We start from the raw sequence: 57671 nt of genomic DNA on the forward strand, positions 1-57671 counted from the left end.
CCGACATCCGGGCCGGAGCAGGGTTGATCATCGCCGGACTCTGCGCGGAGGGGGTCACCGAGGTCTCCCACGTGCACCACGTCGACCGGGGCTACCCGGACTTCGTGGCCGACCTGCGGGCACTCGGGGTGACGGTCGAGCGGGGCACCACGCCGGAGGAGCCGGAACTGGAGATCTGACCCCGACCGCCACTTAGCCATCGTTCAGTCTCGCCGACTAGGGTGCAGGCAGGCACTCAATCGCAGCGAGGGAGAAACAGATGGCGGGTCGACTCGCGGTCGTCGGGGCCGGGTTGATGGGTTCCGGCATCGCCCAGGTGGCGGCGCAGGCGGGCTGGCAGGTGACGCTGCGCGACCTGGACGAGGCGGCCACCACCCGGGGTCTGGGCGGCATCCGGAAGTCACTGGAGAAGTTCGCCGAGAAGGGCAAGATCGAGGCGTCCGAGGTCGAGGCGACCCTCGCGCGGATCACGCCGACCACCGATCTGGAGGCGGCGGCGGACGCGGACATCGTGGTCGAGGCGGTCTTCGAGCGGTTGGAGATCAAGCACGAGGTGTTTCGCGCTCTGGACAAGATCTGCAAGTCGGACGCGGTGCTCGCCACCAACACCTCGGCGATCCCGGTCACCCAGATCGCCGCGGTGACCGAGCGCCCCGAGGCGGTGGTCGGCACCCACTTCTTCTCCCCGGTGCCGATGATGCAGCTCTGCGAGCTGGTACGCGGCTACAAGACCAGCGACGCCGCGCTCGACACCGCGCGGGCCTTCGCCGAGGAGATCGGCAAGACGGTCGTCGTGGTCAACCGGGACATCGCCGGCTTCGTCACCACCCGGCTGATCTCCGCCCTGGTGATGGAGGCGGTCAAGCTGGTCGAGTCCGGCGTGGTGTCCGCGGAGGACCTGGACACCGCCTGCCGGCTGGGCTTCGGGCACGCGATGGGTCCGCTGGCCACCACCGACCTGACCGGCGTGGACGTGCTCCTGCACGCCTCGAAGAACATCTACACCGACACCGCCGACGAGAAGTTCTTCCCGCCGGAGCTGCTCCAGCGGATGGTCACCGCCGGCGACCTGGGCCGCAAGACCGGCAAGGGCTTCTACACCTACTGAGTTTGTGGCGACCGGGGCGGGCGCCCGCCCCGGTCGGCCGGTCAGCCGTCGCGCTTGGTGGTCCAGCGGAAGGTGGTCAGGCAGAGCACCACACCGATCACGCACCACAGAACCAGCACCACGGCCACCCGGCCCAGCTCGAACGAGCCGCCCGGTTCCTGCGCGCCGAAGCTCTCCGGCAGGAACACCGACCGCAGCCCCTGGCATATCCACTTGAGCGGGAACACCGCCGCCACCTGCTGCATCCAGGTGGGCAGGTCGGTGAAGACGAAGAACACCCCGGAGATGAACTGGAGCACCAGGGCCACCGGGGTGACCACCGCCGAGCCGCTGCGGGCGGTGCGGGCCAGTGACGAGATGGCGATGCCGCACAGGGTGCAGGCGGTCACCCCGAGCACGGAGACCCAGCCGAAGGTGAGCCACTTCGCGGCGGTACCCGGCAGGTCGAGGTCGAACAGCGCCACCGCGAACGCCAGCAGCAGCGCCGTCTCGGCGATGCCGATCACTACCACCATGATCACCTTGCCGGCGAACCAGACCCACTTCGGCATCGGCGTGCCCCGGTAGCGCTTGAGCACGCCCCGGTCCCGCTCGACCGGGATCCAGATGCCCAGGTTCTGGAAGCTCACCGTCATCAGGCCGGTCGCGATCATGCCGGTGATGAAGTACTGGGTGAACTTGACCCCGCCGCCGATCGTCCCGTCGAAGATCGACGCGAAGATCAGGATCATGATGATGGGGAAGCCCATCGTGAAGACCACCGACTCCCGGCTGCGCAGGAACTGGGTGATCTCCAGTCGGCCCTGGCGCAGGGCGAGCGCGCCGGCACCCGGCCGCTGGCCCCGAGGCGTGGCGACCGCGGAGGCCGGGTTTGTCGTGGTCGTCATCGCGTGTGTCCGATCATCTTCAGGTAGACGTCCTCCAGGCTCGGCCGGGTCACCGTGAGGCCGGGGACCTCGCCGCCGTGGCGCGCGGCGAGGTCGGCCACGAGGGCCGTCGGCGTCGCGGTTTGCGCACGTTCCAGCGTCCCGTCCGGGGTACGCCAGGAGACCGTGGCGAGGGCCTCCTGCCGATTGCCCAGCCGGTTGGGTGCGGCGACCTCGACAAGTCGGCCACCGGCGATCACGCCGACCCGGTGGGCGAGGGCCTCGGCCTCGTCCAGGTAGTGGGTGGTGAGAACGATCGTGGTGCCGGCCGCGGCGAGATCGCGGATCAGCTCCCAGAACTCACGACGGGCTTCCGGGTCGAAACCGGTGGTCGGCTCGTCGAGGAAGAGCAGCTCGGGGCGACCGATGATGCCCAGGGCCACGTCCAGGCGGCGCTTCTGCCCGCCGGAGAGGGTGTGCGTGCGGGCTTTCGCCTTGTCGGCCAGCCCGACCCGCTCGATCACCTTTGCCGGGTCGTCGGCGTCGGGGTAGAAGCCGGAGAAGTGCCGGACCACCTCGGCCACGGTCAGCTCGTCGAACTCGCCGGTGCCCTGGAGCACGATGCCGACCCGGGAACGCCAGTCCGCGTCGGGGTTGGCCGGGTCCGCGCCGAGCACGCGGACCTCGCCGGCATCCCGGTGCCGGTAACCCTCCAGGATCTCCACCGTCGTGGTCTTGCCGGCGCCGTTCGGGCCGAGCAATGCGAACACCTCGCCACGGTGGACGTCGAGATCCACGCTCGCCACGGCGACGTTGTCGCCGTACGCCTTGCGCAGCCCTCGGACGGAGATGGCCAGCTCGTCATCCATGTCGTCAAGTGTGCGTCCTGGCGGCAACCGGCGGGTGTCCGGGGTGTGGCGGTCCGCGCCACAGCGGGGGCTTGACGCCCTGACGTCCCCGACATGGACCTGTGTGGTTTTCCACAGCTCCTTTTACTGAACGGTAACTTAGACTCCGGCCATGGATGAGACGCCATTCCCGGGGCGGCTGCCCGAGCGGGACCGCCCGTGGGTGATGCGCACCTACGCCGGCCACTCGTCGGCCGCGGCGACGAACGCGCTCTTCCGCCGCAACCTGGCGAAGGGGCAGACCGGCCTCTCGGTCGCCTTCGACCTGCCCACCCAGACCGGGTACGACCCGGACCACGAACTCGCCGCCGGTGAGGTCGGACGGGTCGGCGTGCCGGTGGCTCACCTGGGCGACATGCGGGCGCTCTTCGACGGTCTTCCGCTCGCCGGGACGAACACCTCGATGACCATCAACGCCCCGGCGATGTGGCTGCTCGCCCTGTACGGCACCGTCGGGCTGGAGCAGGGCGCCGACCTGGCCCGCTGCGCCGGCACCACCCAGAACGACATCATCAAGGAGTACCTGTCCCGGGGCACCTACATCTTCCCGCCGGCGGCGTCGCTGCGGCTCACCGCCGACGTGGTGGCGTACACGCTGCGCGAGATGCCCCGGTGGAACCCGGTGAACATCTGCTCGTACCACCTCCAGGAGGCCGGTGCCACGCCCGTGCAGGAGGTCGGCTTCGCGCTGGCCACCGCCGTCGCCGTGCTCGACGCGGTACGGGACTCCGGTCAGGTGCCGGCCGAGCGGATGGGTGACGTCGTCCAGCGGATCTCGTTCTTCGTCAACGCCGGGGTGCGCTTCGTCGAGGAGATCGCCAAGATGCGCGCCTTCGGCGTGCTCTGGGACGAGATCACCCGGGACCGGTACGGGGTCACCGACGCCAGACACCGGCGGTTCCGCTACGGCGTGCAGGTCAACTCGCTCGGCCTGACCGAGGCGCAGCCGGAGAACAACATCCAGCGCATCGTGCTGGAGATGCTCGGCGTGACGATGTCCCGCGACGCCCGGGCCCGCGCGGTTCAACTGCCCGCCTGGAACGAGGCGCTCGGCCTGCCCCGACCGTGGGACCAGCAGTGGTCGCTGCGGATGCAGCAGGTCCTGGCGTACGAGTCGGACCTGCTCGAATATCCCGACCTCTTCGCCGGTTCGCACGTGATGACCGCGCTCGTCGACGAGATCGTCACCGGGGCGCGGGTCGAGCTGGGCGCGGTGCTCGAGCTGGGCGGCGTCGTCGCCGCGGTGGAGACCGGCTACCTCAAGAGCGCGCTGGTCGCGTCGCTCGCCGAGCGGCGTCGACGGATGGAGTCCGGTGCCGACGTGGTGGTCGGGGTCAACCGGTACACCGAGACCGAACCGTCCCCGCTGACCGCTGCCGGCGCGGGCGCCGTCGAGCAGGTCGACCCCGCGGTCGAGGCGGCCGCCGTGGACGGCGTACGCCGGTGGCGGGCCGACCGGGACGCGGCCGTCGTCGACGCGGCGCTGGCCCGGCTGCGCGCGGACGCCGCGACCACCACCAACCTGATGCCGGCCACCCTGGAGTGCGTGCGGGCCGGGGTGACCACCGGCGAGTGGGCCGGCGCGCTGCGCCAGGTCTTCGGCGAGTACCGGGCGCCGACCGGGCTGGCCGGCGCCACCGGCGGCGGCGGGGAGCCGGGCCTCGCGGCGGTCCGCGAGCGGGTCGCCGCGACGGCGCTGGAGCTGGGCAGTGGCCGGCTGCGGCTGCTGGTCGGCAAACCCGGCCTGGACGGGCACTCCAACGGCGCGGAGCAGATCGCGGTACGCGCCCGTGACGCCGGTTTCGAGGTCGTCTACCAGGGCATCCGGTTGACCGCGGGGCAGATCGTCGCCGCGGCTGTCGAGGAGGACGTCGACCTGGTCGGGCTCTCCGTGCTCTCCGGGTCGCACCTGGCCGCCGTGCCGGCGGTGCTCGACGGGCTGCGCGCCGCCGGCCGGGCCGACCTGCCGGTGGTGGTGGGCGGCATCATCCCGGCCGGTGACGCGGACACCCTCCGCGCGGCCGGGGTCGCCCGGGTCTTCACGCCGAAGGACTTCGCCCTCACCGGCATCATCGACGACCTGGTGACCGTCATCCGTCGCGCCAACGACCTGCCCTGACCGCAGGGCCGTCTCGGGCAGGTCGTCGGCCCGGCGTGGGTCAGCGGCCGGTGTAGGTCATGCAGTCGGCCATGTCGTTGTCCGGGCCGACCCTGATCGACGCCGCGTGGCACTCCAACTGCTCGTTGTGCCGGCAGTCGGCGCGCTGGCACGCCCCCACCTGCGCGATCAGGCTCTCCACGCCACCCCGGACGGGCGACTCGACGAAGGTGTGGCAGTGGGCGTGATCCATGCTGCCGATGGTGATCGCGAAGGCGTGGCAGTCACCCGACTGGTTGTACGCGCACGCGGCGACCACACATTCCTGGACTCGGGGCATCTCCAACGCTGCGGTCATGCCGACCTCCTCTAGGCTCTTGCCCCGATCCTAGGCTTTTGTCGCCCCGCGCAGCTCCGGTATTGCGAGTCGCCGATCACGCGTCAGACGCGGAAGCCGGCGGCGCGGGCGGCCTCCCGTTCGCGACGTCGATCGGATCGACGGCGGAGGAACCAGAAGGCGAAGAACGCCAGGCCGACCAGGGCGACGAGCACCAGCACCGGCAGGACGATCGCGACCAGGGAGACCACCACGCTGGTGGCGTCCTCGGCGGTGCTGGCGACCGGGGCGCCGATTCCGGCGGTGGTCGCGTTGATCACCGGGCGGGCCGCGGACTTGAGCAGATGCACGCCCAACGCCAGCAGTACGCCGGTGACGACCGGCACCCACTGGTGCGACGAGAAGAAGCTCCCCGGGTCGCTGACCGTCACCGTCTCCGACGAGGAGCCGGCACCGAAGGCCAGGCCACCGGCGGTGGGTCGGACCACGGTCTGGACCACGTCGTTGATGTGGTCGACCACCGGCACCTTGTCCGCCACCATCTCCACGGCCAGCAGCACGGCCATGATGGCGATGACCCAACCGTTGCCGAGCCAGGTCCAGCCGCTGGGCAGGTCGATCAAATCGGTGTAACGGCCGAGCAGGCCGAGGATGAGCAGGGGTATGTAGGCGTTCAGCCCCGCCGAGGCGGCGAGACCGGTACCGGTGAGGACTTCGAACACGGTCTCAGCATCGCATCGACGCGCCAGTGCCGCTCGCTGGCGACCGGCGGGTGCTCGGCTACCCTCGTCGGGTGCGGTTGGTCATTGCGAAGTGCTCGGTGGATTACGTCGGACGGCTCTCGGCTCACCTGCCGCTGGCCACCCGTTTGCTGATGGTGAAGGCGGACGGGTCGGTGTCCATTCACGCCGACGACCGGGCGTACAAGCCGTTGAACTGGATGAGCCCGCCGTGTCGGTTGGAGGAGGCCCCCGGTGTGTGGCGGGTCGTCAACAAGGCCGGCGAGGAGCTGCGGATCACCCTGGAGGAGGTCTTCCAGGACACCTCGTACGAGTTGGGTGTGGATCCGGGCCTGCGCAAGGACGGGGTGGAGGCGCACCTGCAGGAGTTGCTGGCCGCCAACCCGGGCGTCCTGGGTGAGGGGTTCACGCTGGTCCGCCGCGAGTACATGACGGCCATCGGCCCGGTCGACCTGCTGTGCCGGGACGCCAACTCGGGCTCGGTAGCCGTGGAGGTCAAGCGGCGCGGCGACATCGACGGCGTGGAGCAGCTGACCCGCTATCTCGAGCTGATGAACCGTGACCCGCTGCTCAGCCCGGTCGTCGGGGTTTTCGCCGCCCAGGAGATCAAGCCGCAGGCCCGGGTGCTCGCCACCGACCGGGGCATCAGGTGTGTGGTCGTGGACTACGACAAGTTGCGCGGCATCGTGAAGGACGAGCTGACCCTCTTCTGACCGGCGTACTACCCGGTGCGCACCGCGATCAACGACTTCGGCAGACCGAACACCCGCTCCACCAGCATTGTCGAGTCGGGGAAGTAGTGACGCATCTGCGAGCGGTCCAACAGCTCGGTCCAGAGCACCTGGTGGATGGCCGCGTCGTGGCTGCGGGTCGGCTTGTGCCCCAGCGGCCAGCGGCGGGCGAACGCGGTGCGCAGTCGTACCGGCAGGAACTGCATTCCGGGCGCGATCCAGTGTGGCTCGATGGGGAAGTAGCGGTAGGGCGTCTGCACCCAGTGCCGGTCGGCCAGTGAGCGGGCGGCGGCGGCGAAGCGGATCCGGCGTTCGTGCCCGCCCACATGCTCCAGCACCGAGTTCGAGAAGACCAGGTCGTAGCCGCCCTTGGTGAGGTGCGGGGGCAGGTCGCAGGCATCGGCCTGCTCGACGTGGGCCCAATCCGGGACGACGGCGGGCGGCTGCTCCAGGTTGACGACTGTCACCCGGGCCGGTCGGACGGTGGCGCGGTGCCAGGTGCCGAGCCGACCACCGAGGTCGACCACGTGCATGTCGCCGATCTCGGGAAAGGTGCGCGCCAGCCAGTCCGAGCGGTGCCGACGCCGTCGGGCGCTCCACGACTGCTCACTGTCGACAAGGCGGTAGCGCAATCGATTGGGGCCCATTTAACGCAATGTACCGCCGTGGCCACAGCGACCAAACATGTGGATGCGCCGATCCTTGTTGATGATCGGTTATCCGACACTCACCTGCCGTACATGACCTTGATGGCCTTGACGAGTCGGGCCACGTCGGCCGGGGTGCGCTCGAAGGTCATCGACGGCAGCAGCGACCGGGCCCGACGCCGGGTGATCGCCTTGGCCCGACCGAACTCACGCAGGCCGTCCTCGCCGTGGATGCGCCCGAAGCCGGAGTCGCCGACACCGCCGAACGGCAGGGTGGACATGCCGGCGAAGGTCAGCGTGGAGTTGATCGACGCCATCCCGGAGCGCAGTCGGCGGGCGATGGCCACCGCGCGCCGCCGGCCGAAGACCGAACCCCCGAGGCCGTACGACAGGGCGTTGGCGCGGGTGAGGGCCTCGTCGGCGTCGCGGACCCGGCTGATGGTCAGCGTGGGACCGAAGGTCTCCTCGCGCACGGCGGCCGACTCCTCCGGTACGTCCACCAGCACGGTGGGGTGGACGTACGGCGGCTGGACGGCGCTCGGGCCGCCGAGCACGGCGCGCCCGCCGGACGTGATCGCGGCGTCGATGTGCCGACGGATCACGTCGATCTGCTTGGGCATGGTCATCGGGCCGATGTCGGTGCCCTCCGGCCCGACGGTCAGCCGACCGGCGCGGCTCACCACCTTGTCGACGAAGGCGTCGAAGACGGCGTCGACCGCGTACACCCGCTCGATGCCGATGCAGGTCTGACCGGCGTTGGTCATGGCGCCCCAGACGCACGCCTCGGCGGCCGCGTCCAGGTCGGCGTCGCTGTCCACGATCATGGCGTCCTTGCCGCCGCCCTCGATGAGCACCGGGGTCAGCGTCTCGGCGCAGGCGGCCATCACCTTGCGGGCGGTGGCGGTGGAGCCGGTGAAGGCCAACTTGTTGACGCCGGAGCGGCACAACGCGGCACCCACGTCGCCCAGCCCGTGCACGGCGGTGAAGACCGGCTGCTCGGGCACCACCTCGGCGAAGCTGTCCACCAGCCACTGGCCGACGGCGGGCGTGTACTCGCTCGGCTTGAGCACCACGGCGTTGCCGGCGGCGAGGGCGTACGCGGCGGAGCCGATCGGCGTGAAGACCGGATAGTTCCACGGCCCGATCACGCCGACCACACCGTAGGGCTGATATTCGAGGTGCCCGGAGAACTCGGCCAGGATGAGTCGGGACCGCACCCGACGTGGACCGAGCACGCTGCCGGCGTTGCGGGCGGCCCAGTCGATGTGCTCGATCGCGGTGACGATCTCGACGATGGCGTCGGCGATCGGCTTTCCGCCCTCAAGGTGCACCAACTCGGCCAGCTGCTCGATGCGCTTGGCCAGCAGGGCACGCCAGCGCAGCATCCGCTGGCGGCGGCCGGTGAAGCCGAGACCCGCCCACCATTCGCCGGCGGTGCGGGCCCGGTCGACGGCCTGCCGCACGTCGGTGTCGGTGGCGACCGGGAGGCGACCGGCCTCAGCGCCGGTCGCCGGGCTGGTGGAGACCAGCTGGCCCGCATCGATGACCGGAACGCCCGGGATATGCACTGCCGTCATGACGGAAGTCTAGACCCGAGGATTACTCACCGGTAGGGTCCTCGATTCGGGGCCGGGGGAGCGGCGTCGCACCGACCCGACCGATCGTTGATCAGTGCAGGTCAGGGCGTTGGTATCGGAAATGGCCCGCCCGAATCGTCGAACGGCAGGTGGCCGGGAGGTGACGAGAGGCTGACCGGCCGGTCGGTATTGACGACTACCGTCTGATGGCAAGCTGACGCGCGGAGTGACGGTGTGGGGTGGAGGGCTGACTGTCCATGGAGGAACATCCGGAACTGATGCCGCTGTTGACGGTCGCGGGTGGACCGATGCGCGGCGCGAGCTTTCGCATGCGAGCCGAGGTACAGGTGATCGGCCGAGCGCCGACCGGTCAGGTGGTCATCAACGACCCACACCTGTCCCGTCGCCACGCCGAGGTGTGGCTGGCACCGGAGGGCCCGTCCCTGCGGGACCTGGGCTCCACCAACGGCACCTGGCTCAACGACCGGCGGATCACCGAGGTGGAACGACTCTCCGACGGTGACGTGATCCGGCTGGGCCGTACCGAACTGCGCCTGTTCGACCCCGGGGTGGCGCTCACCGACCCGGTGGGCCTCAGCTTCGGCCCGTCCCGGCGCGACGTCCGACCGACGCTGCCGCTGCCGCTGGCCGCGCCACCGGGCTCGCGGCGCTGATCGCCTGGCGGCCCGCCACACCGGGTCGCCCCGTCGGATGGCGGTTCGACACCTGGACCGGCGCGGGGACCCGTGGCACCATGCCGCGGATGGAGACCGAGCAGCGGACCGTGACGGCGAACGGCATCACTCAGGCGGTACGGGTGGCCGGCCCGCCGGACGGCACACCGGTCCTGCTGATCCACGGCAACTGCTCGTCCGCGCTGTTCTGGGAGCCGCTGGTCCGCCGTCTGCCGCCGACGCTGCGGGTGGTCGCCCCCGACCTGCGGGGGTACGGCGACTCCGCCACCGCGCCGGTGGACGCCACCCGGGGCCTGCGGGACTTCTCCGACGACGTGGCCGCACTGCTGGACGACCCGACGCTCTTCGACGCCGACGCGCGACCGGTGGTGGTCGGGCACCCCCTCGGCGGCGGGGTGGCGATGCGCCTGCTGGTCGACCATCCGCACCGGGTGGGGGCGTTGCTGCTGGCCGCACCGGTCTCTCCGTACGGCTTCGGCGGCACCCGCGACCTGACCGGCACACCGACCACCCCCGACTTCGCCGGCACCGGCGCCGGCACGGCGAACCCGGACTTCGTCGCCCGCCTCGCGGCCGGTGACCGGAGCGCGGACGCGCCGGCCAGCCCGCGCGCCGTGCTGCGAGCCACCTATGTGGCCGATCCCGCCTCGCTGGGCGCCGACGAGGAACTGCTGCTGGACACCGTGCTCTCCACCGCCACCGGCGACGACAACTACCCGGGCACGGCGGTGCCGTCGGAGAACTGGCCGGGCACCGCGCCGGGGGAGCGCGGGGTGCTCAACGCGCTCGCGCCGACCTGGTTCCGGCTCGCCGACGAGCTGGTGGCCGTCGCCGAGAAACCCCCGGTCACCTGGGTACGCGGAGACGTCGACGTCATCGTCTCGGACACCTCGCTGTTCGACCTGGCGTACCTGGGTTCGCTGGATCTCGTGCCCGGCTGGCCCGGCGCGGACGCCTGCCCGCCGCAGCCGATGGTCGGCCAGACCCGGGCGGTGCTCGACCGCTACGCGGCGGCCGGCGGCGCGTACCACGAGGTGGTGCTGCCCGGCTGCGGGCACAGCCCGCACCTGGAGCGCCCTTCGGAGTTCGTCGCGGAACTGTTGGCCCTGAGCAGCGTGGCGGCCGGATAGCGGCACCGCGGGGTCGCGGGTGACATAGGCCACGGCGTCTCGACAACTCACCGTCACGTGGCAGACTCGCGCGCATAACCTTAGCGGCCGTTCAGTGGCCGTGCGGAGTCCCGGGGAGGCCGGTCGTGGCGCGCGAGTTCAGCACCGTTGGCGTGGTGGGGCTGGGCACCATGGGTGCCGGCATCGTCGAGGTCTTCGCCCGCAACGGCATCGACGTGGTGGCGGTGGAAATCTCGGCACCCGCGCTGGAGCGCGGCCGGGCCACCCTGAAGGGCTCCACCGACCGGGCGGTCGCCAAGGGCAAGCTCGCCGAAGCGGACCGCGACGCCCTGCACGAGCGGGTGCACTTCGCTGTCGGGCTGGACGCGCTGCACTCCGTGGACCTGGTCATCGAGGCGGTGCCCGAGCACCTCGACCTCAAGCAGCGGATCTTCGCGGAGCTGGACCGGGTCTGCCGACCGGAGACGATCCTCGCCACCAACACCTCGTCGTTGAGCGTCACCGAGATCTCGGTCGCCACCAGCCGACCCAACCAGGTGATCGGCATCCACTTCTTCAACCCGGCCCCGGTGATGAAGCTGGTCGAGGTGGTCCGCACCGTCGTCACCGCACCCGAGGTGGTCGCCGACGTCGAGGCGCTCTGCGCCCGGCTCGGCAAGGTCGACGTCACCATCAACGACCGGGCCGGCTTCATCGCCAACGCGCTGCTCTTCGGCTACCTCAACCACGCGGTCGGCATGTTCGAGTCGCACTACGCGACCCGGGAGGACATCGACGCGGCCATGAAGCTCGGCTGCGGCCTGCCGATGGGCCCGCTGGCGTTGATGGACCTGATCGGCCTGGACACCGCGTACGAGATCCTGGACACCATGTACCGGCGTGGCGGACGGGACCGTCGCCACGCCCCGGTGCCGCTGCTCAAGCAGATGGTGACGGCGGGGCTGCTCGGCCGGAAGTCCGGCCGGGGTTTCTACACCTACGAGCGGCCCGGCTCCCCGGTGGTCGTACCGGATGGTGCGACGCCGTCGGCCACCGACGCCGCGCTCGCCGACGGCGCGCGCGCCATCGCGAAGGTCGGCGTGGTCGGCTCCGGAACGATGGCCACCGGGATCATCGAGGTCTTCGCGAAGGCCGGCTACGAGGTCGTCTCGGTCACCCGCGGCATGGAGAAGTCCGCGACGGTCTGCGAGGCCGTGAAGACCTCGCTCAACAAGGGCGTGGTGCGCGGCAAGCTCGCCGAGGCCGACCGGGACGCCGCCCTGGGCCGGATCAGCTGGTCCGCCACGCTCGACCATCTCGCCGACGTCGACCTGGTGGTCGAGGCGGTGGTCGAGGAGCTGAGCGTCAAGAAGGCCCTCTTCGCCAGCCTCGACGAGATCTGCAAGCCGGGTGTGGTCCTGGCCACCACCACCTCGTCGCTGCCGGTGATCGACGTGGCGATGGCCACCCAGCGCCCGGCCGACGTGGTGGGGCTGCACTTCTTCAACCCGGCCCCGGTGATGCCGTTGGTCGAGGTCGTCCGCACCATCCGCACCTCACCGGAGGCCACCGCCACCGCCCGCGCCGTCTGCGCCGCGCTCGGCAAGACCGGCGTTGTCTGCGGCGACCGGTCCGGCTTCATCGTCAACGCGCTGCTCTTCCCGTACCTGAACGACGCGGTGAAGATGCTGGAGGCCAGCTACTCGACGGCCGACGACATCGACCACGCCATGAAGTTGGGCTGCGGCTACCCGATGGGCCCGTTCGAGCTGCTCGACGTGGTCGGGCTGGACGTCTCGCTGGCCATCCAGCGCGAGCTGTACCTGGAACTGCGCGAGCCGGGTTTCGCGCCCGCGCCGCTGCTGGAGCATTTGGTCACCGCCGGCTACCTGGGCCGTAAGACCCGCCGCGGCTTCCGCGACCACTCGCACCGCTGAACGGTGTCAACAGCGCGCGCCGGTGACGGCGTCTGAGTGGTGTGACCTTCGAGGAGTACGTCAGCAGTCGCGGGCCGGCGCTCGTCCGGCTGGCCCGACTGCTGACCGGTGACGAACACCGGGCCGAGGACCTCACCCAGGACGTGTTGGCGCGCGCGTACGTGCACTGGCGCAAGATCTCCCGCGCCGACCACCCGGACGTGTACGTGCGCCGGATGATGGTCAACGCCAACACCTCCTGGTGGCGCCGCCGATCCAGCAGGGAGTTGGCCACGGCCGAGTTCGCCGACCGGCCGGGGCGCGGGGACCTGGGTGGCGATGCGGCCGACCGGGACGAGATGTGGCGGCTGATCCTCGGCCTGCCCGACCGGCAGCGCGCGGTGCTCGTGCTGCGCTACTACGAGGACCTCGACGACTCGAGCATCGCCCAGATTCTCGGCTGTTCCCCGGTCACCGTCCGCACCCACGCGATGCGGGCGCTCAGCCAGCTGCGGGAGCGCCACGGCGTCCCCACGACGAACGGGAGCCGGCCGTGACCGACCTCGACGAGCGGATCGCACGGGCACTCCGGGAGAGGGCCGACGGGCCCGTGGACACCGGCAGCCTGCTGACGGCGGCGGTGAACGGGGGACGGGCCCGGCGGCGGCGACGGCGCGCCGTCATCGGGGCGGCGCTCGGCGTCGCGGTACTGCTCGGGGCCGGTGTGGCAGTGCGTACGCCGGCTGCGCCTCCTCAGCCGGCCGTCACGCCCAGCCCGGTCGTGGTCACGCCACCCCGGGCACCGGGAGTGCCCGGCGCGGCGGCGCGCCCCGCCTCGGTCGGCACGGACCCCCAGGTGTTGCACTTCGGGGTCGACCCGACAGCGGCGGAGCCGGTCGCCTGGCGCTCCGCGGGCCAGGTCGAGAGCATGCGACTGGACCTGGGCGGCGGCGTGCAGGCGATGGTGACCGTTGCCGCTGACCCACGGACGGCCGAGACCGGTGACCCGAGCCAGTCGCGTGACATCGGCCCCGACAAGGCCACCGTCACCAGCGACAAGGAACTCGCCCCGCCTGGCCAGGACGCCGACGCCGCATCGCGGTACAACGGGGTGACACGTCAGCTCGACCGGGTCACGAAGGGTTGGGTGCTGCGCTGGCAGCCCGTTCCGGGCCTGTACGTCCGGGTCGCGGCTCTCGGGGAGACCAGCGCCGAGGTCCGCCGGGCGGCGGCAGCGCTCCGGTTCGACGAGGCCCGCCGTTGCGTCGCGCCGTTTCGATTGACCGCTCTGCCCCCGGGTGCCCGGATCAGCGCGTGCGAGGTGGCGGTACGCCAACTGTTCTGGCCCCGCATCGTGAACGTGGCGGGAACCACGACGCCGACGCAGATCCCCGACGCGGCCTCGGACCTCACCGAGGCGGCGCTGACCGTCGCTCTCCAGGGCGCGGCCACCCTACCGGTACGGCTCGACCACTCACCCCGTCCCGCCTCGCCCGGCCGGGCCACCGCCAAGGCCAATCGCGAGATCGCCGGCAGGCCGGTGTTCGACATGGGCGACTTCTGGCACGTGCTCGGAATTCCGAACACCCTGCTGTCCATGGGGTACGAGAACCGCTGGGAACGGTCGCCCACGGACGCGGAGGTCAGCACAGTTATCGGCGGGCTCCGGGTCGCCGACGACCTTGGCGAGCCGGCCACCTGGGAGTGACCGTAACCTTGGTGACTGTGAGCCCCCGTCGCAATCGCCCTCGCCGGGACGACAACGCCAACCTGGACGCCGACCGGGTCCGGCAGGGCGTCGCCTCGGTCCAGCAGTGGACCGACGGTGCCTGGCAGGTACGCGGCATCGGCGCCGGGGCGTCGGTGAAGACGTACCGTTGCCCCGGTTGTAACCAGGAGATCCCACCGGGGGTGGCGCACCTGGTGGCCTGGCCGGCGGACGGCCTGGGTGACCTGACCGACCGCCGCCACTGGCACAGCGGCTGCTGGCGGGCCCGGGAGCGGCGCGGCCCGGCGGTGCAGCGGGGCCGCAGCTCCCCGCGCTACTGAAACGACCGGGCCTCGGGGCGCTGCCATGCTGGGGCCGAGCCGATTGCCCGGGTTGAGCGGGACCACCCGGTAGCGACCTGGGTCACCCTGTTCGTGCCTGGGCGGGCGGCGGCGGCGACTTCGCGACAGACTTGGGCGGTGAGCACAGCGATCCGCGCGTCGTCGATCCTGCCCGGCCGCCGGGAGAACATCGAGCTGCACACCGCCGACGGTCTGCGGCTGGTCGGTGAGCTGGCCCTACCGGCCGCCCGGCCGCCGGTGGCCACCCTGGTCTGCCTGCACCCGCTACCGACCCACGGCGGGATGATGGACAGCCACGTGTTCCGCAAGGCGGCCTGGCGGTTGCCCGCGCTGGCCGACCTGGCGGTGCTGCGGTTCAACACCCGGGGCACCAGCAGCGTGCGTGGCACCAGCGAGGGAGCCTTCGACGGGGCGGTGGGCGAGCGGTACGACGTGGCCGCCGCGATCGAGTACGCGGAGTTCGCCGAGCTGCCCGACATCTGGCTCGTCGGCTGGTCGTTCGGGACCGACCTGGCGCTGAAGTACGGCTGCGACCCGACGATCGCCGGGGCGATCCTGCTCTCCCCGCCGCTGCGTTTCTCCGCCCCCGAGGACCTGGGCACCTGGGCCGACTCGGGTCGGCCGCTGGTGGCACTGGTGCCGGAGTTCGACGACTACCTGCGCCCCACCGAGGCGCGGGAACGGTTCGCCGCCGTGCCGCAGGCCGAGGTGGTCGGGGTGCCGGGCGCCAAGCACCTGTGGGTGGGCGACGCGGAGACGGTGCTCGACGAGATCGTCCGGCGGGTCAACCCGGCCGTCGAGGTGCCACTGCCGACAACCTGGGACGGCCCGATGGAGTCCGGCGACGTCAGCGCGTACGCCGACCGGACGGTGGCCGCCTTCGCCGACACCCCCGTCCCGGGCCCGGCCGCCAGCAAGGCGGACTGACCCGACGGCCCACGGCCCGGCCGCCGGTCAGGTGGGCTGACGCTCAGCGGCGTTCCTGGCGGGGCAGCACCACCTCGCGCAGGATCAGTTGCAGCGCGGCCACCGTGGGGATCGCGATCAGCGCGCCCACCACACCCAGCAGCGCCACTCCGAGCAGCGCGGCCAGCAGGGCGGCCACCTCGTTGACCTCCACCGAACGCCGCATCACCTTCGGGTAGATGAGGTAGTTCTCCACCTGCTGGTAGACGAGGAAGAAGACCGCGCAGGCGATGCCGGTGGGCAGGTCGGCGGCGAAGCCGACCAGACTCACGATCACCGCGCCCAGGGTGGCGCCGATCTGCGGGATCAGGTCGGTCACCGCGACCACCACGGCCAGCGCGAACGGGTACGGCAGGTCGGCGATCAGCGCGAAGACGAAGGTGGTCGCGCCGGCCAGCACCGCGATGCTCAGCGCGCCGACCATGTACGAGCCCACCTTGGCCAGGATCTCGTCGCCGATCAACTGCACCCGCTGCCGCCGCGACCGGGGCACCAACGAGTAGCCCAGCGAGCGCAGCTTGTCGAAGTACGCCAGGAAGTAGATGGTCAGCACGAGCACGGTCAACGTCCGGAACACCGTGCCGAAGATCAGTTGTGCGCCGCCGAGCACCCCGCCGAGCGCCCGTCCGACCGTCTCCGCGTTGGCCGCGCCCTGCACCCGCTCGACCACGTCGTACCGCTCCACCAGGTCATTGACCGTCGGGTTGCGGCGCAACTCCTCGAGCAGGCTCGGGATCTGGTCGATGAACTGCCCCGACTGGGTGATGATCGGTGGGACCAGCGCCACGATGCCGCCGCAGAGCAGCAGCACCACCGTCAGGGCGACCGCCGCCACCGCCAGGCCGTGCGGCACACCCCAGCGGCGTAGTCGGACCACCGCCGGGTTGAGGCCGACCGCGAGGAAGAGCGCGATCACCACCAGCACGAGGATGCCGCCGGCATTGCGAATCCCCAGATAGAGGGTGTACGCCAGCAGCACGCCCAGCGCACCGGTGAAGCCGAGCAGGAAGCTGCTGCGGCGCAACGGCCGCCCAGGTGTGCCGAACTTTCCGGACGGAACCGCCGGCGGCTCGTCCAGGTCGACCCCCGGAACGGGAACCGGCACCGGCGACGGAGTCTCACCCGACGGCGGCGTCTTCGGCGGCGGTGGCGTCTCAGCGGGCGGTGGAGTCTCGGCCGGCGGGGGCGTTGCGGCCGGCGGTGGTGTTGCGGCCGGCGGGGGCGTCTTCGGCGGCCGGGGGCCGGGCGGCAGGTCCGGGTCGTCGCCGGACGGGTCGTGCTGCGGCATCAGGACCTCCGGCTCAGGCAGTCGGACGACGGGCGTCGGCCACGAACGCCCGCCACGCGGCCGGCGCTGACACCAACACCGGTCCGGACGGACCCTTACTGTCCCGCACTCCCACCGTGCCGGGCAGGTCGTGCGCCACCTCGACGCACTCCGCGTTGCCGCTGGGGCTGGACGTGCGCCAGAGCGCGCCGGTCAGGTCCATGAGGTCACGACCTCCTTCATCAGTTCCATCGACTGGCGGCGACACATCGCACCGTTTCTGATCATCTTCCAGCGCGCCAGCAGCGTAGTCACCTCATGGTCGCCATCGACCACGAGAGGGTCAATCCGATGCTCCATGTGCCTCACCCAACCACCGTCGACGCCTCGGCGCGCGGACGCCGCATGTTCCGCTGTGGGACGTCGCCGGCCCGCAGATCTTGGACAGTTTCCGTCACGGCATGACGGAAACTGTCCAAGATCTGGTGGTGGGGCGGAGCTGAAAGGCGAAAGCTGTCCGGATGCTGCCCGCCGATGACGCCGACGCACTCGACTGGCTCGCCTTCGAGCAGGCGGGCGTGCTGACGACCGCGCAGCTCGCCGGGTTGCTCAGCGAAGCGCGGGTGCGGGGCCGGATCCGCTCCGGTCGGTGGCGGTCGATCTGCCGCGGGATCCTGCTGGCCGGCAACGGTCGACTCACCCGTGACCAGCAACTCTGGGTGGCGGTGCTGGCCGCCGGGCCGGGGGCGGTGCTGGCCGGGGTGTCCGCAGCCGCCGAAGCCGGGGTACGGGGACTGCGACGCGAACCGCTGCACGTGCTGGTGCCGGCAGCCCGCCGTGCCGCGCGGACCACCCTGCGTCGACTTCCGATCGACATGCCCGCCGTTCTGGTTCACCGCACGACGGTCCTCCCGGAGGCTCATCTCCAACGGGCGCGCCCACCGCGTACCACGACGGCGCGGGCCCTGGTGGACGCGGCGGGCTGGGCGGCCGGGGTGGACGAGGCGCAGTCGGTGCTGGCCGCCGGTTGCCAGCAACGCCGGGTACTGCCCGAGGAACTGCGGGTGGTGCTCGACGTCCTCCCTCGGGCCCCCCGTCGGCGGCTGATCGGGCAGACCATCAGCGACATCGCGGGTGGCGCCCAGGCGCTCTCGGAGATCGACTTCCTGCGGCTGTGCCGCAGACATCGGCTGCCCGCCCCGGACCTGCAGGAACACCGAGTCGACGCGGCCGGCCGGAACCGCTGGCTGGACGCGTACTGGCGGGAGTTGCGGGTGCAGGTGGAGATCGACGGGGCGCACCACATGGATGCCAGGCAGTGGGCTGCCGACATGCGTCGGCAGAACGACGTCTGGACCAGCGGCGACCGGATTCTGCGCTTCCCCGCCTGGCTGGTCCGCGCCCGCCCGGACGAGGTGGCCGACACGGTCCGCCGCGCCCTCGTCGCGGCCGGCTGGACCCCCACCGCACCGCTACGCCACCCGGCGCAAAAGTGAATCTTGGACACTTTCCGTCAGCCGATGACGGAAAGTGTCCAAGATTTCGACGCTTCGCCGGGCCGGTGCCCGTCACTCCTTCTCGATGGTGACCTTGCTGGGCTTGGCGCTGCGCTCGTCGGTGGTCGGCTTGGTGGGTCGCTTGCCGTTCTCACCGGTGCTAGTGATCTTGGTGGGCTTGGCGCCCCGGCCACCCTCGCCCGGTACGGCGGCCACTGTCGGCTCCCCGTCCACCCCGGCGCTCGCCGTGCCACCGTCCACGGTCGTCACCGGCTCGGCCACCGGCCGGGTCGTGGACTGCCCGGACTCGTCCGCGGCGGCGTTCACCGGCTGCCTGGTGTCGGCGGGCTCCGTCTTCAGCCCGGTGCCCGCGCCCGTCCCGGTGCCCGCGCCCGCGGTGACGCTCACGCCGTCGTCCCCACCACCGGGTACGCCTTCGCTCGCGCTGGCGTCCGCTGCCGGCGCGGTCGGGCCGTCGATCGGACCGGCGACGCTCTGCAACCGCAGCTCGGACATCTGACGCTGGAGCTCGTCGGACTCCTGCCGGGCCTTCCAGGTTTCCTGCCGCAGATCCGCCAACTGCTGCTGGGCCTGGGCGATCTCCAACATCACCTGGGCCAACTGCTGACGACCCGCCGCCGACTCCTGCTGGGTTGCCGCCAGGTGCTGCTGGGTGGTGGCCAGGTGCTGCTGCGTGGTGGCCGCGTACTCCTCGAACTGCCGCCGGGACGCCGCGACATGCTCGTCGGCCTTGCGCCGCTTGTCGCCGGCCTCGGCTTCGGCCTGCTTCAGCAGTTCGGCGGCCTCCGCCTCGGAGCGCTGGCGCAGTCCCGCCGCGTCCTGCTCGGCCGCCTGACGGACGCCGGCCGCGCCCTGCTCGATCTCGTTCTTGCGAGCCGTGTACTCGCTTTCCAGCTCGTTCTTCCGGGTGGAGTATTCGGTCTCCAGCTCGTCCCGGCGGGTGCTGAACCCGCTCTCCAGCTCCTGCTGACGGCTGGCGAGCCCGGCCTCCAGCTCCTGCTGGCGCGACGCGTGGTGCTTGTCCAACTCGTCGCGGCGCTTGGCGAACTCCTGCTCGGCCGCGGACCGTCGCTGCGCCAACTCCCGGTCGGCCGCCTCCCGACGGGAGTTGACCTCCTGCTCCACCCCGGCCCGCCACGCGCCCAGCTCCTGCTGGGTCTGCGCCCGGGTGTGCTGCACGTACGCCTCGGTCTCGGTGCGCATCCGCTGGACGTACGCCTCGGTCTCGGCGCGGCTGCGCTTCGCCGATTCGGTGGCCTGCGTCGTCAGCCGCTCGGCCTCCTGCTGCGCCTTGGCGCGGGTGGCCCGACCGGCCATCGACGCGTCGTCGATGATCTGCTTGGCCTCCTGCTGCGCCTTGGCGTGGGTGGCCCGCCCCGCTTCGGTCGCGGTGTCGGTGAGCCGCTTGGCCTCCTGGAGCGCCTTGGCGTGCACCTCCTTGGCGGCGTCGCGCAGATCGCTGGCCTCCTGCCGGGCGTTGGCCAACGTCTCGCGGGCCGTCTCGCGCAGCTTGGTGGCCTCCTGCTGGGCCCGAGTGTGGATCTCCTTGGCGGAGTCCCGCAGTTGGGTGGCCTCCTGCTGGGCCTTCGCCAGAGCGTCCTGCGCGGCCTTGCGCAACTGCGCCGACTCGTCCTTCGCCGACCGCAGGGCCGCGTCCGCCTCGGCCCGCTGCGCGGCGCTGTGCCGCTCCTCCTCCGCGCGTCGGGCGGCGAGGGCGATCTCGAAGTCCTTCAGTGCCCGGTCGGCCTGCTCGCGGGCTTCCTCGATGATGTGCTCGGCAGCGGCGCGGCGGGCCTCGATCTCCCCGTTCGCGTCGCCGATGATCTCCTCGGCCTGCTCCTCGGCGAGAGCGAGGATCGACTCGACTCGGGGGCCGAGGTGCCGGAACGACGCCCGGTCGACCACGTTCATCTGCTTGCGCACCTGCGTCAGGTCGCGCTGGAGAACCTCGACCTGGCCGGCGAGCTTGTGGATCTGTGTGTACGCCTGTTCCCGTTCGGAGGCGAGGGTCGCGATCTCGTGCTCAGCACGTGCGACATAACGGTCGACCTGTTTCTTTTCGTACCCCCGCAGAGCGGACTCGAAGCTGGGCTCCGTCGTCACGTCCCCGCCGAGAGCGAACAGTTCCTCGCCGTGCGACATGCCCCCATCCTCACACGCAACGGGCCCTGCTGGGGCGATACGGACGGGCCATGTGGGAGCTACTTCACTCCGTTGCTGTCAGCCGATACCGGCGGTGAGGAAACGCATACGGCGCGAGGTGGCACCGGTTACCCGGTGTCACCTCGCGCCGTCGATGCCCCTACCTGACGCCTCGCGTCAGCCGGCGGTCTCCGCGGGCACCCGCTCCTGACCACCATCGGTCTTCTTTGCTGCTTCCGGCTTGGCAGCCGGAGCGGCCTGCGCCGGCATTCCCGGAACGATGCCGGCGAGACCGGAGAGCATCTGACCCAGCTGCGACGTGACCGCGTCCTTCTGCCGGGTCAGGTCCTCGACCTCGCGGCGGGCGGCCTGCGTGGTCAGCTCCGCCTCGGTGCGGGCCTCGGTGAGCAGGCGCTGCGACTCGGCCTTCGCCTCGTTGAGGGTCTTCTCCGAGTGGGCCTTGGCCTTGTCGACGGTCTCGGCCGCGTTGCGCTCCGACTCGACCCGCCGCGCCTCGGCGCGCTGCTCGATCTCCTTGGCCCGCTCCTGCGCGGCCCGGGCACGCTGCTCGGCCTCGCTGACCATCTTCTGGGTCTGCGCGACCTGGGCGGCGTGCCGCTCGGACTCCTCGCGCTCGGCCTTTTCCCGCCGCTCGGCCAGCTGGAGCTCCAGGGCCTGCAGGTCCTTGTCGCGCTTGTCCCGCGCGTCGGTGAGCAGCTTGGTCGCCTCGGCGCGCTTCTCCTCAGCCTCGCGGGCTGCCTTCGCCCGCTGCTGGGTGATCTCCCGCTCGGCGGTGGCCCGCAGGGTGGCGACCTCCCGCTCGACCGTCGACTTGAGCTCGGCCACCTCGTGCGCGGTGACCGTACGCAGCTGCTTGGTCTCCCGGTCGGCGTCGGCGCGCAGCGTGTCGGCCTCGCGGCGAGCCTGCACCCGGACCTCGGCGGCCTCGCGCTCGGCGGCCGTGCGCAGGTTGCCCGCCTCGCGCTCGGCGCTTGCCTTCATGGCGGCGGCCTCGGCGCGGGCCTTGTCGGTGATCTCGCGGGCCTCGAGGCGGGCGGCGGAGAGGATGCCCTCTGACTCGCGCTTGGCCTCGTTGCGGTGGTCGTTCGCCTGCTCCTCGGCGAGCCGCAGGATCTGCTCGACGCGCGTGCCGAGCCCGGAGAGGGTGGGTCGGCTGTTCTCTTCGAGCTGCTTGTTCGTGTCGGTGAGCTTCTGCTCCAGCGCACTCATGCGCTGCTCGGCCTGGCGGAGCCGACGCTGGGCGTCGTTCATCCGCTGCTCGGCCTCGGCACGGGCCTGCTCGGACTGGGTCAGCGCGGCGGTCATCCGGCCGAGGAAGTCGTCGACCTGATGGGTGTTGTATCCGCGCAGGCCAACGGTGAAATCTGGCTGCGAGTTCGCGTTATCGAAGAACGCGAGAGGGGAGGACTGCTGCTGGGGCATTGGGACATACTGGCAGACGCCCCAGGGTGCTTCGCAAGAGCGGTGCGAAGCTTTCGTGCCCTCTTTACATGGTCAACTCCCGCGATCGGCGAGGTTGGACCAATCGGCGATCTTGGCAGGTCCCGGCCGGTCGGACGCCACGCAGCGTGACGCGGAAAAGGGCCCCGGGGTTACCCCGAGGCCCTTTGTTCGATCCGGGTGACCTATCCGCTAATGGGGGCGGAAGAACAATGAGCGATCAGCGCAATGGTCAACCGGCGTTCCACCGTCCGGCCGGGACCGCCCCGGCGCTCCGGATGCCGGACGGTCAGCGACCCCGGAACCGGTTGATCGCGTCCTCGTGCCGGGCGCGCAACTCTCCGTCACGAACACCCAGCCCGTCGGTGGGTGCGAGGCAGCGCACGCCCACCTTGCCCTGGTGGGCGTTGCGGTGCACCTCGTACGCGGCCTGGCCGGTCTGCTCCAGCGAATAGGTGCGGGACACCGTCGGGTGCACCTTGCCGAGTGCGACCAGGCGGTTGGCCTGCCACGCCTCGTGATAGTTGGCGAAGTGGCTGCCCACGATCCGCTTGAGGTGCATCCACAGGTAGCGGTTGTCGTACTGGTGCAGGAAGCCGCTCGTGGAGGCGCAGGTGACGATGGTCCCACCGCGTCGGGCCACGTAGACGCTGGCGCCGAACGTCTCCCGGCCCGGGTGCTCGAACACGATGTCCGGGTCCTCGCCGCCGGTCAGCTCGCGAATCCGTTCGCCGAAGCGCCGCCACTCGTCCGGGTCCTGGGTCTCCTCGTCCTTCCAGAAGCGGAAGCCCTCCGCGGCCCGGTCGATGACCAGCTCCGCGCCCATCCGGCGGCACAGCTCGGCCTTCTCCGGCGAGGACACCACGCAGACCGGAATCGCGCCGCCGTTGAGCGCCATCTGGGTGGCGTAGCCACCGAGGCCGCCGGAGGCACCCCAGATCAGCACCACGTCACCCTGCTTCATGTTGGCGCCGTGGTGCGAGACGAGCTGCCGGTACGCGGTGGAGTTGACCAGCCCGGGACTGGCTGCCTCCTCCCAGCTCAGGTGCCGCGGCTTGGGCATCAGCTGGTTGGCCTTGACCACCGCCAGCTCGGCCAGCCCGCCGAAGTTGGTCTCGAAGCCCCAGATCCGCTGTTGCGGGTCGAGCATCGTGTCGTCGTGTCCGGCCGCGTCCTCCAGCTCGACGGAGAGGCAGTGCGCGACCACCTCGTCGCCGGGGGCCCAGCGGGTCACCCCGGGGCCGGTGCGCAGCACCACGCCCGCCGCGTCCGAGCCGACCACGTGGTACGGCAGGTCGTGCCGGCGGGTCAGCTCGGAGACCCGGCCGTAGCGCTGGAGAAACCTGAAGGTGCTCACCGGCTCGAAGATGCTGGTCCACACCGTGTTGTAGTTGATCGCGCTGGCCATCACCGCCACCAGCGCCTCGCCCGGGGCCAGCTCCGGCGTCGGCACCTCCTGCACGTGCAGCGCCTTGCGCGGGTCCTTGTCCCGGGTGGCCATGCCGTCGAACATCCGGGACTCCTCGGCGCGGACCACCACGCCCCGGTAGCTCTCCGGTACGGGCAGTCCGGCGACGCCGGCGAGTTCGCGGTCCGGATCGTTCGATTCCTCCGCCGCCATGATCGCTTCGAGGATGTCCTGCACGGTGACCTCCGGTTCATCCGCACCCGCACGGGCCCGGGTGCTGCCATCGTCGGCGCCGGTGGGCACGACCGCCATGTCGGCATTCGACACATCCGGCCCCGGTCGCGCTCCGGTGGGGCCGGACGTTACTGAACGGTAGCTAGGCCGGGAAGTCCTCTGTGAAAAACTGCATCCGCCGATGCGTGAAGGTGTCCAACCACCCCGCCAACCGCGCACTGACGTGCGCGCCCACCCGCCCGACGGGTGTGCGCGCACACCGCACCGCCGCGCGACCGCCACCCATGTTGATCAAGAGCTTTCGGTCACCTGGAGGGCCGAGATTGACGCAAACCTCTTGATCAACAGGGCGGGGAGCGGGGGTCAGTGGGGGGTGGGGGCGGGCTGGACCAGTTCGACGAGGACGCCGCCGGCGTCCTTGGGGTGCACGAAGTTGATCCGGCTGTCGGCGGTGCCACGCCTCGGAGTCGGGTAGAGCAGGCGCATGCCGCGCTCGCGTAGCGCCGCGCAGGCCGCGTCGATGTCCACGACCGTGTACGCGACCTGCTGCACGCCCGGCCCGTTGCGGTCCAGGAACTTCGCGATCGTCGACTCCGGGGTGAGCGGGGCGAGCAACTGCACGCAGCCGCCCTCGGTGGTCGGTCCGACGGCCAGCATCGCTTCCCGGACGCCCTGCTCGGTGTTGGTCTCCACGTGTACGCAGCGCATCCCGAACGTCCGCTGGTAGAAGTCGATCGCGGCGTCCAGGTCGGCCACGGCGATCCCGACGTGGTCAATCTTGCGAAGTCCGATGTCTGTGACGTAGTCCGCACCGGGCTCGACGGGGGAGTTCTCTGCCATGGCGCTAGTCTGGCCGAACAATCGTTAAGGCGTACAGCTCGGCACCCCCTCGGAGGCAGGCATGGCTTCGGTGATCGTCAGCGGCGCGCGGACCCCGATGGGCCGGCTGCTGGGCAACCTCAAGGATCTCCCGGCCACGAAGCTCGGTGGGATCGCCATCAAGGCCGCGCTGGAGCGTGCCGGCGTCAGCCCGGACCAGGTCCAGTACGTGATCATGGGGCAGGTGCTGCAGGCCGGCACCGGTCAGATCCCGGCTCGGCAGGCGGCGGTCGAGGCCGGTGTGCCGATGTCCGTGCCGGCGCTGACCATCAACAAGGTCTGCCTCTCCGGCCTGGACGCGATCGCCCTGGCCGACCAGCTGATCCGCGCTGGCGAGTTCGACATCGTGGTGGCCGGCGGCATGGAGTCGATGACCAATGCCCCGCACCTGCTGATGGGTCAGCGGACCGGCTACAAGTACGGCGACGTGGTGGTCAAGGACCACATGGCACACGACGGGCTCAGCGACGCCTGGGACTGCTGCTCGATGGGAGAGTCGACCGAGCGGCTCGGCGCCCGGCACGGCATCTCCCGCGCGGAGCAGGACGCCTTCGCCGCCGCCAGCCACCAGCGGGCCGCCGCCGCCCAGAAGAACGGTCACTTCGCCGACGAGATCGCCCCGGTGGTCATCCCGCAGCGCAAGGGTGACCCACTGGTGATCACCGAGGACGAGGGCATCCGTCCGGACACCACTGTCGAGTCGCTGGCCAAGCTGCGCCCCGCCTTCGCCAAGGACGGCACCATCACCGCCGGCAGCTCGTCGCCGATTTCCGACGGCGCGGCCGCGGTGCTCGTGATGAGCAAGGCCAAGGCGAAGGAGCTGGGGCTGACCTGGCTGGCCGAGATCGGTGCGCACGGCAACGTGGCGGGCCCGGACAACTCCCTGCACTCGCAGCCGTCCAACGCGATCAACCACGCCCTGAAGAAGGGTGGCCTGAGCGTCGCGGACCTGGACCTCATCGAGATCAACGAGGCGTTCGCGCAGGTCGGTGTCCAGTCCACCCGTGACCTCGGGATCAGCCCGGACAAGGTCAACGTCAACGGCGGCGCGATCGCGCTGGGGCACCCGATCGGCATGTCCGGCGCGCGTCTCGTCCTCACCCTCGCCCTGGAGCTGAAGCGCCGCGGCGGTGGCACCGGCGCGGCCGCGCTGTGCGGCGGCGGTGGCCAGGGCGACGCGCTGATCATCCACGTGCCGGGCAAGGCCGAGACGGGCCGGTGAGCGAGACTGAGCACGTCCCGGCGGCGGGCACCACGTCGGTGCGCCGCAGCCGGGACGTACCGCTGCTGGTCGAGCGGGCCCGCACGGGCGACCCCCGGGCGGTGGCTCGCCTGATCACGTTGGTGGAGAACGGTGACGCGCTGTTGCCGGAGATCGCCGCGGCGCTGGCGCCGTACGCCGGGCAGGCCCAGGTGGTCGGGCTGACCGGTTCGCCCGGGGTGGGCAAGTCGACCACCACGAACGAGCTGGTCCGCGCGCTGCGGGCGCGCGGGCACCGGGTGGGTGTGCTGGCGGTCGACCCGTCCAGCCCGTTCACCGGCGGAGCCATCCTCGGTGACCGGGTGCGGATGCAGGACCACGCGACCGATCCGGGCGTCTACATCCGGTCGATGTCCAGTCGGGGGCACCTCGGCGGGCTGGCCGCGGCCACGCCGCAGGCGGTCCGGGTGCTGGAGGGCGCCGGCTGCGACGTGGTGCTGGTGGAGACGGTCGGCGTCGGGCAGGCCGAGGTGGAGGTCGCCTCCCTCGCCGACACGACGCTGGTGCTGCTGGCGCCCGGGATGGGCGACGCGATCCAGGCGGTCAAGGCCGGCATTCTGGAGATCGCCGACGTGTTCGTGGTCAACAAGGCGGACCGGGACGGCGTCGACGCCACCGTCCGCGACATCCAGGGCATGATCGCGCTCGGCGAGCGCGGGCCGGGGCAGTGGCGGCCCCAGGTGGTCCGCTCCGTCGCCGCGCGGGGCGAGGGCATCGACGACATCGCCGCCGCCATCGACAAGCATCGGGGCTGGCTGGTCGAGCACGGCGAGCTGCGCCGCCGTCAGGAGACGCGGGCCGCCGCCGAGATCGAGGCGATCGCGCTCGGCACCCTCCGCGCCCGGATCGGCTCACTCCGCGACGGTACGGAGCTGGCCACGCTCGCCAGCAAGGTCGCCGAGGGCGCGACCGACCCGTACACGGCGGCGGACGAGTTGCTCGCCCAGCTCGCGCGCTGACCCGACGTCGCGCCGGCCGACGCGTCCAGCCTGGACGAATTTGGCTCGCACCGTCCGGTACGGACCGACGTCGCCGCCGGCGTGACCGGGCCGCCCGCCCGCACGCGAAGGTCGCTCCGGTTTTAGTAGGCTCGCCGCGAGTGAGGCGCTACGCGGCGGGCTGACGAGACGATCGGTCCACATGCGTCGGACCAGGGGAGATGTGATCATGACGGACGCGGTGGAGAACGCCGGTGCGGTGCAGCCCGCGACGGGCGCGGCCCGGGGTGTCACCTCGGTTTCCGACGAGGTCGTGGAGAAGATCGCCAGCGTGGCCGCTCGCGGGGTGCCGGGCGTGGCCGACCTCGGCGGTGACGTGGCCCGGTTCTTCAACAGCGTGCTCGACAAGGTCGGCCTCGACGACGTGGGCGACGCCCGCCGGGGCGTCTCGGCCGACGTGAAGGGCAGCTCCGCCGTCATCAACGTGGTTCTGGTGATCGACGCCGGGCACGTGGTGGTCGACGTGACCGAGGCGGTGCGGGCCGCGGTGATCGAGGCCGTGGAGAAGTACGGCCTGACCGTCACGCAGGTGAACGTCACGGTGGACGACATCGAGCTGAACCAGCCGGGCGCGGCGGCGGTCTGAGGGGCCGTCGCCGACCAGCTCACGTTACCTGCGGGTACGGCCTGACTTAGCGATCGTTCAGGTAGGGGCCTTACACTCGACAGGCAGTCGAGGACCCGAGGAGGAGCCCTGCTCATGGACGCCGACGAGATCGACGCCGGACGGGCGCGCTGGCAGGCCCGGTACGACGCCGCGCGCAAGCGGGACGCGGACTTCACCACGCTCTCCGGAATGCCGGTGGAGCCGGTGTACGGCCCGCCGGAGGGCGCCACCTATCCGGGCTTCGAGCGGATCGGATGGCCGGGCGAGTATCCGTACACCCGGGGTTTGTATCCGACCGGCTACCGCGGTCGGACCTGGACGATCCGGCAGTTCGCCGGCTTCGGCAACGCCCAGCAGACGAACGAGCGCTACAAGATGATCCTCGGCGCCGGCGGCGGCGGGCTCTCGGTGGCGTTCGACATGCCGACGCTGATGGGCCGCGACTCGGACGACCCGCAGGCGCTCGGCGAGGTCGGCCACTGCGGCGTCGCCATCGACACCGCCACCGACATGCAGGCGCTCTTCGACGGCATCGACCTGGCCGGCGTCACCACCTCGATGACCATTTCCGGCCCGGCCGTGCCGGTGTTCTGCATGTACCTGGTCGCCGCCGAGCGGCAGGGTGCCGACCTGTCCACGCTGGACGGCACGCTGCAGACCGACATCTTCAAGGAGTACATCGCGCAGAAGGAGTGGCTCTTCGACCCGGAGCCGCACCTGCGCCTGATCGGCGACCTGATGGAATACTGCGCGGCCGAGATCCCGCGCTACAAGCCGCTGTCGGTCTCCGGCTACCACATCCGTGAGGCCGGCTCGACCGCCGCGCAGGAGCTGGCGTACACCCTGGCGGACGGCTTCGGCTACGTCGAGCTGGGGCTCTCGCGTGGGCTGGACGTGAACGTCTTCGCGCCGGGGCTGAGTTTCTTCTTCGACTCGCACCTCGACTTCTTCGAGGAGATCGCCAAGTTCCGCGCCGCCCGCCGGATCTGGGCCCGCTGGCTGCGTGACGTCTACGGCGCGACCAGCGAGAAGGCCCTCTGGCTGCGGTTCCACACGCAGACCGCCGGGGTGTCGCTGACCGCGCAGCAGCCGGTCAACAACGTCGTACGCACCGCCGTCGAGGCTCTCGCGGCGGTGCTCGGCGGCACGAACTCGCTGCACACCAACGCGTTGGACGAGACCCTGGCGCTGCCCACCGACGAGTCGGCCGAGATCGCCCTGCGTACCCAGCAGGTGTTGATGGAGGAGACCGGCGTGGTCAACGTCGCCGACCCGCTCGGCGGCTCCTGGTACGTCGAGGCGCTGACCGACAAGATCGAGGCCGAGGCGGAGGAGATCTTCGCCCGGATCCGGCAGCTCGGCGGAGACGGGCCCCACCAGATCGGCCCGATGACCTCGGGCATCCTGCGCGGCATCGAGGACGGCTGGTTCACCGGGCACATCGCCGAGTCGGCCTTCGTCTACCAGCAGGCCCTGGAGAAGGGCGACAAGAAGATCGTCGGGGTCAACTGCCACACCGGCACGGTCGCCAAGGAGCTGGAGATCCTGCGCATCTCGCACGAGGTGGAGCTGGAGCAGCGCCGGGTGCTCGCCGAGCGCAAGAGCGGGCGGGACGAGGAGGCGGTGCGCGCCGCGGTCACTCGGATGATCGAGGCGAGCCGTACCGACGAGAACATGATCCCGGCCATGCTCGACGCGGTGCGCGCCGAGGCCACGTTGGGCGAGATCTGCGACGCCCTGCGAGCCGAGTGGGGCACCTACCGAGAACCAGCCCGCTTCTAACCCCAGCCCTGAAACCCCGCTCCCGTCGATCTTGCAGTTTCTGCGGTGCCATAAGGCATGAATGCGGCATACCGGCGACAGAAAGTGCAAGATCGCGGGGGTGGGGGCGGGGCGTGAGAGTTGCAACGTCAGGGTTGCGGGTGAGCTGAGAATCCGGGGTCACGTGCGAGACTAGGTAACCATGAGCGACCCACGGATCACCTCGTCGATCTTCACCCGCGGCGCGGTCGACCTCAGCACGCTGCGTGGCCCCGCACCAGCAAGTACCCGCCCCGGCACGCCCCCGCAGGGCGGCCCGTCCAACGGCGTCCCCGGCGCGCCCACCGACGGCGGTGACACCGCCATCGTGGACGTCACCGAGGCGACCATCCAGTCCGACGTGCTCGAACGCTCGATGGCCACGCCCGTCGTCGTGTTCTTCGGTGCGGCCGGCTTCCCGGAGAGCGACGAGTTCGCCCCGGTCCTGGAGCGGCTGAACGCCGAGGGCGGTGGCACCTGGGTGCTGGCCCGGGTCGACGTGCAGGAAAATCCCCGAATCGCCCAGATGTTCCGGGTGCAGGGCATCCCGATGGTCTACGCGGTCGTCGGCGGTCAGCCGGTCGACGCCTTCTCTGGAGTTGTTCCCGAGGCTCAGCTGCGACAGTGGATCCAGGCAGTGCTGAAGGCCGGTGGCGTGACGGTCGCCGAGCCGGAGGACCCCCGCCTCGACGAGGCGGACGACGCGCTGATGAGCGGCGATCTGGACGCCGCCGAGCAGGCGTACCGGAAGATCCTGGCCGACGCCCCGGCGGACGCCGCGGCCACGGCGGGGCTGGCCCAGGTCGGAGTGGCCCGCCGGGTGGCCGGCGCAGACCCGTCCACCGCGCTGGCCGCCGCCGAGAGCGCCCCCGACGACGTCGCCGCCCAGTTGCTGGCCGCCGACATCGAGGTGCTCAGTGGTCTGGCCGAGCAGGCGTACGCCCGGCTCGTCGGTCTGGTCCGGCGCACCGCCGGTGAGGACCGTGAGACGGTTCGCCAGCACCTGGTCTCGCTCTTCTCCATCGCCGGCCCGGACGATCCGGCGGTCGCCTCGGCGCGTCGGGCTCTGGCCAGCGCCCTGTTCTGAGTTCGTAGCACGCCAGCGCGGGCCGGCGTTCCGGCCGGCCCGCCCGACCACCGAGGACGGGAGCTCACGATGCGCCGGATCGCCGTCCTCGACGCGCCGACAAATCTCGGTCTACGGCCGCCGACGCCCACGTCGGTCCCGGGTTGCGCCAAGGCCCCCGGGGCGCTGCGCGACCACGACCTGCTGGCCCGGCTCCGTGCCCGTGACGCCGGCTGCGTCACCCCCGCCCGGTACGACCCGGGCGACTGGCGGCCCGGCGACGGGGTGTGCCACGCCCGGGAGATCGCCGACTACTCGTTGGCCCTCGCCGAACGCATCGGCTCGATCATCGACCGGGGCGAGTTCCCGGTGGTGCTCGGCGGCGACTGCTCCGTGCTCCTCGGCTCGGCCCTGGCCATGCACCGCCTCGGCGAGGCTGTCGGCGGGCGGATCGGGCTGGTCTTCGTCGACGGGCACTCCGACTTCCGGCACCCCGGCAACGCCTCCTACGTCGGCGCCGCCGCCGGTGAGGATCTGGCTCTGGTGACCGGGCGAGGGCAGGCCGACCTGGCCGCGCTGGAGGGCCGTCGGCCCTACTTCCGCGACATCGACGTGGTGGTGCTCGGCATCCGCGCCCAGGACGAATACCGGCTCGACCTCCAGGCCGCCGGGATCACCACCCGACCGGTGCCGGCGCTGCGCGCCGAAGGCGCCGCCCGGACGGCCCAGTGGGCGCACGAGCAACTCGCCGACTGCGCGGGCTACTGGGTGCACATCGACGTGGACGTGCTCGACCCGGCGGTGATGCCCGCCGTGGACGCCCCCGATCCGGGTGGAATCGCCTTCGCCGAGCTGGAGATCCTGCTGGCCGGCCTGGTCGACACCCCGCACTGCCTCGGCGTGGAGCTGACCGTCTTCGACCCCGACTACGACCCGGACGGCTCCTACGCGGCCGAGATCGTCAACACCGTGGTCGCCGGTCTGGCGCCGGTGACCGCCCCCGAGGCAGTGCCGCCCCGACTGCTGTCGGCACGGCCGACGCCCTCCCCGCGGCGCGGCAACGGCCTTGCCGCGACCGCCACCGAGCGGTCCGACCGTGCCGAGCGGCTCGACGGGCTGGCTGTGCTCGACGGACTCGACCGCGCCGAGCGGGTAGCGCGGCGTGACCTCCCCGCCGGCATCGACCCCACGGGCAACGACCGCGCCGGCATCGACCGCGTCGGCATCGACCCCACGGGCAACGACCGCGCCGGCATCGACCCCGCTGGCGACGACCCCGCTGACGTCGACCACGCCGCGCTCAGGCCTGCCGTGCTCGGGTCTGACGATGACGGTCCGGCCGGCGTCGGTGGGCCCGGCGTCGGTTCGCCGGTGAGCGCGGTGTCGCGCGACGTCCCGGCGGAGGGGGAGTCGCCCGGCACGAACGGGCGGGCCCACTCCGAGCCGTCGGGCGTCGCGGCCAGCATCGCGTCCCTGGTCGAGCGTGAACCCGTCGGCCCGCCGGCGTCGGCCGGCCCCGGTCTTCTCCGACGCACCACCCCGTCGACCCAGAACACGCCCGAGAGGCACGAGGCCGACACCGCCTGACCTGGCCCTCGGCCCCCTGGCCTTGATCGGCTCGGTTCTCAGGTATTCCGGGGTGTCCGAGTGGATCGGACACCCCCGTTTCAACGAAACCGAGTGGATCAAGGCCAGGCGTCGGACGCCCCGTGGGCGTCCAGGTGGTGGGGTCAGGGGGTTGGGAGAGCGCGGAGGAAGCGCTCGGCCATCGGAACGGCCGAGGCGGTGCTGGCCCCGCCCTTCTCCACGAAGACGGCGAACGCCACGTCGCCGCGCCAGCCGACGAACCAGGCGTGGGTGTGCGCCGGGTTGTCGTCGTACTCGGCGGTGCCGGTCTTGCCGTACACCTCGCCCCGCACGTCCTTGAGCGCGCTGCCGGTGCCGGCCGTGACGACCTCGCGCATCATCGTGCGCAGCGCCTCGACGGACTCCGGCTTGAGCTGCTCGCCCGCCGGGGCCGGCTTGGCCGGTGCCGGGTCGAGCAGCAGCTTCGGCTGCTCGAAGCGGCCCCGGGCGACGGCGGCGGTGGCGCCGGCCATGGCGAGCGGGCTGACCAGTGTGGTGCCCTGCCCGAACGACGCGGCGGCCTGCTCGGCGAGGCTGCCGCCCGTCGAGACCTTGCCGGTGAAGGCGTCCATGCCGAGGTCCCACTGACCCTCCAGGCCCAGCGAGCGACCGGCGGCGGCCAGCCCGTCGCCGCCGAGCTTCGGGGCCAGCGCGGCGAACGCCGTGTTGCAGGACTTGGCGAAGTCGGTGCGGAACGGCACCGAGCCGAGCTCGAAGTTGTCCGAGTTCTTGAAGGACCGGCCGTCCACGGTGAAGGTCTTCTTGCAGTCCACCGGCCCGTCCAGCGTGACCGCGCCCCGGTCCAGCAGGCCCAGCGTGCTGACCATCTTGAAGGTCGAGCCGGGAGGCACCTGGGCGTCGAAGGCCAGGTTCTGCCCGGCCGGACCGGGGCCGTTGGCGGCGGCGAGCACGGCGCCGTCGCTGATCCGGAGCGCCACCAGGGCGGACCGGCGCGGCTCGGCGCGCAGTGCCCCGTCGGCCGCGTTCTGGACGGCGACGTCCAGCGTGGTCTTCAGCGCCTGCCCGGGCTGCGGCTCCCGGCGGAACAGTTCCGCGCCGGTGGGTTCGAGTTTGCCGCCCTCGGCCGGACGCTCGACCACCACGGTCAGCCCGGGGCCGCCGCGCAGTCGCTCGTCGTAACGGCCCTGTAGACCGCCGTGCCCGACCAGGTCGCCGACGACGTACCGGTCGGGATGCGCGGCGATGTCGTCGGCCTGCGCCGGGTCGACGGTGCCGAGCAGCGCACGGGCGAACTCGCGGGTGGGCGCCAGGTCGATCTTGTCGGTGATGAACTTGGTGCCGGGCAGGTCGTAGATCCGGGGCTTGATCTGCCGGTACGCCTCCTCACGCAGTGACACCACCTCGACGAAGGCGCCCGGCTCGGCCTTGGCCACCCGCTCAGGCAGATCGGCCAGGTCGACGCCGGGAACCAGCGCCGGACGAATGGCCTTGAACGCCGCGTCGAGGTCCTTGACGAGCTTCTTCAGGTCGGCGACCCCGTTGGGCTGCACACCCACCCGGATCACCGTGCGGGGGGTGACCAGCGGCTTCCCGGCGTTGTCCAGCACGGCGGCGCGGGCACCGGCGTCGCGACGCAGCGCCAACCGGTCACCCTTGCTGAGCTGCTCGTGCACCACCTTCGGCTCCCAGATCACCTGCCACTGGTCGTCGTCGCCGTGGGCGAGCCGGACCTCCCGGTCGTACGCCCAGCGGGTCTGACCGGGCAGGGCCCACTCCACCTGGACGGTGGTGGTCGCGATGTCCTTCGTGATCTTCGGCTCGCCGCGACGCGTCAGCGTGGGCGGGGTGGCCGCCAACTCACCGGAAAGCTCCTTGATCTCGCCACTCACGTCCGCTGAGGGCAGTTTCGCGCCGAGCGGGTCGATCAGACCGACCGCCTGGAGGTCACCGCTGCGCCAGCCGGCGAGGAAGGCGTCGACAGTGCGTTGCGGCCCGTCGTCACCGGAACAACCGACGAGGACACCCGCCGTGAGCAGCGCCGTGGTGACGCCGGCGGCGAGCCGACGGGCGGGGTTCGGCCGGTGGGGCCGGGGGTACGACAAGGGCATGAAGCTGGTCCTTCCGATCTCGGACTGCCCTCGCACGGTAGTACGGGAACGCCGTCCCCAACGTCCCCCAGGTGCTCGGCCGCGCTCAAAGACGAGCCGTACCCGTGTGATGAACATCGCGTGGCGGGGTATCCCGCAGCCGGCCAACCTCGGACCCGCAACGGGTGAAAGGACAAAGTCCCGATCCGGACGTCTGGCCAGTGGTCCGCCGACGAAGGCGCACAACGGCAGGGCCTAGGCTGGGCGGCAGAGTGACCCACAACGCGGTGGGTCGAGGGGAGTGGCACCGATGGACCGGCGTCCGGCGATCAAACCGGAACCCGACCTCCGGCAGGATGACTCCGGCCGGGACGATGACAGCTTCGATTCGGCGACCGACGGGGACGGCTACGGCCGACTCGACACGGGAGTCACCGGGCTGACCGGGTCGAGCATCGACACCATCTACGATCTGGGTCTGCCAGCCGAGGCGCTGGCCGACGACGTGGAGGACGCCGAGCTCGACGAACCCGTTCCCAACGCGGAGCGCCTGGTGGCCCAGGCCGTCGCGCTCGCCGGGGACGACCACGACGCGGCGACACTTGTCGGCCGTTTCTGGCGGTTCGCCCCGGACGAGGAGCTGGTCGGCTTCACGGCGGAAGAGATGCTCGACGCGGCCCGGGCTCACCGGGATCTCGCCCAGCAGCGGGTGCCGGGCGAGTTGAAGCTGCGGATCCACGAACCGCACGCCGACCAGCACCACACGGTCGTCGAGATCGTCACCGACGACATGCCGTTCCTGGTCGACTCGGTGACGGCGTTGCTCAACTCGTACCACCTCGACGTGCACCTGCTGGTGCACCCGTTGGTGGTGGTGCGGCGGGAGCCGCTGGGCCGGCTCACCGAGGTCTCCGCCGATGTGGAACCGGACGACGCGATCGCCGGCGACATCATCGAGAGCTGGATGCGGATCGAGATCGACCCGGTCCGGGACGCGGCCGAACGGGACCGGTTGCGCCGCGAGTTGCAGCGGGTGCTCACCGACGTGCGGGAGGCGGTCGAGGACTGGCCGAAGATGCGTCAGCGTGCCCTCGCGCTCGCCGACGAGCTGGCGTCCGCCCGTACCTCCGACAACCGCCCACCCGTGCCGGAAAAGGACATCACCGACTCGGTGGAGTTGCTGCGGTGGCTCGCCCAGGACCACTTCACCTTCCTCGGCTACCGCGAGTACCGGTTGGTGGACGCCGACGGCGACGACGCCGCCGACCCGGTCGACGGCAAGGCGTTGGAGGCGGTGCTCGGCACCGGTCTGGGCATTCTGCGCTCCGACTCGCCGGATGCGCGCTCGCTCTCCTCGATGACGCCCGAGGCGCACGAGAAGGTGCTGGAGAAGCGCCTGTTGATCATCACGAAGGCGAACTCCCGGGCCACCGTGCACCGCTCGGCGTACCTGGACTACATCGGCTTCAAGATCTTCAACTCCGCCGGTGACGTGATCGGTGAGCGGCGCTTCCTGGGGCTGTTCTCGACGGCCGCCTACCGGACCAGCGTCCGCGAGCTGCCGGTGGTACGCCGCAAGGTGGCCGAGGTGCTGGACCGCTCCGGTCTGAGCCAGCGCAGCCACTCGGGCAAGGATCTGATCCAGATCCTGGAGACCTACCCGCGCGACGAGCTGTTCCAGATCAAGACCGACGACCTGTACCACGCGGTGGTCGGCGTGTTGCGGATGGCCGGCCGCCGGCAACTGCGGGTGTTCCTGCGTCGGGACGCGTACGGGCGGTTCATCTCCTGCCTGATCTACCTGCCCCGGGACCGGTTCACCACCCAGAACCGGCTGCGCATGCAGGACATCCTGCTGCGTGAGCTGAACGGCGTCGGGGTGGACTACACCACCCGGGTCACCGAGTCGATGCTGGCCCGGGTGCACTTCATCGTCCGGACCGACCCGACGCGGCCACCCGGCGACATCGACGCCGACCTGCTGGCCGAGGAGTTGGCCGACGCCACCCGTCTGTGGGACGACGACTACCGGCTGGTGCTGGAGCGCAAGCTCGGCGACGAGCAGGCCAAGCACCTGTTCACCCGGTACGCGGACGCCTTCCCGGAGGGCTACAAGGACGGGCACACGCCGTACGAGGCGATGAAGGACCTGGCGAAGCTGGAGCTGCTGGAGGAGCCCGGCCAGCTGGAGATGCACCTGTTCCGCAAGCAGTTGGCACCGCGGCCGGGCACCCGGGTGCCGGGGGCCGACCTGGCCGAGGCGATGGACGTCCGGTTCAAGGTCTACCGGTACGGCGAGCCGATGATGCTCTCCGCCGTGCTGCCGGTCCTGCACTCGCTCGGCGTACGGGTGGTCGACGAGCACCCGTACGAGGTGGACCGGATCGACGGTCGGGTCTACCTGTACGACTTCGGCCTCATGCTGCCCGAGGGGCATCACGAGCTGGCCGAGGTGCGCCCGCACGTGGAGAACGCCTTCGCGGCGGCCTGGCGCGGCGAGGCCGAGGTGGACCGGTTCAACGAGCTGGTGCTGCGCGGCGGGCTGACCTGGCGGCAGGTGGTGGTGCTGCGGGCGTACGCGAAGTACCTGCGGCAGGCCGGCACGGTCTTCTCGCAGGACTACATGGAGCAGACATTCATCGCGTACCCGAAGCTCGCCGCGTTGCTGGTGGAGCTCTTCGAGACCCGGTTCGCGCCGGGCGAGTTGAGCACCGAGCAGCGGCAGCAGCGCAGCGGTGAGCTGGTGGAGACGATCCGGGGCGCGCTGGACGACGTGGCGAGCCTCGACCAGGACCGGATCCTGCGCTCGTACCTGACGCTGATCGAGGCGACCCTGCGGACCAGCTTCTACCAGAAGCGCGCCGACGGGCGGCCGAAGGCGTACGTGGCGTTCAAGCTCGACCCGCAGGCCATCCCGGACCTGCCCGCGCCGCGACCGAAGTTCGAGATCTTCGTCTACTCGCCGCGGTTCGAGGGTGTGCACCTGCGGTTCGGGCCGGTGGCCCGGGGCGGGTTGCGGTGGTCCGACCGTCGGGAGGACTTCCGGACCGAGGTGCTGGGCCTGGTCAAGGCGCAGATGGTGAAGAACACCGTGATCGTGCCGGTCGGCGCCAAGGGCGGCTTCGTGTTGAAGCAGAAGCCGGGCGACCGGGACGAGGCGGTCGCCTGCTACCAGGAGTTCGTCGGCGCGATGCTGGACGTCACCGACAACATCGTCAGCGGGCAGATCGTGCCGCCCGAGGACGTGGTCCGGCACGACAGCGACGACCCGTACCTGGTCGTGGCGGCCGACAAGGGCACCGCCACGTTCTCCGACATCGCCAACGAGATCTCCAAGGCCCACAACTTCTGGATGGGCGACGCGTTCGCGTCCGGCGGATCCGCCGGCTACGACCACAAGAAGATGGGCATCACCGCCCGGGGCGCCTGGGAGTCGGTCAAGCGGCACTTCCGCGAGCTGGGCCTGGACACCCAGGCCCAGGACTTCACGGTGGTCGGCGTCGGCGACATGTCCGGCGACGTGTTCGGCAACGGGATGCTGCTCTCCGAGCACATCCGGCTGGTGGCCGCCTTCGACCACCGGCACATCTTCCTCGACCCGGAGCCGGACGCCGCCACCTCGTACGCGGAGCGTCGACGGCTGTTCGACCTGCCCCGCTCCTCCTGGGAGGACTACAACCCGGAGCTGATCTCGGCAGGTGGCGGCATCTTCCCGCGTACCGCGAAGTCCATTCCGATCACGCCGCAGGTCCGGGCGGCGATCGGCCTGGACGACGACGTCACGCAGTTGTCGCCGCAGGACCTGATGAAGGCGATCGTCACCGCTCCGGTGGACCTGTTCTGGAACGGCGGCATCGGCACCTACGTCAAGGCCTCCACCCAGACCAACGCCGAGGTGGGCGACAAGTCCAACGACGCGATCCGGGTGGACGGACGCGGCCTGCGCTGCCGGGTGGCGGGCGAGGGCGGCAACCTGGGCTGGACCCAGCTCGGCCGGATCGAGTACGCGTTGACCGGCGGCCGGATCTACACCGACTTCATCGACAACGCGGCCGGGGTGGACACCTCCGACCACGAGGTGAACATCAAGATCCTGCTCAACACGGCGGTGGCCGACGGTGAGCTGACCATGGCCGACCGGGACGAGCTGCTGGCCGGGATGACCGACGAGGTCGCGGAGCTGGTGCTGCGCGACAACTACGACCAGGCTCGGGCGATCAACAACGCCCAGGCCCAGGCCGCCTCGCTGCTCCCGGTGCACCGTCGGATGATCAACGAGCTGGAGCGTTCGGGCGGATTGGACCGCGCGTTGGAGGCGCTGCCGCCGGACGAGGAACTGGCGGTCCGCAGCGAGTCCGGGCTGACCGCGCCGGAGTTCGCCGTGCTCCTCGCGTACGTGAAGATCGTCCTGGAGCGGGAGATCCTCACCGACGGGTTGGCCGACGAGGAGTGGACGACCGACGTCCTGGTCAACTACTTCCCGACGCCGATGCGCGAGCGGTTCGCCGACCGGATGGGCCGGCACCGGCTGCGCCGGGACATCGTCACCACGGTGCTGGTCAACGAGGCGATCAACCGGGGTGGCATCTCGTTCATCTTCCGGGTGGTCGAGGAGACGGCGGCCAGCGCGGCCGACGTGATCCGGGCCTACGTGGTGGTCAGCGAGGTGTTCGGCCTGCGCGAGCTGTGGGACGAGGTCGAGGCGCTGGACAACAAGGTGGCGCCGGAGCTGCAGACCAGCGTCTACCTGGACACCCGTCGGCTGCTCGACCGCGCGGTGCGGTGGTTGGTCTCCAACCGGCGCTCGCCGATCGACGTGCCGGCCGAGATCGCCCGGCTGCGCGACGGGGTCACCCGGCTGCTGCCGGGGCTGGAGGAGCTGTTCTACGGCAACGAGCGCCAGGGCATCGCCGCGCACATGGACTCGATGACCGAGCGTGGGCTGCCCCGCGAGCTGGCGGAGCGGGCCACCCGGCTGATGTACAGCTTCGGTCTGATGGACGTGGTGGAGACCGCGAACGCCAGTGGGCGGGACGTCAGCGAAGTGGCCTCGGTCTACTTCGTGCTGTCCGACCTGTTCCGGGTGGACTCGCTGCTGTCGAAGATCTCCCTGCTGCCGCGCGAGGACCGCTGGCAGACCCTCGCGCGAATGGCGCTGCGGTACGACCTGTACGCCGCGCTCGCCGCGCTCACCGCGGAGGTGCTCGACTCCACTCCGGGCGACCTGCCGCCGCACGAGCGGGTGCAGCAGTGGGAGCAGTCGAACGCCACCTCCATCCACCGCGCCCGACGGGCGATGGGTGAGTTCGACGAGTCGCGGGCGGATCTCGCCGCCCTGTCGGTGCTGCTGCGCCAGATCCGCACCCTGGTGCGGACCTCCGCGGCAGCCTGATTCAGCTACGCCGGACGCGGTCCGGCCGGTCGGGGTGACCCGACCGGCCGGACCTCTTTCGTTCCTCGTCGGTCAGGCCGCCAGCGTGGCGAAGACGACGATGTTGTCCGGGTAGCTCTTCGCGGCCTGATCGAACTGGCCGCCGCAGGTGACCACCCGCAGGCCGGGCCGGTCACTCGGTCCGTAGACCAACTCGGTGGGGAAGGCCGTCTTCGGGTACGACTTGACCGAGTCGACAGTGAAGGTGGCCGGCACCCCGTCGGCGCGGCGCACCGTGACGGTGTCGCCGGGGGTGAGGGCGCCGAGGTCGAAGAAGACGGCCGGGCCGAGCACCGCCGAGTCCACGTGCCCGACGATGACCGCGTTGCCCGTCTCGCCCGGGCTCGCACCCGGCTCGTACCACCCGGCCTGGTCGGCTTTGTCCAGCGGAGGGACCTGGACGGTGCCGTCCGGGTTGGTGCCCAACGACATGATCGTCGCGTTGACGCCGATCCGGGGGATCTCGATGCTCGTCGGCGCCGACCGGGCCAAACCGACCGCCGCCTGACCGACCGGCTGCCCGTCGACCGGCGGGGAGTCGTCGGCGGTGCTCGGCGGCGCGGTCGGCTCCGGGCCGGCCTGGGCCAGCGGCTGCGGCGGCCGGGCAGTGGGTGTGGTCTTCAGGGAGGCGCCGATCATGCCGGCGCCGATCATGGCCATGGTGACGACGACGGCCGTGCCGGCGGCACGCCACGGTCTCCCGCGACGGCCGCCGGCCGGTGTCGTCGTCACGTCAGACGAGCGAACCATCGGTCCGCCGACGACGCATCAACACGATCCCGCCCAGCGCGGCAGCGCCGAGCAGGCCCGCCCCGCCGGTGGCCAGGCCGCGGTCGGTGCCGGTGCTGGCGCCACCGTCACCACCGTCGACGCCGCCGTGCGGCAGCACGACGAGCTCGCCCTCGCCGCAGGAGCCCTTGAGCTCGTAGCGACCCGGCTTGGCGTCCTTGTCGACCTTGGCTTCGCCGTAGTAGACGAACTCGCGCTCCTTGTCCCAGTCACGCTCGTCCGAGCCGCGCTCGTCCTTGCCGTAACCGCCACGCTCGTCCGAGCCGCGCTCGTCCTTGCCGTAACCGCCACGCTCGTCCGAGCCGTGCTCGTCCTTGTTCTCCCAGCCCTTGTCCGAGCCGTAGTCGGAGCCGTGCTCGTCCTTGCTGTCCCAGCCCTTGTCCGAGCCGTAGTCGGAGCCGTGCTCGTCCTTGTTCTCCCAGCCCTTGTCCGAGCCGTAGTCGGAGCCGTGCTCGTCCTTGTTCTCCCAGCCCTTGTCCGAGCCGTAGTCGGAGCCGTGCTCGTCCTTGCTGTCCCAGCCCTTGTCCGAGCCGTAGTCCGAGCCGTGCTCGTCCTTGGAGTCCCAGTCCTTCTTGTCACGGCCTTCTTCGGCGTCCTGGCCGTGCTCCTCGCCCTTCCAGTCCTTGCTGCCCTCGTCGCCGTAGGCGTCGGCGGCAGCGCCGCCACCCTGGCCGCCCTTGCCGTTCTCGTCCTTGCCCTTGTCGTCCTTGCCGTGTTCGTCCTTGCCCTTGTCGTCCTTGCCTTCGTGGTCCTTGCCCTTGTCGTCCTTGCCGTGCTCGTCCTTGCCCTTGTCGTCCTTGCCGTGTTCGTCCTTGCCCTTGTCGTGGTCGGAGGAGTTCTCCTCCTCACGCCACTCGCGGTCCTCGCCCCGGTCTTCGTCCGCCGGCTTGAGCTTGACCTTGCCGGTGACCTTGGACCACACGTACGCGTGCTCCTGCCGATCCGGGCAGATCTCGAGGAGCTTGACCTCGTCGCCAGCCTTGACGACGTGCGGCTTGGCGTAGACCTTGCCGTCGTCGTGGCCGTCGGCGAACGCGATCCCCGGTGCGAACACCAGGAGCGACGCGCCGCCGAGCGCGGCGCCCGCGACGACCTTCCCGAGCATCTTCTTAGCCATGACCTGCGTCACTCCATCCCTGTTGTCCTGAGCTCGGCGACAACCGAGCTAAGAACGACGTTAGACCGTTTCATGACTTATGAAGTGAAAGATTCGCGTTTTACCTTTGATCCATGTAAGAGGTGAAGGGGTGGTACGCGGCTTTCGCCGCGCTGAGTGTCGTGTCAGGCGTCCCGAGGCTCCGTGGGCGTGTCGCGCCGTTGCGCGCATCCCGTGCCTGGCCTGCCCCGGCATCCGATAGCGGCGGCTGCGGGCGGCGCGTGCCGGCCGGCATCCACGGAGGTATCGTCCGAAGCGTCTCCGGCAACGCATCGAGCCATTGCCATGGAAGCGCTCCCATGCAAGAATCGGCGAACGCGGTTCAAAGAGCCATACCGCGCAGGCAGGGAGTCGAGGGCACCCGGTTTCTCACCGGGCGACGCACCCGCCGCCGATCGACCGGCCGACGCATCGGTCGGGCACCACCACCACCATCGCCCGTCCGGGTCGGGCGCCCCCCAAAGAATCCCGTGGCGCCGGCGGCCGTCCGTGCAGGACGCCCATCGGGCCGTCCCGCCGGGCCGCACCTGGGCCCGGTCTCGCCCAAGGAGATCAGTGGCATGAATGTGTGGAGAAGGCTAACCGGCCCACGCCGGGCCCTCGCGCTCACCGGCGCGGGTGCCCTGGTCGCGGGTGGGCTCGTAACGATTCCGGTTACCGCGGCGCAGGCCGCGACGCAGTGCGATATCGCGTACACGAGCAACGACTGGCAGGGCGGCTTCACCGCGAACATCACCATCAAGAACGTCGGCGACGCGCTGAACGGCTGGACGCTCGGCTGGACCTTCCCCAACTCCAGCCAGCGGGTGCAGCAGGGCTGGTCGGCCACGTACACCCAGTCCGGCAGCCAGGTCACCGCGCGCAGCATGTCCTACAACGGCACCTTGGCCACCGGCGCGTCGACGAGCATCGGCTTCAACGGCGCGTGGAGCGGCAGCAACCCGAAGCCCACCTCGTTCACCCTGAACGGCGTGGTCTGCAACGGTGGCACCACCCCGCCGACCAACCCGCCGACCAACCCGCCGACCGATCCGCCGACCGACCCGCCGACCGACCCGCCGACCGACCCGCCCACGACCAACCCGCCCGGCACCAAGGTCGACAACCCGTACGCCGGGGTGCGCGGTTACGTGAACCCGGAGTGGAAGGCCAAGGCGGACGCCGAGCCCGGCGGCAGCCGGGTCTCCAACAACCCCACCGCCGTCTGGCTGGACCGGATCGCCGCGATCAACGGCACGCCGAACAGCAGCTCCAACGGTGCCTTCGGCGTGAAGGAGCACCTGGACGAGGCGCTGCGCCAGGGTGCCGGCTACATCCAGTTCGTGATCTACAACCTGCCCGGCCGGGACTGCTCCGCGCTCGCCTCCAACGGTGAGCTGGGCCCGGACGAGCTGCCGAAGTACAAGGCCGAGTACATCGACCCGATCGCCGCGATCCAGAGCCAGGCCAAGTACAGCAGCCTGCGGATCATCAACATCATCGAGATCGACTCGCTGCCGAACCTGGTGACCAACACCTCCGGCCAGCCGGGCGGCACGGTCATGTGTGACACGGTCAAGGCCAACGGCGCCTACGTCAACGGCGTCGGCTACGCCCTGGCCAAGCTGGGCGCGATCGGCAACGTCTACAACTACATCGACTCCGGCCACCACGGCTGGCTCGGTTGGGACAGCAACTTCAACCCGAGCGCGGAGATCCTGAAGACCGCGGCTGTCGCCTCCGGCAGCACTGTCAACAACGTGCACGGCTTCATCACCAACACCGCCAACTACTCGGCGCTGCAGGAGCCGTACTTCAAGGTCACCGACAACGTGAACGGCCAGACGGTGCGGCAGTCCAAGTGGGTCGACTGGAACTACTACGTCGACGAGCTGTCGTTCGCCCAGGCGTTCCGGACCAAGCTGGTCTCGTTGGGCTTCAACTCGAACATCGGCATGCTGATCGACACCTCGCGCAACGGTTGGGGCGGCTCCGCCCGGCCCACCGGCCCGGGTGCGACGACGAGCGTCGACACGTACGTCAACGGTGGTCGCATCGACCGTCGGGCACACCTCGGCAACTGGTGCAACCAGGCCGGTGCCGGTCTCGGTGAGCGGCCTCGGGTGGCCCCGGCCACGGGTATCGACGCCTACGTCTGGGTGAAGCCGCCGGGCGAGTCGGACGGCTCCAGCAAGGAGATCCCGAACAACGAGGGCAAGGGCTTCGACCGGATGTGCGACCCGACGTACGGCGGCAACGCCCGTAACGGCAACAACCCGTCGGGTGCCCTGGGCGACGCGCCGATCTCCGGTGCCTGGTTCTCCGCCCAGTTCCAGGAGCTCATGCGCAACGCCTACCCGGCGCTCTGATCGGGTAGCTCACGCACCAACCCGCTGCCAGTGGTTGGTGAGGCACTGTTGGCAGCAGGTTCCCCCCGGGTCCCCGGCTCGACCGTCACAGGTCGGGCCGGGGACCCCCCCTTTTTGTCGGCCCGATCAGGGCACCGTGCGTTCGATCGCCGCCGGGCCCTGTTCGGCCAGGTCGCGGCGGGCCTTCTCCAGGTTCTCCGGTGTCAGATCCTGCCCGCGGGCCATCACCAGGTCCTCCGGCTCCCAGGGCTGCTCGCCCCCGGTGCGGATGTTGTCCCCGCCGGCGCCGGTTCCCGTCCCGGTGGCCCCGGTGCCGGCGGCGTACGGGTCGCCGATCAGCTCGTCGGTGTCGGGCGCGAGGTCACCTGGTCGGCTGCCGGGTTCGGCGAAGCCCGGCGTGTCCCGGTCCGGGCCACCCCCGGTGCGCAGTTGCGGCACGGTGGCGTCATCGTCCACCGCCGAGGCCACCTCGGGGCTGTCCTCCAGCGGCGGTTGGCGATCGCGATCGGTCATGGTGCTGCCTCCTGGGTCCGACACGGTGCCTGATTCCCCCCGCGTACCCCTTCGTGCCGCGCTCATGCCGGACCGCCCGGCGGCCGGGCCGGGCCGTGTTCACGCGGTCCGGTCAGGCGTCGGGCTGCTGCTCGTTGGGGGACGGCGCCTCCGCTGGGCGCCACCACTGCCAGAGCAGCATGAGCAGACCGAACACGAGCATCGCCAGCCCGGCCCACAGGTTGATCCGTACGCCTTCGGCCTTGTCGATCTCGGCCCGGCTGTCGAAGATGCCGATCAGCGTCACGATGACCCCGTACGCGACGAAGAGGCCACCGATCACCCGGCGGATGTCGAACAACCGGGCCGCGGCGGAGCGCCGCTGCTCCGCCTGCGCCTCGTCGATCAGCGGGTCCTGTGCCGGCTGGCCGTCGTTGCTCATCTGCCGACCCCTTTCCTCAGAAGACCGGGATGTAGAAGAGGGCGGCCAGCGCGACCGCGATCAGACCGAGCAGCACCGGCGAGCGGTACCAGACGGCGTCCCCGGCGAGCACGTCGCCCTTCAGGTCGACGCCGCCCATGCCGTACACCAACCCGCGCAACTCCTCGTCCCGCTTAGGTGCGGTGAGCGGGGTGACGATCGCGGCGACCACCACCGCCGTGACGAACGCCAGACCGGCGCCCCAGAAGCTCTCCTCCAGGTCGGAGTTGAAATCGATCACCCCGCCCTTGTAGAGCAGGTAGAGGCTCAACGACACCAGGGTGCCCAGCAGCAGCGACCAGAAGCCGGCCAGCGCGCTCATCCGCTTCCAGAACATGCCGATGATGAAGGTGGCGAACAGCGGCGCGTTGAAGACGGAGAAGAGCGCCTGGATGTAGTTCATGATGTTGCTGAACCCGGCCGCGATGAACGCGGTGCCGATCCCGATCACCACGGCGGCGACCGTCGCCCACCGGCCGACGCGCAGGTAGTACTCGTCCGACCGGTCACGGCGGATGTACGCCTGCCAGATGTCGTAGGTGAAGACGGTGTTGAAGCCGCTCACGTTGGCCGCCATGCCGGCCATGAACGAGGCGAGCAGGCCGGTGACCGCGACCCCGAGCACGCCGTTGGGGAGCAGGTCGCGCATCAGCAGCGGGATGGCGTTGTTGTACTGCAGGTCGCCGCTCTCCGCGCCGAGGCCCTTCACGGTGACCAGGGCCACCAGGCCGGGGATGACCGTGACCAGGGGGATGAACAACTTCGGGTACGCGGCGATGATCGGCGTACGCCGGGCGGCGCTCATGTTCTTGGCCGAGAGGGCCCGCTGCACCTCGGCGAAGTTCGTCGTCCAGTAGCCGAACGACAGCACGAAGCCGAGGCCGAAGACGATGCCGATCCAGTGCGCGCCGAGCGGGTTCGCCGTGCTGCCGGTGTCCTGCCACGCGTGCAGACCGGCCTCGCCGAGCTTGGTGTCGCCGACCGCGTCCATCAGGCCGTTCCAGCCGCCGACCTTGACCAGACCGATCACGGTGACCGGGATGAGGCCGGCCAGGATGACGAAGAACTGGAGCACCTCGTTGTAGATCGCCCCGGACAGGCCGCCGATGGTGATGTACGCCAGCACGATCGCCGCGCCGACCACGATCGCCGTCCAGAGCGGCCAGCCGAGCAGCGCCTGCATGACGAGGGCCAGCGCGTACAGGTTCACGCCGGCGATCAGCACCTGGGCGACGGCGAAGCTGATCGCGTTGAGCAGGTGGGTGGGGCGGTTGAAGCGCAGCCGCAGGTACTCCGGCACGCTGCGAACCTTGGAGCCGTAGTAGAAGGGCATCATCACGATGCCCAGGAAGACCATCGCCGGGACCGCGCCGATCCAGTAGTAGTGGACCGTCATGACCCCGTACTGGGCCCCGTTGGCGGCCATCCCGATGATCTCCAACGCGCCCAGGTTCGCCGAGACGAAGGCGAGACCGGTCACCCAGGCCGGCAGGGAGCGGCCGGAGAGGAAGAAGTCGACGCTGGTCCGGATGGCCCGGCGGGCGGCGAAGCCGACCCCGAGGACGGTGACGAAGTACAGCGCCAGGATCAGGTAGTCCAGGCCGTTCATGTTGAGCCGAAGACCGTCGCCGTCCACCCCGTCACCCCTCGTCCCGACGTCCGCGCTGGTTGGTCCGCGCGCGCCCTATTACCCGGTCCGCGCGGTTTCACACCCCGAGGTCGCGACCGGCGTGTCTGGCCCCTTCGGGCGATCTGGCTGGTCCGGTACGCAAACTGGCGCCCCGGCCGTTTCGGCCGGGGCGCCAGTCAATCGGTCGGGTGGACTCAGCGACCGAGTACGCGGTCCAGGAAGTCCCGGTAGTTGCGGACCGCCATCCGCAGTTGCTCGGTGTCGGCCGAGCCGGCGTCCTGCCACCCACCCAGCGTGTTCTTCTGCGCGGCCAGCGCCGAGGACAGGGCCTGGATGGCCTCCTCCACCAGCGACTGCGCCTCGCCGGCCGCCGCCTGCGGGTCGTCGACGAAACGCAGCTGCACGTCCCGCCAACGGTCCCGGAAGCCCTGCGCGGTGTCTGTGTCGAGAAGCGTGGCCGGCTCGGCCGCGACCGTCGACCCGGCGGGTCGGGATGTTCCGGCGGACTCCAGCGTGGGGCTGGTGTCGTCGCCGGGGACCGGTTCGCCGTCCGCGTCCGGGTCGACCATCTCGGGTGTCGCGCTGCCGTATCCGGCCGCGCCCGCCGTAGCGGCGTCCCGGTCGCCGGTCAGGTCGCCGCGCCGCTCGGGGTCGCCGTCGGTGCTCCCCGGCGCGACGACGGTGCGAGCGGACGTGTCCGCGTCGGCGCGGTCGTCCAGGTCGGTGCGGTCGTTCAGGTCGGCGCGGTCGTCGACACCCGCGCCGTCGTCGAACTCCGCGTCGCGGCGGTGCAGCTCGGCGGTGGGGTCGGCGCGCAGACCCTCCCGCTCACCGTCCTCGGCGCCGTCGCCCGGCTGGGCGGTCCGCTCGGCCCTCGGGTCCGGCTGATCCTGCGGGTGCGGGCTGGCCAGCGCGGAGGCGGCCACCGCGTCGGCCACCGTGGTGGCGCCGAACGTCGTCGGCAGCGGCCCCGGCTCGTGGAAACCGCCCTCGTCGGCGGACCGGTCGTCGCGTCGGTGGCGCGGGTCGGAGTCGTCGGTCAGCTCGTCGTCGGCCGGGTCGTACGCGGCGTCCCGGTCGGTGTCGTCGGCCCGCCCGTGGGCGGCGGTCTGGTCGTCGAAGGTGCCCCGGTCGTCGAGGGCGTCCTCCGGGACGTCGGAGCGGTCGGCCCGGTCGCCGGCCGGTGGTACCGGCACGGGCGCGGACCGGACGGCCTCCGGGTGGTCGTTGCTCACCTGCTGCTCTTCCTGGCGCATCGGTGGCCTCCTCAGCGGCTCGTGGCGTCGTGGTCCGGGTGATGGCGCTGTTCGGGAGTGTGGTGGCCGACCGGCTCCTCGCCGAGTAGGTCGGCGAAGAGTGCGCGGTAGTGCACGACCGCCTGCCGCAGCTCTTCGGTGCTGGCCTCGCCCCGGGAGTTGCGCAGGTGGATCTCGTGCGCGTCCCGGTAGTTGGTCAGGGTGCGGGCGTGCTCGACGGAGAGGTGGGCGATCTGGTCGGAGAAGTCACCGGTCGGGTAGCCCCGCTCCTCGACGAGCCGGGTGACCAGAACGTCTGCGTCGCCCACCGTCTCGCCGGGGGAGTCGATGAAACGGACCTGGAGTTCCTCCCAGGCGGCGGCGTAGCGAGCCCGGGACTCCGCGGTGAGTGGGGTGAGCGTGAGCTCGGCATGCCGGCGTTCCCGGTCGCGCAGTTCGCGCTCGGCGGCGGACCGGCTGTCCTGTTCCGCCACCACCCGGTCGTACTCCGGCCCGAACCGGTTGCGCAGGGCACGGCGGTTGTTGAGCGAGCGGGCGGCCACGGCCAGCACCGCGACGATCACCAGCACGACGAGCACGATGACGACTATCTGCGTGGGCGACATGGGCTCCTCCTTCGTCATCTGCTATTCCCTCCGCGCAGTGATCGCCAATCCCGATCCGAGACACTTTCCTGACGAGGGGCGCAACCACTCACCTGTCGAGGCCTGATTCACCCCGGAAGAGGCGCTTGGGTGGTGTCGACACGGGCGGTAGTGAAACAGCCTCCGATTACGTATCCTGCCCAAGGCGCCCGCGCCGGTGCCCGGCGACGCGGCCGGGCGCGCAGCCGGCAGGCGCGGTGTCCGGCGGTGCCGGCACCCCTCCTGCCACCCCGTACGGGCGAGGTCTGATGAAAACCCGCGACTGGCCGATCCGCTCGAAGCTGACCGCGTTGGTCGTCGCGCCGGTGACCGCGCTCCTGGCGCTCTGGATCTTCGCGACCACGCTGACCTTCGGTCCCGCCCTGGACCTTCTCTCCGCCCGGACCCTGTTGTACGACCTGGGTCGCCCCGGCGAGACAGTGGTCACCGAGCTGCAACGGGAACGCCGGCTCTCGGTCGTGCAGCTCGCCGGCGGTACCGACGTGCCCGCCCTCGCCGAGCAGCGCGGGCGCACCGACCGGGCGGTCGCCGAGCTGCGACGCCGGGTGAACGGGGAAGCGCTGCGCGACGCCGCTGACGACCCGCTGGAAACCCGGGTCGACGAGCTGGTCAACTCGCTGGCGGCGCTACCCGACGGGCGGAGGTTCATCGACGAGCGCAAGGTGGACCGGGCCGGCGCGATCGGCCTCTACAGCGGCATGGTCACCGCGGCCTTCCACGCGTTCGCCGGCATGGCTACCCTCAGCGACCCGGACATCAACCGGGAGGCCCTGGCGCTCACCGCGCTGGGTCGCTCCCGGGAACTGCTCGGCCAGAGCGACGCGCTGCTGGCCGGCGCGCTGACCGCCGGACGGTTCGCCGAGGGGGAGCACACACAGCTCGTCCAGGCCATCGGCAACCAACGGTGGCTCACCGAGAACGCCGTGGCGGACCTGCCCGAGAGCAGCCGGGTCGCGTACCAACGGTTGACCGAGAGCGAGGCGTTCACCCGGCTGCGCCGTATGCAGGACGCGCTGGTCGTGCCCAACCGGTCCGGTCGGCCGGCTGTCGACGCCGCTGCCTGGCAGGCCAGCCAGGACGCGGTGCAGCAGCAGTTGCGGGACTTCGAACTGTCCGAGGCCGACGCTCTCGCCGACCGTTCGGTGCCGATGGCGGTCGGCATCCTGGCGCGGTTGGCCGCCGCGGGCGTACTCGGGCTCGCCGCAGTCGTCGTCTCGGTGCTGGTGGCGCTGCGGGTCGGCCGCACCCTGGTCCGCCGGCTCAGCGGCGTCCGTACCGCCGCGCTGGAGCTGGCGGAGCACCGGCTGCCCGACGTGGTGGCCCGGCTGCGCCGTGGCGAGCAGGTCGACGTCGCGCGGGAGGCTCCACCGCTCGAGTACGGCCACGACGAGATCGGCGAGGTCGGGCGCGCCTTCACCGAGGTGCAGCGCACCGCCGTCCAGGCCGCGGTGGACGAGGTCACCCTGCGTCGCGGGCTCAACGAGGTCTTCCTCAACATCGCCCGACGCAGTCAGAGCCTGGTGCACCGTCAGTTGCACCTGCTGGACCGGATGGAGCGGCGTAGCGAGGACCCGGACGAGTTGGCCGAGCTGTTCCAGGTCGACCACCTGGCCACCCGGCTGCGCCGGCACGCCGAGGATCTGGTCATCCTCGCCGGCTCCGCGCCCGGTCGGGGTTGGCGGAACCCGGTCGCGATGGTCGACCTGATCCGCGGCGCGATCTCCGAGGTGGAGGCGTACGAACGGGTGGACGTCAAGGCCGTGCAGCCGGCCGGCGTGCTCGGGCGGGCGGTCGGCGACGTCATCCACCTGCTCGCCGAGCTGGTCGAGAACGCCACCGCCTTCTCCCCGCCGGACACCCGGGTCACCGTCACCGGGGCGCAGGTGGCCAACGGGTACGCCCTGGAAATCACCGATCGAGGGCTGGGCATGTCCGCCGCGGCGTTGGAGACCGCCAACACCCGACTGGCCAGCTCGCCCGAGTTCGACCCGGCGCAGAGCGCCCGACTCGGCCTGTTCGTGGTGGCCCGGCTGGCGGCCCGGCACAGCGTACGGGTGCGGTTGGGCCCGTCCGGGGACGGTGGCGTGACCGCCGTGGTGCTGGTCCCCGGAGACCTGGTCACCACCGAGCCGCCGGCCGGCCCCGACCCCGCCACGCTCGACGCCGCGTCGGCCGACCCGGGCCGGCGACTGGTCCGGACGGCGCGCCGGGGCGCTGTGACCCGCCCCCGCACCCGCCCGCCGACGGCCCCGTCCGCCAGCACGGCGCCGCCCGCCGGAGCGCCGAGCTCGACCGTCCCGCCCGCGAATGGGCGCGACGAGGGGTCGCCCACCCCCGACGAGCCCGACGACGAGCTGGATGGCCTGCCCCGCCGGGTGCGACGTCGTACCCCTGCCGCCCAGCCCCGCTCGACCGTCACCGACACTCCGTCGCCCCGCTCGCCGGAGGAGGTCCGCCAGGTGATGGCGGCGCTCCAGGCCGGCACGGCGCGCGGACGCGCCACCGCCATCACCCCGCCACCGCCGACCGGCCCGACCGGCCCGCCACCGCCGACCGGGCCGGCGGTCCAGGCGGCCCCCACCGACCCGCCGACGACCCCCGAACCCCCGACCGTGACTGAGAGGGACGCCTAGTGCGGCATTCGACGAAGCAGAGCGCAGGTCTGGACTGGTTGCTCGACGAACTGGTGCAACGGGTACCCGCCGCCCGCGAGGCGGTGGTGCTCTCCGCCGACGGGCTGCTGCTCGGCTGCTCGGCCGAGCTGGAGTGCTCCGACGCCGAGCACCTCTGTGCGCTCGCCGCCGGCTTCTCCAGCCTCGCCCGAGGCGCCAGCCGGCACGTGGACGGCGGCCCGGTCCGGCAGACGGTGGTGGAGATGGAGGAGGCGTACCTCTTCGTCACCACCGCCGGGCAGGGCGCCTGCCTGGCCGTGGTGAGCGACGCCGACGCGGACATCGGGCTGGTCGCGTACGAGATGGCGATGCTGGTGATCCGGGTGGGGGAGAGCCTCGCCGCGCCGGCCCGATCGACGGCGGGTGCCGGAGATGCGGACTGAGCCGCCCGGGCCGCAGCACGAGTGGCTGGACGGTGAAGCCGGCCCGGTGATGCGCCCGTACGCCCTCACCGGAGGCCGCGTACGCTCCGCCGTCGACGGATTCAACCTGGTCGCGTTCGTGCTGGCCGTTTCGGACGTCGACGCGACGAGCCGTTCGCATCTGCTGCCGGAGCATCGACGGCTGGTCACCTTGGCCCACCGGCCGGTGTCGGTGGCCGAACTGGCAGCTGAGCTGGACCTCGCGGTCGGCGTGATCCGGGTACTGCTCGGTGATCTTCTCGCCGAGGGCCTGGTCGCGGTGCACGAGCCGCCGGCCGCCGGCATCCTTCCCGACGACGACATCCTCAAGGCGGTGGTCAGTGGACTCCGTGCGCTATGACCAGGTGGGCACCAGCACCACGATCCCGCTGGCACTGAAGATCCTCATCGCGGGAGGCTTCGGAGCTGGCAAGACGACCTTGGTGAGCGCCCTGAGCGAGGTCCGTCCGTTGCAGACCGAGGAGGTGCTCACCGGTGCCGGGATCGGCACCGACGACCTCTCCGGCGTGGAGGGCAAGTCCACCACCACCGTGGCGATGGACTTCGGCCGCATCACCATCAACGAGGACCTTCAGGTCTACCTGTTCGGCACGCCGGGCCAGGACCGGTTCTGGTTCCTCTGGGACGAGTTGGCCTTCGGCGCGCTCGGCGCCGTGGTGCTCGCCGACACCCGGCGGTTGGCCGACTGCTTCCCCTCCATCGACTACTTCGAGCAGCGGGGAATCCCGTTCGTGGTGGGCGTGAACTGTTTCGACGACTCCCGCCGGTTCAACCTGGAGACCGTACGCCGAGCGCTCGACCTGGATCCGGACGTGCCGATGGTGCTCTGCGACGCCCGGGACCGGCAGTCCGGGAAGATGGTCTTGATCTCTCTGGTGGAGCACGTCGCCCGACAGCGCGGCGAGCCGGTGCCGGCGGCCTGAGATCCGGGCCGGAAAGCCGGTTAACGGGCGAGCAACGCGGGCAGCCTCTGGTTGGATCAACGAAGGTTGCCGGCGGAGGAGTTGGGCGTGAGCGGTCAGGGTGAGGTCGTCCACATCGGGGGTTACACCGCGCAGAGCGGTGGGCGGGGCAGCGGCATCGTCGCCGCGCGTCGCGACCCGAGAAGCGGGGCGCTGACCCCGCTCGGCACGGTGGCGGTCACCCCGTCCCCCTCCTTCCTGGTGCGGCACCCCACCCAGCCGGTGCTCTACGCGGTCAACGAGCTGACGGACGGCGAGATCAGCGCCTGGCAGGTCGGTGCGGACGGCACGTTGGACCCGCTCGGCAGTCGGTCGACCGGCGGCGCGGAGCCCTGCCACCTGGCGGTGCTGCCCGGTGGCGGTCACCTAATGGCGGCCAACTACGGCAGCGGCAGCATCGCGGTCTTCCCGCTCGACCCGCGGGGCGTGCCCGGCGAGCGCACCGACCTGGTGACGCACGAGGGGCACGGCCCCGACCCGGAGCGCCAGGACCACGCCCACGCCCACATGGTCTCGCCCGGCGCGGCTCAGGGGCCGATCTTCGGCGTGGATCTCGGCACCGACTCGGTCTACCGGTACGACCTGGACGAGGCGACCGGACGGCTGGTGCCGCGTGCGCCCCGGATGCGGACGAAGCCCGGCACCGGCCCCCGGCACCTGGCCCGGCACCCGGACGGACGGCGCTGCTACGTCGTCGGTGAGCTGGACGCCTCGGTGACCGCCTACGAGCTGACCGACGACGGCGCGTTGCACCAGCGCGGGCGGGTCGAGGCGAGCAACCACGCCGGTCACGTCCAGCCGTCGGAGGTCGCGGTCGCCCCGGACGGCCGGTTCCTCTACGTCGCCAACCGTGGGGTGGGGACGCTGGCGGTCTTCGCGCTGGCCGGGGAGTTGCCCGAGCTGGTGGCCGAAGTGGACACCGGCGGGGAGTGGCCTCGGCACTTCGCCCTCATCGGGGAGCACCTCTACGTTGCCGACGAGCGGGCGGACATGGTGCGGGTGTTCCGGCGTGACGCCGAAAGCGGCGTCCTGGAGGCGTCCGGTGAGCCGGTGCCGGTGCCGAGCCCGACGTGCGTCCTGCCCTGAACGCTCGCTAAGAAGATGTGAGGGTGGCACTGGTTTGGCAACGCCGCGAGGCGGCCCCATCACTCTCTGTTGCAAAAAAGTGGTCAACTGTTTCTCCTCCGTAACTTTAGTCCGAACGGATGTGGCAGAGACGGCACCTAGTACGCAAGATGGTCACCGTGTCAGCAGGCCGCCATCGCATGCGTTCGAAACTCCACCTAGCCGCCGCCGCCGCAACGGCGGGTGTGCTCGTCGTGACGACGGGCGCGTGGTTCGGCTACCAGGAGTTGATCCAGCCCAGCTGCTCGGGAGAGATCCGACTGGCGGTGGCGGTCGCCTCCGAACTCGCGCCGGCGGTGGATGCCGCCGCGTCCCAGTGGGTGAAGGACGGCGCGGCGGTGGGCCCGACCTGCATCCGCGTCGACGTGTCCGCGTCCGACCCGGTCGACGTGGCGGCCGTGGTGGCGGCCAAGCACGGGGCCGTGCTGGCCGGTGTGGGGCAGGCCAGCGGCACCGCCGTCAGCCCGGACGTCTGGGTGCCCGACTCCTCGACCTGGCTGCTGCGGCTGAAGAAGGACGCGACGGCGTTCGCCCCGACCAACGGCCAGTCCATCGCTCGCAGCCCGATCGTCGTCGCGATGCCCGAGCCGGTCGCCACCCGACTGGGCTGGCCGGACAAGAAGTTCAACTGGACCGACCTGCTCAAGCAGGTCAACAACACCAGCTCTCCGCTGCGGACCGGGATCGTCGAGCCGACCCGCGACGCCGCGGGGCTGTCCGGTCTGCTCTCGCTGACCGCCGCGGCTAACGGCGCTGGCGGCGACGCCCAGCGCAACACCGTCGGCGCGCTCCGCGCACTGGCCATAGGGCGTTCCTCGCTCCGCAACGACCTGCTGGCCCGCTTCCCCACGGCCAACGACGCGACGTCCATCGCGAGCGGTCTCGGTGCGGCGGCTCTGTCCGAAGAAGACGTGATCGCGTACAACAGCAAGAAGCCGCCGGTGCCGCTGGCCGCGCTCTACATGGAGCCGGCGCCGATGCCGCTGGACTACCCGTACGCGGTGCTGCCCGGCATCGAGCCGAGCAAGGCGTCGGCGGCCAAGGTGCTGTACGAGCTGCTCACCAGTCCGACCTTCCGTAACCGGCTCGCCGCGCAGTCGCTGCGCGCGCCGGACGGCAACTGGGGCGATGGTTTCAAGGCGCCGCAGGGTGCTCCGAGCCCGTCCGGCGGCGCGCCGACCGCACCGGCGAACGGCGGCACCGCGGCGGGCGGCCTCGACCCGGCCGCCATCCAGCGGGTCGTCTCCAGCTGGTCGATCGCCACCCAGTCCGGTCGGATGCTCGCCGTCATCGACGTCTCCGGCTCGATGAAGGAACCGGTGCCCAGCGCCAACAACCGCAGCCGGGAGGAGGTCACCGTCGACGCGGCCCGTCGCGGCCTCGGCCTCTTCGACGACTCCTGGTCGATCGGCCTGTGGACCTTCTCCACCAAGCTCGTCGGCAACCGGGACTACCGGGAGCTGGTCCCGATCGGGCCGCTCTCCGGTCAGCGGGCCCAGTTGGAGGGCGCGCTCGCCACCGTCAAGCCCTCCAGCGGTGACACCGGCCTCTACGACACCATGCTGGCCGCGTACCAGGCGGTGCAGGAGAACTGGCAGCCCGGTCGGGTCAACTCGATCGTGCTGTTCACCGACGGCAAGAACGAGGACGACAACGGCCTCAACCAGCAGCAGCTGCTCGGCAAGCTCAAGCAGATCGCCGACCCGGAGCGGCCGGTCCAGGTCATCATGATCGGTATCGGCGAGGGCGTCAGCAAGGCAGAGCTGGAGTCGATCACCAAGGTCACCGGTGGCGACGTCTTCGTCACGAAGGACCCGAGCGAGATCGGCAGCATCTTCCTCAGCGCCATCGCACGGCGTCCGCCAGCGCCGCGCTGATCCGACGCTCAGACGTCCAGGGGCCTGCCGTACCGTCGATCCGGTGTGGCAGGCCCCCTTTCGGCTACAGGTTGTTGAAGAAAAGTGACGGCAATACGTCGGAAGCAATCGGCAGTCATAGTTGTCAAGGCAGGATGTCGACTGTTCCGGCATAGTCGGTCCGCCTCCGGACCGACGCGTCGGCCGGGGCCATCCTGTACAGATTGGGAGGGCCGGTGAGCGTGGCGACACTGTTGACCCCCGCCACGTCGGCGGAGCCGGACGGTCGACGCGCCGGGCTGGTGGCGCGCGCCGACGAACGGTCCTACATCCGGGTCCTGGTGGTGCTGGACACCACCATCCTCATCATCGCGCTGCTGATCGGGTACGTCGCCCGTTTCGGTGACGACGAGCCGACCGGCTCGGAGATCCCGTACGTGCTGGTCGCCCCCGGGTTGGTGCTGGCCTGGCTGATCTCGCTCAAGGCGCTCGGCTGCTACGACGACCGGGTGATCGGCTACGGGGCGGACGAGTACCGGCGGGTCAGCTCAGCCAGCCTGCGCCTGGCCGGGGCGATCGCGATCATCGGCTACATCGCCGATGTCGGCGTCTCCCGGGGCTTCCTGGGCATCTCCTTCGCGGTGGGCACCGTCGGGCTGGAGGTGGCGCGGTTCGCCGCCCGCAAGCGGCTGCACCGGGCCCGCTCGCTGGGGGCCGGCTGGTCCCGCAAGGTGCTGGTGGTCGGCGACACCGCTCACGTTCTGGAGCTGGTCCACACGCTGCGCCGTGAGCCGTACGCCGGCTACCAGGTGGTGGGCGCCTGCATCCCCGACGCGCTGCTGGCGCCGGTGGCGCAGCGACTGGGTGACGTGCCGGTGGTGGGGTCCTTCCGAGGCATCCCGGAGGCCGCCACCGCGATCGGCGCGGACACGGTCGCGGTGACCGCCTCCGGTGAGCTGACCGCGGCCCGGCTGCGCCGCCTCGGCTGGCAACTGGAGGGGACCGGCATCGACCTGGTCGTGGCGCCCGCGCTGACCGACGTCGCCGGCCCGCGCATCCACACCCGCCCGGTCGCCGGCCTGCCACTGATCCACGTCGAGGCGCCCGAGTTCCGCGGGGTGCGCAAGCTGGTGAAGGGTCTCGTCGACCGGTCCGTCTCGTCGTTGGCGCTGGCGGTGCTGCTGCCGCTGATCGCGTTCATCGCGCTGGCCATCAAACTGGACAGCCGGGGCCCGGTGCTGTTCCGGCAGGTCCGGGTCGGCCGGGGCGGGCAGGAGTTCGGCGTGTTCAAGTTCCGCACCATGGTGGTGAACGCGGACGCGCTGCTGGCCGAGCTGACCGCGCGCAACGAGACCGACGGCCTGATGTTCAAGATGCGCCAGGACCCCCGGGTGACCCGCGTCGGCCGGCTGCTGCGCAAGTGGTCACTGGATGAGCTGCCGCAGTTGGTCAACGTGCTGCTGGGGCAGATGAGCCTGGTCGGGCCCCGCCCACCGCTCCCCTCGGAGGTGGCCCGTTACGACGGTGACGTGGCCCGACGGCTGCTGGTCAAGCCCGGCATGACCGGCCTGTGGCAGGTCAGTGGCCGCTCCGACCTGAGCTGGGAGGACGGCATCCGGCTGGACCTCTACTACGTGGAGAACTGGTCCCTCGCCGCCGACCTCACCATCCTCTGGAAGACCGTCGGCGCGGTGCTGAACGGCCGCGGCGCGTACTGACCACCGGTCACGGCTGCGGGCCGGTCCAGTCCAGGCAGACCACCACCGCGTCGTCGACCAGGTCGCCGGCCACGAACGCGCGCAGATCACCGATCAGCGACCGGACGGCGTCCAGGGGGGCCATCGGCCCGGTCCGCCGCAGGAACCGGTCCAGTGCCGTCTCGCCGTAGCGCATGTGCTGACCGGTGGCCTCCACCACCCCGTCGCTGACCACGAAGACCCGGTCGCCGCGCAGCAGGGGGACCTTCTGCTCGTGGTAGTCGGTCGCCTCGAACATGCCCAGCGGGAACTGCGCCTCCAGCGGCTGCTCGGTGACGTCCCCGTCGCGGAGCAGGACCAGCCGGGGTGATCCGGCGTCCACCACCGTCATCATCCCCGAGCGAAGGTCCAACTCCATCAGCAACGCGGAGAGGTGCTGCTCGCCCCGGTACAGGTCGTAGATCGCCTGGTCGGCGAGGGCGGCCTGGTCGGCCAGGCTCAGCCCGGCCCTCCGCGCGTTGCGCAGCGCGTGGGTGGCCAGCGAGGTGAGCAGGGACGCGGCCACCCCCTCACCGGTGCCGTTGATGGTGGACAACCAGACCCGTTCCCCGTCGTCGGACCAGTCGAA

The 57671-nt window shown here is 71.1% G+C and carries 48 protein-coding genes and 1 pseudogene (2 of these 49 cut by a window edge); 27 read left to right on the forward strand and 22 right to left on the reverse strand.

Features of this window, described 5'->3' with window-relative positions; all coding sequences use genetic code 11:
- Positions 1 to 179 carry the final stretch of a UDP-N-acetylglucosamine 1-carboxyvinyltransferase gene (gene murA, locus AB0877_RS09105; RefSeq protein ID WP_366608055.1) on the forward strand. Its footprint begins 1264 nt before the window's first position, so the window shows 179 of its 1443 coding nt (coding positions 1265–1443); its start codon lies beyond the left edge, outside the window; the stop codon is at positions 177 to 179.
- Positions 180 to 259: 80 nt separating this feature from the next.
- Positions 260 to 1108 (forward strand): 3-hydroxyacyl-CoA dehydrogenase family protein, encoded by an 849-nt coding sequence (locus AB0877_RS09110; protein WP_355008054.1) that lies wholly within the window; start codon positions 260 to 262, stop codon positions 1106 to 1108.
- Positions 1109 to 1149: 41 nt separating this feature from the next.
- Here AB0877_RS09110 and AB0877_RS09115 read toward each other — a convergent pair whose 3' ends face one another.
- Together AB0877_RS09115 and AB0877_RS09120 are read right to left on the reverse strand one after the other, a co-directional pair.
- Positions 1150 to 1995, reverse strand: coding sequence for an ABC transporter permease (locus AB0877_RS09115; RefSeq protein WP_366608056.1), 846 nt, complete (start codon positions 1993 to 1995; stop codon positions 1150 to 1152).
- Positions 1992 to 2843 (reverse strand): ABC transporter ATP-binding protein, encoded by an 852-nt coding sequence (locus AB0877_RS09120; protein ID WP_366608057.1) that lies wholly within the window; start codon positions 2841 to 2843, stop codon positions 1992 to 1994. Before AB0877_RS09120 ends, AB0877_RS09115 begins: the two co-directional genes overlap by 4 nt.
- Before the next feature lie 151 nt (positions 2844 to 2994).
- Between AB0877_RS09120 and AB0877_RS09125 the strand changes: the two genes are divergently transcribed.
- Entirely contained in the window at positions 2995 to 5001 is a 2007-nt protein-coding gene (locus tag AB0877_RS09125) for a protein meaA (RefSeq protein ID WP_366608058.1), read from the forward strand.
- Positions 5002 to 5041: 40 nt separating this feature from the next.
- On the opposite strand, the gene AB0877_RS09130 is transcribed toward AB0877_RS09125, so the two are convergent.
- Together AB0877_RS09130 and AB0877_RS09135 are read right to left on the reverse strand one after the other, a co-directional pair.
- On the reverse strand, positions 5042 to 5338 hold the full coding sequence (locus AB0877_RS09130) for a DUF1540 domain-containing protein (RefSeq protein ID WP_357756083.1): 297 nt from the start codon (positions 5336 to 5338) through the stop codon (positions 5042 to 5044).
- 83 nt (positions 5339 to 5421) lie between these two features.
- Positions 5422 to 6039 carry a DUF4126 domain-containing protein gene (locus AB0877_RS09135; RefSeq protein WP_366608059.1) on the reverse strand — a complete coding sequence of 206 codons (618 nt, stop codon included), beginning with the start codon at positions 6037 to 6039 and terminating at the stop codon, positions 5422 to 5424.
- A gap of 71 nt (positions 6040 to 6110) precedes the next feature.
- Between AB0877_RS09135 and nucS the strand changes: the two genes are divergently transcribed.
- On the forward strand, positions 6111 to 6770 hold the full coding sequence (nucS, locus tag AB0877_RS09140; protein ID WP_366608060.1) for an endonuclease NucS: 660 nt from the start codon (positions 6111 to 6113) through the stop codon (positions 6768 to 6770).
- Positions 6771 to 6778: 8 nt separating this feature from the next.
- On the opposite strand, the gene AB0877_RS09145 is transcribed toward nucS, so the two are convergent.
- Together AB0877_RS09145 and AB0877_RS09150 are read right to left on the reverse strand one after the other, a co-directional pair.
- On the reverse strand, positions 6779 to 7435 hold the full coding sequence (locus AB0877_RS09145) for a class I SAM-dependent methyltransferase (RefSeq protein WP_366608061.1): 657 nt from the start codon (positions 7433 to 7435) through the stop codon (positions 6779 to 6781).
- An 80-nt stretch (positions 7436 to 7515) separates the two neighbouring features.
- Complete coding sequence (locus tag AB0877_RS09150; RefSeq protein ID WP_366608062.1) at positions 7516 to 9012, reverse strand: aldehyde dehydrogenase family protein; 1497 nt, start codon at positions 9010 to 9012, stop codon at positions 7516 to 7518.
- 308 nt (positions 9013 to 9320) lie between these two features.
- Between AB0877_RS09150 and AB0877_RS09155 the strand changes: the two genes are divergently transcribed.
- The 7 genes from AB0877_RS09155 (at position 9321) to AB0877_RS09185 (ending at position 15729) form a co-directional block, all read left to right on the forward strand.
- The gene (locus AB0877_RS09155) at positions 9321 to 9686 is read left to right on the forward strand and encodes an FHA domain-containing protein (RefSeq protein WP_366608142.1); all 366 of its coding nucleotides are present in this window, start codon (positions 9321 to 9323) and stop codon (positions 9684 to 9686) included.
- Between the two features lie 89 nt (positions 9687 to 9775).
- The gene (locus AB0877_RS09160) at positions 9776 to 10837 is read left to right on the forward strand and encodes an alpha/beta hydrolase (RefSeq protein ID WP_366608063.1); all 1062 of its coding nucleotides are present in this window, start codon (positions 9776 to 9778) and stop codon (positions 10835 to 10837) included.
- Between the two features lie 125 nt (positions 10838 to 10962).
- The gene (locus AB0877_RS09165; RefSeq protein ID WP_366608064.1) at positions 10963 to 12753 is read left to right on the forward strand and encodes a 3-hydroxybutyryl-CoA dehydrogenase; all 1791 of its coding nucleotides are present in this window, start codon (positions 10963 to 10965) and stop codon (positions 12751 to 12753) included.
- Positions 12754 to 12794: 41 nt separating this feature from the next.
- A complete protein-coding gene (locus tag AB0877_RS09170; protein ID WP_366608065.1) occupies positions 12795 to 13289 on the forward strand; it encodes a SigE family RNA polymerase sigma factor in 495 nt (164 codons plus the stop codon).
- Positions 13286 to 14440, forward strand: a complete 1155-nt coding sequence (locus AB0877_RS09175; protein ID WP_366608066.1) for a hypothetical protein — start codon at positions 13286 to 13288, stop codon at positions 14438 to 14440. Before AB0877_RS09170 ends, AB0877_RS09175 begins: the two co-directional genes overlap by 4 nt.
- Positions 14441 to 14451: 11 nt before the next feature.
- Positions 14452 to 14781: a hypothetical protein gene (locus AB0877_RS09180; protein WP_355008042.1), complete on the forward strand. Its 330-nt coding sequence runs from the start codon at positions 14452 to 14454 to the stop codon at positions 14779 to 14781.
- A 138-nt stretch (positions 14782 to 14919) separates the two neighbouring features.
- Positions 14920 to 15729: an alpha/beta hydrolase gene (locus tag AB0877_RS09185; protein ID WP_366608067.1), complete on the forward strand. Its 810-nt coding sequence runs from the start codon at positions 14920 to 14922 to the stop codon at positions 15727 to 15729.
- Positions 15730 to 15772: 43 nt separating this feature from the next.
- Here the strand turns inward: AB0877_RS09185 and AB0877_RS09190 are convergent, their stop codons facing one another.
- From AB0877_RS09190 to AB0877_RS09200, 3 genes are read right to left on the reverse strand one after another with little or no spacing between them, the layout of a single operon-like run.
- Positions 15773 to 17056, reverse strand: coding sequence for an AI-2E family transporter (locus tag AB0877_RS09190; protein WP_366608068.1), 1284 nt, complete (start codon positions 17054 to 17056; stop codon positions 15773 to 15775).
- Positions 17057 to 17069: 13 nt separating this feature from the next.
- Positions 17070 to 17258: a DUF397 domain-containing protein gene (locus AB0877_RS09195; RefSeq protein ID WP_366608069.1), complete on the reverse strand. Its 189-nt coding sequence runs from the start codon at positions 17256 to 17258 to the stop codon at positions 17070 to 17072.
- The gene (locus tag AB0877_RS09200) at positions 17249 to 17395 is read right to left on the reverse strand and encodes a hypothetical protein (protein ID WP_366608070.1); all 147 of its coding nucleotides are present in this window, start codon (positions 17393 to 17395) and stop codon (positions 17249 to 17251) included. Before AB0877_RS09200 ends, AB0877_RS09195 begins: the two co-directional genes overlap by 10 nt.
- Before the next feature lie 161 nt (positions 17396 to 17556).
- Between AB0877_RS09200 and AB0877_RS09205 the strand changes: the two genes are divergently transcribed.
- A complete protein-coding gene (locus AB0877_RS09205; RefSeq protein ID WP_366608071.1) occupies positions 17557 to 18531 on the forward strand; it encodes a DUF559 domain-containing protein in 975 nt (324 codons plus the stop codon).
- Between the two features lie 72 nt (positions 18532 to 18603).
- Here AB0877_RS09205 and AB0877_RS09210 read toward each other — a convergent pair whose 3' ends face one another.
- The 4 genes from AB0877_RS09210 to mce all read right to left on the reverse strand — a co-directional run bounded on the left by AB0877_RS09210 (position 18604) and on the right by mce (position 24637).
- The gene (locus tag AB0877_RS09210) at positions 18604 to 20694 is read right to left on the reverse strand and encodes a hypothetical protein (RefSeq protein WP_366608072.1); all 2091 of its coding nucleotides are present in this window, start codon (positions 20692 to 20694) and stop codon (positions 18604 to 18606) included.
- A 177-nt stretch (positions 20695 to 20871) separates the two neighbouring features.
- Positions 20872 to 22137 carry a DivIVA domain-containing protein gene (locus AB0877_RS09215; protein WP_091405818.1) on the reverse strand — a complete coding sequence of 422 codons (1266 nt, stop codon included), beginning with the start codon at positions 22135 to 22137 and terminating at the stop codon, positions 20872 to 20874.
- 307 nt (positions 22138 to 22444) lie between these two features.
- Positions 22445 to 23800 (reverse strand): crotonyl-CoA carboxylase/reductase, encoded by a 1356-nt coding sequence (gene ccrA, locus AB0877_RS09220; protein WP_366608143.1) that lies wholly within the window; start codon positions 23798 to 23800, stop codon positions 22445 to 22447.
- 360 nt (positions 23801 to 24160) lie between these two features.
- Positions 24161 to 24637 (reverse strand): methylmalonyl-CoA epimerase, encoded by a 477-nt coding sequence (mce, locus tag AB0877_RS09225; RefSeq protein WP_366608073.1) that lies wholly within the window; start codon positions 24635 to 24637, stop codon positions 24161 to 24163.
- 61 nt (positions 24638 to 24698) lie between these two features.
- Here mce and AB0877_RS09230 point away from each other — a divergent pair, with 61 nt between their 5' ends.
- The 6 genes and pseudogenes from AB0877_RS09230 to AB0877_RS09255 all read left to right on the forward strand — a co-directional run.
- Positions 24699 to 25898, forward strand: a complete 1200-nt coding sequence (locus tag AB0877_RS09230; RefSeq protein WP_366608074.1) for an acetyl-CoA C-acetyltransferase — start codon at positions 24699 to 24701, stop codon at positions 25896 to 25898.
- On the forward strand, positions 25895 to 26896 hold the full coding sequence (gene meaB, locus AB0877_RS09235; RefSeq protein WP_366608075.1) for a methylmalonyl Co-A mutase-associated GTPase MeaB: 1002 nt from the start codon (positions 25895 to 25897) through the stop codon (positions 26894 to 26896). The genes AB0877_RS09230 and meaB overlap by 4 nt, the downstream gene beginning before the upstream one ends.
- A 208-nt stretch (positions 26897 to 27104) precedes the next feature.
- Positions 27105 to 27521: an Asp23/Gls24 family envelope stress response protein gene (locus AB0877_RS09240; RefSeq protein WP_366608076.1), complete on the forward strand. Its 417-nt coding sequence runs from the start codon at positions 27105 to 27107 to the stop codon at positions 27519 to 27521.
- Positions 27522 to 27635: 114 nt separating this feature from the next.
- On the forward strand, positions 27636 to 29324 hold the full coding sequence (locus tag AB0877_RS09245) for a methylmalonyl-CoA mutase family protein (protein ID WP_366608077.1): 1689 nt from the start codon (positions 27636 to 27638) through the stop codon (positions 29322 to 29324).
- A gap of 181 nt (positions 29325 to 29505) precedes the next feature.
- Positions 29506 to 30429, forward strand: a complete 924-nt coding sequence (locus AB0877_RS09250; protein ID WP_366608078.1) for a tetratricopeptide repeat protein — start codon at positions 29506 to 29508, stop codon at positions 30427 to 30429.
- A 69-nt stretch (positions 30430 to 30498) separates the two neighbouring features.
- Positions 30499 to 31464 (forward strand): annotated as a pseudogene (locus AB0877_RS09255) (arginase family protein); the annotation flags it as partial.
- A gap of 674 nt (positions 31465 to 32138) precedes the next feature.
- Here the strand turns inward: AB0877_RS09255 and AB0877_RS09260 are convergent.
- Positions 32139 to 34103 (reverse strand): penicillin-binding transpeptidase domain-containing protein, encoded by a 1965-nt coding sequence (locus tag AB0877_RS09260; RefSeq protein ID WP_366608079.1) that lies wholly within the window; start codon positions 34101 to 34103, stop codon positions 32139 to 32141.
- 289 nt (positions 34104 to 34392) lie between these two features.
- On the opposite strand from AB0877_RS09260, the gene AB0877_RS09265 reads away from it, so the two are divergent.
- The gene (locus tag AB0877_RS09265) at positions 34393 to 39474 is read left to right on the forward strand and encodes an NAD-glutamate dehydrogenase (protein WP_366608080.1); all 5082 of its coding nucleotides are present in this window, start codon (positions 34393 to 34395) and stop codon (positions 39472 to 39474) included.
- A gap of 72 nt (positions 39475 to 39546) precedes the next feature.
- On the opposite strand, the gene AB0877_RS09270 is transcribed toward AB0877_RS09265, so the two are convergent.
- A complete protein-coding gene (locus AB0877_RS09270) occupies positions 39547 to 40245 on the reverse strand; it encodes a class F sortase (RefSeq protein ID WP_366608081.1) in 699 nt (232 codons plus the stop codon).
- A gap of 1 nt (position 40246) precedes the next feature.
- Positions 40247 to 41419 (reverse strand): hypothetical protein, encoded by a 1173-nt coding sequence (locus AB0877_RS09275; RefSeq protein ID WP_366608082.1) that lies wholly within the window; start codon positions 41417 to 41419, stop codon positions 40247 to 40249.
- A gap of 599 nt (positions 41420 to 42018) precedes the next feature.
- Between AB0877_RS09275 and AB0877_RS09280 the strand changes: the two genes are divergently transcribed.
- Positions 42019 to 43806, forward strand: coding sequence for a glycoside hydrolase family 6 protein (locus tag AB0877_RS09280; RefSeq protein ID WP_366608083.1), 1788 nt, complete (start codon positions 42019 to 42021; stop codon positions 43804 to 43806).
- A gap of 126 nt (positions 43807 to 43932) precedes the next feature.
- On the opposite strand, the gene AB0877_RS09285 is transcribed toward AB0877_RS09280, so the two are convergent.
- The 5 genes from AB0877_RS09285 to AB0877_RS09305 all read right to left on the reverse strand — a co-directional run bounded on the left by AB0877_RS09285 (position 43933) and on the right by AB0877_RS09305 (position 48270).
- Positions 43933 to 44319 (reverse strand): hypothetical protein, encoded by a 387-nt coding sequence (locus AB0877_RS09285; protein WP_366608084.1) that lies wholly within the window; start codon positions 44317 to 44319, stop codon positions 43933 to 43935.
- Between the two features lie 112 nt (positions 44320 to 44431).
- Positions 44432 to 44740: a hypothetical protein gene (locus AB0877_RS09290; RefSeq protein WP_124859979.1), complete on the reverse strand. Its 309-nt coding sequence runs from the start codon at positions 44738 to 44740 to the stop codon at positions 44432 to 44434.
- A 16-nt stretch (positions 44741 to 44756) separates the two neighbouring features.
- Complete coding sequence (locus tag AB0877_RS09295) at positions 44757 to 46415, reverse strand: sodium:solute symporter family protein (protein WP_366608085.1); 1659 nt, start codon at positions 46413 to 46415, stop codon at positions 44757 to 44759.
- Positions 46416 to 46603: 188 nt separating this feature from the next.
- Positions 46604 to 47665 (reverse strand): hypothetical protein, encoded by a 1062-nt coding sequence (locus AB0877_RS09300; RefSeq protein WP_366608086.1) that lies wholly within the window; start codon positions 47663 to 47665, stop codon positions 46604 to 46606.
- Between the two features lie 11 nt (positions 47666 to 47676).
- The gene (locus AB0877_RS09305; RefSeq protein ID WP_366608087.1) at positions 47677 to 48270 is read right to left on the reverse strand and encodes a hypothetical protein; all 594 of its coding nucleotides are present in this window, start codon (positions 48268 to 48270) and stop codon (positions 47677 to 47679) included.
- A gap of 287 nt (positions 48271 to 48557) precedes the next feature.
- Here AB0877_RS09305 and AB0877_RS09310 point away from each other — a divergent pair, with 287 nt between their 5' ends.
- The 7 genes from AB0877_RS09310 (at position 48558) to AB0877_RS09340 (ending at position 57064) form a co-directional block, all read left to right on the forward strand.
- The gene (locus tag AB0877_RS09310) at positions 48558 to 50942 is read left to right on the forward strand and encodes a nitrate- and nitrite sensing domain-containing protein (protein ID WP_366608088.1); all 2385 of its coding nucleotides are present in this window, start codon (positions 48558 to 48560) and stop codon (positions 50940 to 50942) included.
- Positions 50942 to 51364 carry a roadblock/LC7 domain-containing protein gene (locus AB0877_RS09315; protein WP_366608089.1) on the forward strand — a complete coding sequence of 141 codons (423 nt, stop codon included), beginning with the start codon at positions 50942 to 50944 and terminating at the stop codon, positions 51362 to 51364. Before AB0877_RS09310 ends, AB0877_RS09315 begins: the two co-directional genes overlap by 1 nt.
- On the forward strand, positions 51354 to 51743 hold the full coding sequence (locus AB0877_RS09320; protein WP_366608090.1) for a DUF742 domain-containing protein: 390 nt from the start codon (positions 51354 to 51356) through the stop codon (positions 51741 to 51743). Before AB0877_RS09315 ends, AB0877_RS09320 begins: the two co-directional genes overlap by 11 nt.
- Complete coding sequence (locus AB0877_RS09325) at positions 51724 to 52326, forward strand: ATP/GTP-binding protein (RefSeq protein WP_355008977.1); 603 nt, start codon at positions 51724 to 51726, stop codon at positions 52324 to 52326. The genes AB0877_RS09320 and AB0877_RS09325 overlap by 20 nt, the downstream gene beginning before the upstream one ends.
- 87 nt (positions 52327 to 52413) lie before the next feature.
- A complete protein-coding gene (locus AB0877_RS09330) occupies positions 52414 to 53451 on the forward strand; it encodes a lactonase family protein (protein WP_366608091.1) in 1038 nt (345 codons plus the stop codon).
- Between the two features lie 158 nt (positions 53452 to 53609).
- Positions 53610 to 55367, forward strand: coding sequence for a substrate-binding domain-containing protein (locus AB0877_RS09335; RefSeq protein ID WP_366608092.1), 1758 nt, complete (start codon positions 53610 to 53612; stop codon positions 55365 to 55367).
- A 281-nt stretch (positions 55368 to 55648) separates the two neighbouring features.
- Complete coding sequence (locus tag AB0877_RS09340; RefSeq protein ID WP_366608144.1) at positions 55649 to 57064, forward strand: sugar transferase; 1416 nt, start codon at positions 55649 to 55651, stop codon at positions 57062 to 57064.
- Between the two features lie 7 nt (positions 57065 to 57071).
- Here AB0877_RS09340 and AB0877_RS09345 read toward each other — a convergent pair whose 3' ends face one another.
- Positions 57072 to 57671: the 3' portion of a PP2C family protein-serine/threonine phosphatase gene (locus AB0877_RS09345; RefSeq protein ID WP_366608093.1), read on the reverse strand. It continues 531 nt past the right edge of the window; only the last 600 of its 1131 coding nucleotides appear in the window; its start codon lies beyond the right edge, outside the window — the gene reads right to left on this strand; it ends in the stop codon at positions 57072 to 57074.

Origin of the sequence: Micromonospora sp. NPDC047644, from assembly GCF_040704315.1 — a bacterium.
Lineage (GTDB): Bacteria > Actinomycetota > Actinomycetes > Mycobacteriales > Micromonosporaceae > Micromonospora.

What these genes read in the sequence shown, in the direction of transcription:
- AB0877_RS09110 (WP_355008054.1), top strand. Translation starts at nt 260, where the DNA reads ATGGCGGGTCGACTCGCGGTCGTCGGGGCCGGGTTGATGGGTTCCGGC.
- AB0877_RS09115 (WP_366608056.1), bottom strand. Translation starts at nt 1,995, where the DNA reads ATGACGACCACGACAAACCCGGCCTCCGCGGTCGCCACGCCTCGGGGC.
- AB0877_RS09120 (WP_366608057.1), bottom strand. Translation starts at nt 2,843, where the DNA reads ATGGATGACGAGCTGGCCATCTCCGTCCGAGGGCTGCGCAAGGCGTAC.
- AB0877_RS09125 (WP_366608058.1), top strand. Translation starts at nt 2,995, where the DNA reads ATGGATGAGACGCCATTCCCGGGGCGGCTGCCCGAGCGGGACCGCCCG.
- AB0877_RS09130 (WP_357756083.1), bottom strand. Translation starts at nt 5,338, where the DNA reads ATGACCGCAGCGTTGGAGATGCCCCGAGTCCAGGAATGTGTGGTCGCC.
- AB0877_RS09145 (WP_366608061.1), bottom strand. Translation starts at nt 7,435, where the DNA reads ATGGGCCCCAATCGATTGCGCTACCGCCTTGTCGACAGTGAGCAGTCG.
- AB0877_RS09150 (WP_366608062.1), bottom strand. Translation starts at nt 9,012, where the DNA reads ATGACGGCAGTGCATATCCCGGGCGTTCCGGTCATCGATGCGGGCCAG.
- AB0877_RS09155 (WP_366608142.1), top strand. Translation starts at nt 9,321, where the DNA reads ATGCGCGGCGCGAGCTTTCGCATGCGAGCCGAGGTACAGGTGATCGGC.
- AB0877_RS09160 (WP_366608063.1), top strand. Translation starts at nt 9,776, where the DNA reads ATGGAGACCGAGCAGCGGACCGTGACGGCGAACGGCATCACTCAGGCG.
- AB0877_RS09190 (WP_366608068.1), bottom strand. Translation starts at nt 17,056, where the DNA reads ATGCCGCAGCACGACCCGTCCGGCGACGACCCGGACCTGCCGCCCGGC.
- AB0877_RS09195 (WP_366608069.1), bottom strand. Translation starts at nt 17,258, where the DNA reads ATGGACCTGACCGGCGCGCTCTGGCGCACGTCCAGCCCCAGCGGCAAC.
- AB0877_RS09200 (WP_366608070.1), bottom strand. Translation starts at nt 17,395, where the DNA reads ATGGAGCATCGGATTGACCCTCTCGTGGTCGATGGCGACCATGAGGTG.
- AB0877_RS09205 (WP_366608071.1), top strand. Translation starts at nt 17,557, where the DNA reads ATGCTGCCCGCCGATGACGCCGACGCACTCGACTGGCTCGCCTTCGAG.
- AB0877_RS09210 (WP_366608072.1), bottom strand. Translation starts at nt 20,694, where the DNA reads ATGTCGCACGGCGAGGAACTGTTCGCTCTCGGCGGGGACGTGACGACG.
- AB0877_RS09215 (WP_091405818.1), bottom strand. Translation starts at nt 22,137, where the DNA reads ATGCCCCAGCAGCAGTCCTCCCCTCTCGCGTTCTTCGATAACGCGAAC.
- mce (WP_366608073.1), bottom strand. Translation starts at nt 24,637, where the DNA reads ATGGCAGAGAACTCCCCCGTCGAGCCCGGTGCGGACTACGTCACAGAC.
- AB0877_RS09230 (WP_366608074.1), top strand. Translation starts at nt 24,699, where the DNA reads ATGGCTTCGGTGATCGTCAGCGGCGCGCGGACCCCGATGGGCCGGCTG.
- AB0877_RS09240 (WP_366608076.1), top strand. Translation starts at nt 27,105, where the DNA reads ATGACGGACGCGGTGGAGAACGCCGGTGCGGTGCAGCCCGCGACGGGC.
- AB0877_RS09245 (WP_366608077.1), top strand. Translation starts at nt 27,636, where the DNA reads ATGGACGCCGACGAGATCGACGCCGGACGGGCGCGCTGGCAGGCCCGG.
- AB0877_RS09250 (WP_366608078.1), top strand. Translation starts at nt 29,506, where the DNA reads ATGAGCGACCCACGGATCACCTCGTCGATCTTCACCCGCGGCGCGGTC.
- AB0877_RS09260 (WP_366608079.1), bottom strand. Translation starts at nt 34,103, where the DNA reads ATGCCCTTGTCGTACCCCCGGCCCCACCGGCCGAACCCCGCCCGTCGG.
- AB0877_RS09265 (WP_366608080.1), top strand. Translation starts at nt 34,393, where the DNA reads ATGGACCGGCGTCCGGCGATCAAACCGGAACCCGACCTCCGGCAGGAT.
- AB0877_RS09275 (WP_366608082.1), bottom strand. Translation starts at nt 41,419, where the DNA reads ATGGCTAAGAAGATGCTCGGGAAGGTCGTCGCGGGCGCCGCGCTCGGC.
- AB0877_RS09280 (WP_366608083.1), top strand. Translation starts at nt 42,019, where the DNA reads ATGAATGTGTGGAGAAGGCTAACCGGCCCACGCCGGGCCCTCGCGCTC.
- AB0877_RS09285 (WP_366608084.1), bottom strand. Translation starts at nt 44,319, where the DNA reads ATGACCGATCGCGATCGCCAACCGCCGCTGGAGGACAGCCCCGAGGTG.
- AB0877_RS09290 (WP_124859979.1), bottom strand. Translation starts at nt 44,740, where the DNA reads ATGAGCAACGACGGCCAGCCGGCACAGGACCCGCTGATCGACGAGGCG.
- AB0877_RS09300 (WP_366608086.1), bottom strand. Translation starts at nt 47,665, where the DNA reads ATGCGCCAGGAAGAGCAGCAGGTGAGCAACGACCACCCGGAGGCCGTC.
- AB0877_RS09305 (WP_366608087.1), bottom strand. Translation starts at nt 48,270, where the DNA reads ATGTCGCCCACGCAGATAGTCGTCATCGTGCTCGTCGTGCTGGTGATC.
- AB0877_RS09310 (WP_366608088.1), top strand. Translation starts at nt 48,558, where the DNA reads ATGAAAACCCGCGACTGGCCGATCCGCTCGAAGCTGACCGCGTTGGTC.
- AB0877_RS09320 (WP_366608090.1), top strand. Translation starts at nt 51,354, where the DNA reads ATGCGGACTGAGCCGCCCGGGCCGCAGCACGAGTGGCTGGACGGTGAA.